52 protein-coding genes and 2 pseudogenes are annotated in these 57671 nt (G+C 58.9%); 29 read left to right on the top strand and 25 right to left on the bottom strand.

The features are described from left to right. Window positions 1-227: 227 nt before the first annotated feature. Window positions 228-1331, top strand: coding sequence for an NADH:flavin oxidoreductase (locus EYC95_RS15720; protein WP_131061183.1), 1104 nt, complete (start codon window positions 228-230; stop codon window positions 1329-1331). Between the two features lie 112 nt (window positions 1332-1443). On the opposite strand, the gene EYC95_RS15715 is transcribed toward EYC95_RS15720, so the two are convergent. Next, window positions 1444-2643 (bottom strand): glycosyltransferase family 1 protein, encoded by a 1200-nt coding sequence (locus EYC95_RS15715; protein ID WP_131061182.1) that lies wholly within the window; start codon window positions 2641-2643, stop codon window positions 1444-1446. A 40-nt stretch (window positions 2644-2683) separates the two neighbouring features. Then, entirely contained in the window at window positions 2684-3436 is a 753-nt protein-coding gene (cysZ, locus tag EYC95_RS15710) for a sulfate transporter CysZ (RefSeq protein WP_131061181.1), read from the bottom strand. A 316-nt stretch (window positions 3437-3752) separates the two neighbouring features. On the opposite strand from cysZ, the gene trxB reads away from it, so the two are divergent. Both trxB and EYC95_RS15695 read left to right on the top strand, forming a co-directional pair. Further along, entirely contained in the window at window positions 3753-4715 is a 963-nt protein-coding gene (trxB, locus tag EYC95_RS15700) for a thioredoxin-disulfide reductase (RefSeq protein ID WP_131061180.1), read from the top strand. 364 nt (window positions 4716-5079) lie between these two features. Beyond that, the gene (locus EYC95_RS15695) at window positions 5080-5652 is read left to right on the top strand and encodes a DUF2214 family protein (protein WP_131061179.1); all 573 of its coding nucleotides are present in this window, start codon (window positions 5080-5082) and stop codon (window positions 5650-5652) included. 176 nt (window positions 5653-5828) lie between these two features. On the opposite strand, the gene EYC95_RS15690 is transcribed toward EYC95_RS15695, so the two are convergent. The 8 genes from EYC95_RS15690 to EYC95_RS15655 form a co-directional block, all read right to left on the bottom strand. Next, on the bottom strand, window positions 5829-7079 hold the full coding sequence (locus EYC95_RS15690) for an aspartate aminotransferase family protein (RefSeq protein WP_131061178.1): 1251 nt from the start codon (window positions 7077-7079) through the stop codon (window positions 5829-5831). Window positions 7080-7202: 123 nt separating this feature from the next. Further along, on the bottom strand, window positions 7203-7541 hold the full coding sequence (locus EYC95_RS15685) for a HopJ type III effector protein (RefSeq protein ID WP_131061177.1): 339 nt from the start codon (window positions 7539-7541) through the stop codon (window positions 7203-7205). 380 nt (window positions 7542-7921) lie between these two features. Continuing rightward, window positions 7922-9421, bottom strand: coding sequence for an MFS transporter (locus EYC95_RS15680; RefSeq protein WP_131061176.1), 1500 nt, complete (start codon window positions 9419-9421; stop codon window positions 7922-7924). 580 nt (window positions 9422-10001) lie between these two features. Next, window positions 10002-10298, bottom strand: coding sequence for a DUF1244 domain-containing protein (locus tag EYC95_RS15675; protein ID WP_131061175.1), 297 nt, complete (start codon window positions 10296-10298; stop codon window positions 10002-10004). A 68-nt stretch (window positions 10299-10366) separates the two neighbouring features. Continuing rightward, a complete protein-coding gene (gene folX, locus EYC95_RS15670; protein ID WP_007970304.1) occupies window positions 10367-10738 on the bottom strand; it encodes a dihydroneopterin triphosphate 2'-epimerase in 372 nt (123 codons plus the stop codon). Between the two features lie 2 nt (window positions 10739-10740). Continuing rightward, complete coding sequence (gene folE, locus EYC95_RS15665; RefSeq protein WP_131061174.1) at window positions 10741-11316, bottom strand: GTP cyclohydrolase I FolE; 576 nt, start codon at window positions 11314-11316, stop codon at window positions 10741-10743. A gap of 22 nt (window positions 11317-11338) precedes the next feature. Further along, a complete protein-coding gene (gene folM, locus EYC95_RS15660; RefSeq protein WP_131061173.1) occupies window positions 11339-12049 on the bottom strand; it encodes a dihydromonapterin reductase in 711 nt (236 codons plus the stop codon). A 169-nt stretch (window positions 12050-12218) separates the two neighbouring features. Then, entirely contained in the window at window positions 12219-12788 is a 570-nt protein-coding gene (locus tag EYC95_RS15655; RefSeq protein ID WP_131061172.1) for an antibiotic biosynthesis monooxygenase, read from the bottom strand. Window positions 12789-13000: 212 nt separating this feature from the next. On the opposite strand from EYC95_RS15655, the gene EYC95_RS15650 reads away from it, so the two are divergent. Continuing rightward, window positions 13001-13960 carry a MerR family transcriptional regulator gene (locus EYC95_RS15650; RefSeq protein WP_256656962.1) on the top strand — a complete coding sequence of 320 codons (960 nt, stop codon included), beginning with the start codon at window positions 13001-13003 and terminating at the stop codon, window positions 13958-13960. A gap of 2 nt (window positions 13961-13962) precedes the next feature. Here the strand turns inward: EYC95_RS15650 and EYC95_RS15645 are convergent, their stop codons facing one another. Further along, the gene (locus EYC95_RS15645; protein ID WP_131061170.1) at window positions 13963-14568 is read right to left on the bottom strand and encodes a hypothetical protein; all 606 of its coding nucleotides are present in this window, start codon (window positions 14566-14568) and stop codon (window positions 13963-13965) included. 54 nt (window positions 14569-14622) lie between these two features. Further along, the gene (locus EYC95_RS15640) at window positions 14623-15102 is read right to left on the bottom strand and encodes a PAS domain-containing protein (RefSeq protein ID WP_131061169.1); all 480 of its coding nucleotides are present in this window, start codon (window positions 15100-15102) and stop codon (window positions 14623-14625) included. A 102-nt stretch (window positions 15103-15204) separates the two neighbouring features. Between EYC95_RS15640 and EYC95_RS15635 the strand changes: the two genes are divergently transcribed. Next, window positions 15205-15660, top strand: a complete 456-nt coding sequence (locus EYC95_RS15635) for a flavodoxin (RefSeq protein WP_131061168.1) — start codon at window positions 15205-15207, stop codon at window positions 15658-15660. Here the strand turns inward: EYC95_RS15635 and EYC95_RS15630 are convergent. Next, the gene (locus EYC95_RS15630) at window positions 15641-16537 is read right to left on the bottom strand and encodes a LysR family transcriptional regulator (protein WP_131061167.1); all 897 of its coding nucleotides are present in this window, start codon (window positions 16535-16537) and stop codon (window positions 15641-15643) included. The genes EYC95_RS15635 and EYC95_RS15630 overlap by 20 nt on opposite strands. Before the next feature lie 96 nt (window positions 16538-16633). Here EYC95_RS15630 and EYC95_RS15625 point away from each other — a divergent pair, with 96 nt between their 5' ends. The 9 genes from EYC95_RS15625 (at window position 16634) to EYC95_RS15585 (ending at window position 29691) form a co-directional block, all read left to right on the top strand. Beyond that, window positions 16634-17020, top strand: a complete 387-nt coding sequence (locus EYC95_RS15625) for a CidA/LrgA family protein (protein WP_131061166.1) — start codon at window positions 16634-16636, stop codon at window positions 17018-17020. Then, complete coding sequence (locus EYC95_RS15620; protein ID WP_131061165.1) at window positions 17010-17696, top strand: LrgB family protein; 687 nt, start codon at window positions 17010-17012, stop codon at window positions 17694-17696. The genes EYC95_RS15625 and EYC95_RS15620 overlap by 11 nt, the downstream gene beginning before the upstream one ends. 132 nt (window positions 17697-17828) lie before the next feature. Next, entirely contained in the window at window positions 17829-18611 is a 783-nt protein-coding gene (locus tag EYC95_RS15615) for a class II aldolase/adducin family protein (protein ID WP_131061164.1), read from the top strand. Then, a complete protein-coding gene (locus EYC95_RS15610; protein ID WP_131061163.1) occupies window positions 18611-19513 on the top strand; it encodes an alpha/beta fold hydrolase in 903 nt (300 codons plus the stop codon). Before EYC95_RS15615 ends, EYC95_RS15610 begins: the two co-directional genes overlap by 1 nt. A 109-nt stretch (window positions 19514-19622) precedes the next feature. Next, window positions 19623-20534 (top strand): SDR family oxidoreductase, encoded by a 912-nt coding sequence (locus tag EYC95_RS15605; protein ID WP_131061162.1) that lies wholly within the window; start codon window positions 19623-19625, stop codon window positions 20532-20534. Between the two features lie 708 nt (window positions 20535-21242). After that, window positions 21243-23036, top strand: a complete 1794-nt coding sequence (locus EYC95_RS15600; protein WP_131061161.1) for a DUF1302 domain-containing protein — start codon at window positions 21243-21245, stop codon at window positions 23034-23036. 23 nt (window positions 23037-23059) lie between these two features. Continuing rightward, window positions 23060-24427: a DUF1329 domain-containing protein gene (locus tag EYC95_RS15595; RefSeq protein WP_131061160.1), complete on the top strand. Its 1368-nt coding sequence runs from the start codon at window positions 23060-23062 to the stop codon at window positions 24425-24427. Window positions 24428-24567: 140 nt separating this feature from the next. Beyond that, window positions 24568-27129 (top strand): LuxR C-terminal-related transcriptional regulator, encoded by a 2562-nt coding sequence (locus tag EYC95_RS15590; RefSeq protein ID WP_131061159.1) that lies wholly within the window; start codon window positions 24568-24570, stop codon window positions 27127-27129. Window positions 27130-27297: 168 nt separating this feature from the next. Next, the gene (locus tag EYC95_RS15585; RefSeq protein WP_131061158.1) at window positions 27298-29691 is read left to right on the top strand and encodes a dermonecrotic toxin domain-containing protein; all 2394 of its coding nucleotides are present in this window, start codon (window positions 27298-27300) and stop codon (window positions 29689-29691) included. A 33-nt stretch (window positions 29692-29724) separates the two neighbouring features. Here the strand turns inward: EYC95_RS15585 and EYC95_RS15580 are convergent, their stop codons facing one another. After that, window positions 29725-30519, bottom strand: a complete 795-nt coding sequence (locus EYC95_RS15580) for an IclR family transcriptional regulator (RefSeq protein WP_131061157.1) — start codon at window positions 30517-30519, stop codon at window positions 29725-29727. A gap of 165 nt (window positions 30520-30684) precedes the next feature. On the opposite strand from EYC95_RS15580, the gene hmgA reads away from it, so the two are divergent. From hmgA to maiA, 3 genes are read left to right on the top strand one after another with little or no spacing between them, the layout of a single operon-like run. Beyond that, entirely contained in the window at window positions 30685-31989 is a 1305-nt protein-coding gene (gene hmgA, locus EYC95_RS15575; protein ID WP_131061156.1) for a homogentisate 1,2-dioxygenase, read from the top strand. 3 nt (window positions 31990-31992) lie between these two features. Beyond that, window positions 31993-33297 carry a fumarylacetoacetase gene (fahA, locus tag EYC95_RS15570; RefSeq protein ID WP_131061155.1) on the top strand — a complete coding sequence of 435 codons (1305 nt, stop codon included), beginning with the start codon at window positions 31993-31995 and terminating at the stop codon, window positions 33295-33297. Window positions 33298-33309: 12 nt separating this feature from the next. Continuing rightward, entirely contained in the window at window positions 33310-33945 is a 636-nt protein-coding gene (maiA, locus tag EYC95_RS15565) for a maleylacetoacetate isomerase (protein ID WP_131061154.1), read from the top strand. 148 nt (window positions 33946-34093) lie between these two features. Here the strand turns inward: maiA and EYC95_RS15560 are convergent, their stop codons facing one another. Next, on the bottom strand, window positions 34094-34897 hold the full coding sequence (locus tag EYC95_RS15560) for a SirB1 family protein (RefSeq protein ID WP_131061153.1): 804 nt from the start codon (window positions 34895-34897) through the stop codon (window positions 34094-34096). A 184-nt stretch (window positions 34898-35081) separates the two neighbouring features. Between EYC95_RS15560 and EYC95_RS15555 the strand changes: the two genes are divergently transcribed. Then, window positions 35082-36101, top strand: coding sequence for a Glu/Leu/Phe/Val dehydrogenase dimerization domain-containing protein (locus tag EYC95_RS15555; RefSeq protein WP_131061152.1), 1020 nt, complete (start codon window positions 35082-35084; stop codon window positions 36099-36101). 160 nt (window positions 36102-36261) lie between these two features. Here EYC95_RS15555 and EYC95_RS15550 read toward each other — a convergent pair. Continuing rightward, window positions 36262-36516: pseudogene (locus EYC95_RS15550) on the bottom strand (YebG family protein); the annotation flags it as partial. Window positions 36517-36871: 355 nt separating this feature from the next. Between EYC95_RS15550 and EYC95_RS15545 the strand changes: the two are divergent. Continuing rightward, window positions 36872-37372, top strand: a complete 501-nt coding sequence (locus tag EYC95_RS15545; RefSeq protein ID WP_131061150.1) for a phosphate-starvation-inducible protein PsiE — start codon at window positions 36872-36874, stop codon at window positions 37370-37372. On the opposite strand, the gene EYC95_RS15540 is transcribed toward EYC95_RS15545, so the two are convergent. The 3 genes and pseudogenes from EYC95_RS15540 to EYC95_RS15530 form a co-directional block, all read right to left on the bottom strand. Next, complete coding sequence (locus tag EYC95_RS15540; protein WP_131061149.1) at window positions 37369-37686, bottom strand: DUF3509 domain-containing protein; 318 nt, start codon at window positions 37684-37686, stop codon at window positions 37369-37371. The two genes, EYC95_RS15545 and EYC95_RS15540, sit on opposite strands and share 4 nt — an antisense overlap. A 216-nt stretch (window positions 37687-37902) precedes the next feature. After that, window positions 37903-38993: pseudogene (locus tag EYC95_RS15535) on the bottom strand (HAAAP family serine/threonine permease). Between the two features lie 62 nt (window positions 38994-39055). Next, a complete protein-coding gene (locus EYC95_RS15530; protein ID WP_131061148.1) occupies window positions 39056-40432 on the bottom strand; it encodes an L-serine ammonia-lyase in 1377 nt (458 codons plus the stop codon). A 135-nt stretch (window positions 40433-40567) separates the two neighbouring features. On the opposite strand from EYC95_RS15530, the gene EYC95_RS15525 reads away from it, so the two are divergent. Together EYC95_RS15525 and EYC95_RS15520 are read left to right on the top strand one after the other, a co-directional pair. After that, entirely contained in the window at window positions 40568-41515 is a 948-nt protein-coding gene (locus EYC95_RS15525; protein WP_131061147.1) for a LysR substrate-binding domain-containing protein, read from the top strand. A 213-nt stretch (window positions 41516-41728) separates the two neighbouring features. Continuing rightward, entirely contained in the window at window positions 41729-42136 is a 408-nt protein-coding gene (locus EYC95_RS15520; RefSeq protein WP_054049780.1) for an HPF/RaiA family ribosome-associated protein, read from the top strand. Between the two features lie 228 nt (window positions 42137-42364). Here the strand turns inward: EYC95_RS15520 and fecA are convergent, their stop codons facing one another. The 3 genes from fecA to EYC95_RS15505 form a co-directional block, all read right to left on the bottom strand. Beyond that, window positions 42365-44698 (bottom strand): TonB-dependent Fe(3+) dicitrate receptor FecA, encoded by a 2334-nt coding sequence (fecA, locus tag EYC95_RS15515; protein WP_131061146.1) that lies wholly within the window; start codon window positions 44696-44698, stop codon window positions 42365-42367. A gap of 137 nt (window positions 44699-44835) precedes the next feature. Continuing rightward, window positions 44836-45774: a FecR domain-containing protein gene (locus EYC95_RS15510; protein WP_131061145.1), complete on the bottom strand. Its 939-nt coding sequence runs from the start codon at window positions 45772-45774 to the stop codon at window positions 44836-44838. After that, the gene (locus EYC95_RS15505; protein WP_131061144.1) at window positions 45771-46259 is read right to left on the bottom strand and encodes a sigma-70 family RNA polymerase sigma factor; all 489 of its coding nucleotides are present in this window, start codon (window positions 46257-46259) and stop codon (window positions 45771-45773) included. The genes EYC95_RS15510 and EYC95_RS15505 overlap by 4 nt, the downstream gene beginning before the upstream one ends. A gap of 176 nt (window positions 46260-46435) precedes the next feature. Here EYC95_RS15505 and EYC95_RS15500 point away from each other — a divergent pair, with 176 nt between their 5' ends. The 7 genes from EYC95_RS15500 to EYC95_RS15470 all read left to right on the top strand — a co-directional run bounded on the left by EYC95_RS15500 (window position 46436) and on the right by EYC95_RS15470 (window position 53553). Beyond that, complete coding sequence (locus tag EYC95_RS15500) at window positions 46436-46741, top strand: DUF3649 domain-containing protein (RefSeq protein WP_131061143.1); 306 nt, start codon at window positions 46436-46438, stop codon at window positions 46739-46741. Next, window positions 46738-48318, top strand: a complete 1581-nt coding sequence (locus EYC95_RS15495) for a PepSY domain-containing protein (RefSeq protein WP_131061142.1) — start codon at window positions 46738-46740, stop codon at window positions 48316-48318. Before EYC95_RS15500 ends, EYC95_RS15495 begins: the two co-directional genes overlap by 4 nt. Further along, entirely contained in the window at window positions 48319-48645 is a 327-nt protein-coding gene (locus EYC95_RS15490) for a DUF3325 domain-containing protein (RefSeq protein ID WP_131061141.1), read from the top strand. 4 nt (window positions 48646-48649) lie between these two features. After that, entirely contained in the window at window positions 48650-49213 is a 564-nt protein-coding gene (locus tag EYC95_RS15485) for an RNA polymerase sigma factor (RefSeq protein WP_131061140.1), read from the top strand. After that, a complete protein-coding gene (locus tag EYC95_RS15480) occupies window positions 49210-50199 on the top strand; it encodes a FecR family protein (RefSeq protein ID WP_131061139.1) in 990 nt (329 codons plus the stop codon). The genes EYC95_RS15485 and EYC95_RS15480 overlap by 4 nt, the downstream gene beginning before the upstream one ends. A 219-nt stretch (window positions 50200-50418) precedes the next feature. Continuing rightward, window positions 50419-52836, top strand: a complete 2418-nt coding sequence (locus EYC95_RS15475; protein ID WP_131061138.1) for a TonB-dependent receptor — start codon at window positions 50419-50421, stop codon at window positions 52834-52836. A 168-nt stretch (window positions 52837-53004) separates the two neighbouring features. Next, window positions 53005-53553, top strand: a complete 549-nt coding sequence (locus tag EYC95_RS15470) for a hypothetical protein (protein WP_131061137.1) — start codon at window positions 53005-53007, stop codon at window positions 53551-53553. 12 nt (window positions 53554-53565) lie between these two features. Here the strand turns inward: EYC95_RS15470 and EYC95_RS15465 are convergent, their stop codons facing one another. Beyond that, window positions 53566-54447 (bottom strand): helix-turn-helix domain-containing protein, encoded by an 882-nt coding sequence (locus EYC95_RS15465; RefSeq protein WP_256656961.1) that lies wholly within the window; start codon window positions 54445-54447, stop codon window positions 53566-53568. A 291-nt stretch (window positions 54448-54738) separates the two neighbouring features. On the opposite strand from EYC95_RS15465, the gene EYC95_RS15460 reads away from it, so the two are divergent. After that, the gene (locus tag EYC95_RS15460; RefSeq protein ID WP_131061135.1) at window positions 54739-55641 is read left to right on the top strand and encodes a DMT family transporter; all 903 of its coding nucleotides are present in this window, start codon (window positions 54739-54741) and stop codon (window positions 55639-55641) included. Window positions 55642-55671: 30 nt separating this feature from the next. Here EYC95_RS15460 and EYC95_RS15455 read toward each other — a convergent pair whose 3' ends face one another. After that, on the bottom strand, window positions 55672-56181 hold the full coding sequence (locus tag EYC95_RS15455; protein ID WP_131061134.1) for a DUF2165 family protein: 510 nt from the start codon (window positions 56179-56181) through the stop codon (window positions 55672-55674). 141 nt (window positions 56182-56322) lie between these two features. After that, window positions 56323-57297: a D-glycerate dehydrogenase gene (locus EYC95_RS15450; RefSeq protein WP_131061133.1), complete on the bottom strand. Its 975-nt coding sequence runs from the start codon at window positions 57295-57297 to the stop codon at window positions 56323-56325. Between the last annotated feature and the right edge of the window lie 374 nt (window positions 57298-57671).

The raw sequence follows: 57671 nt of genomic DNA, 5'->3' as shown, positions 1-57671 counted from the left end.
TGTAGGAGCGAGCGGTGCGGCGATCCGACTTGCCCGCGAAGACGTCGATCAGTCGAGATCATCGCTGACTGGCATGACGCATTCGCGAGCAAGCTTCGCTCCTACGATACATCTGCTTTTAATCCTTAATCACCCAGATCAATAGTGCTGTGCATCGTCTTCGACTGCGCATATTATCGTCGTCATAAAAGTTGTGTCCCGTCGATATCGTTTTCGTGGAGCGTCCCATGCCAGTCAAAGCCCTGTTCAAACCGTTCCACCTCGGCACCCTCGAACTGCCGACCCGCGTCGTCATGGCGCCGATGACCCGCTCGTTTTCGCCGGGCGGCGTTCCTAATTCCAAAGTGATCGAGTACTACCGCCGCCGCGCCGCCGCAGGCGTCGGCCTGATCATCACCGAAGGCACCACCGTCGGGCACAAGGCCTCCAATGGCTACCCGAACGTGCCACATTTCTACGGTGAAGCAGCGCTGGCCGGCTGGAAGAAAGTGGTCGACGCGGTCCACGCCGAAGGCGGCAAGATCGTTCCTCAGCTGTGGCATGTGGGCAGCGTGCGCCGTATCGGCACAGAGCCGGACGCCAGCGTGCCGGGTTACGGTCCGTCGGAGAAATTGAAGGACGGTCAGGTCGTGGTTCACGGCATGACCCAACAAGATATTCAGGACGTCATCGCCGCATTCGCCCAAGCCGCCAAAGACGCCCAAAGCATCGGCATGGACGGCGTGGAAATCCACGGTGCCCACGGCTACCTCGTGGACCAGTTCTTCTGGGAAGGCAGCAACCAGCGCACCGACGAATACGGTGGCGACCTGGCCAACCGTTCGCGTTTCGCCATTGAACTGATCCAGGCGGTGCGTGCAGCGGTCGGTGAAGGCTTCCCGATTATTTTTCGTTTCTCCCAATGGAAGCAGCAGGATTACACCGCGCGTCTGGTGCAAACAGCCGAAGCGTTGGGCGAATTCCTCAAACCGTTGTCCGACGCCGGCGTGGATATTTTCCACTGCTCGACGCGCCGTTTCTGGGAGCCTGAGTTCGACGGTTCCGAGCTGAACCTGGCAGGCTGGGCCCGCAAGCTCACTGGCAAGCCAACCATCACCGTGGGCAGCGTTGGCCTGGACGGCGAGTTCCTGCAGTTCATGGTCAACACTGACAAGATCGCGCAGCCGGCCAGTCTGGAAAAACTGCTGGAGCGGTTGAACAACGATGAGTTCGATCTGGTGGCGGTAGGGCGTGCGCTGCTGGTCGATCCGGACTGGGCGCAGAAAGTGCGTGACGGTCGCGAGGAAGACATCCTGCCGTTCAGCCGAGAGGCGTTGATGACGCTGGTTTAAGCGGCGACTGGAATGGACTCTTCGCGGGCAAGTCGGATCGCCGCACCGCTCGCTCCTACAGGATTGTGTTTCGGCGCAGAACCTGTAGGAGCGAGGCTTGCCCGCGAAGCTTTTAAGGCAACAACGCTGCATCTGGCAGGGCTTGTTCCTGCGAACAAGCCCCCCGCAACTGCCCCTCAAACTGCTCGATAATCGCCGCCCAGCCCTGCCGACTCGCATGCTGGCGCGCATTGAGCCGCACGCACCGCAAGGTTTCGCGCTCCTCCAGCAACCACGTTGCCGCATCGCAGAACGCCTCTTCATCCCCTGGCATCGCCAGCACGCCGTTGTAGCCATGGCGAATATGCTGAGCCGCTGCCGCCTGATCGTAGGCAACCACACCCAGTCCCGAAGCCAATGCCTCAAGCACAACGTTGCCAAACGTTTCGGTCAAACTCGGAAACAGAAACACATCCGCCGACGCATAGTGGCTGGCCAAAACCTCGCCGCGTTGTGCGCCACAGAAAATCGCTTCGGGAAGCTGCTGTTCCAAGGCCCCCCGCTGCGGGCCGTCGCCAACCACAATCAGCTTCATGTTGCGCTGGGGATAAGTGGCTTTCAGCGCGTCGAAGCAGCGCTTGAGCAAGCCAAGATTTTTCTCCTGCGCCAGACGTCCTACGTGGATGACCGCGATGTCCTTCTCACCCAGGCCCCACTGTTCGCGTAGCGATTGCAGGCGTTTGACCGGGTGGAACAATTGGCTGTCGACCCCTCGGGACAACAACGCAAGACGTTCGAAATGACGCCGCTCCAGTTCCAGTCGCTGGCTGATGCTGGGCACCAGCGTCAACGTAGAACGATTGTGAAACCAGCGCAGGTAGTGAGTCAGCAAGCGCGACAGCAATCCGAGCCCGTACTGATTGGAATACTGCTGGAAATTGGTATGGAAGCCGCTGACCACCGAAATCCCCAAACGCCGTGCCGCCCGCAATGCCGACAATCCCAGCGGGCCTTCCGTGGCAATGTAGAGCACGTCCGGGCGATTGCGTTTCCAGCGCCGCAGCAGCTTGTGCATCGACGACTGACCCCATTGCAAACCGGGATAGCCCGGCAGCGGCCAGCCGCGACACAGCAACAACTCATCGTCACTGCCCAACTGCTGATCGCAGCCCTGACGTGGTCGCACCAGTTCAACCTGATGCCCGCGAGCGCGCAATCCATCGCACAAGCGGCCGAGGGTATTGGCCACGCCGTTGATTTCCGGTGGGAAGGTTTCGGTGATCAGAGTGATATGCAGAGCTGTCGTCATGACCCCAGTGTCGGCTGAGGCCATGTCGTCATTGTGGCGTTTCGATGATGGATTTGTGACGGTGTCAGCGTTGGGTCACCAAATTCTCCGCGCCACGCTCACGCACCCAGAACAGGGTCGCACCCGCCACAGCCGCCGGCATCATCAGGATGTTGACCACCGGAATCAGCAGCACCAGATAAACACTCCCGCCAAAACTCATGCTCTGCCAGCGCTTCTCGCGCAGCCAGGCGAGCATTTCGTTCCAGCCCAGTTTGTGGTTGTCCGCCGGGTAGTCGATGTACTGGATTGCCATCATCCACACGCCGAACAGCAGCCACAGCGGCGCAGCAATGATGTTCACCACGGGGATGAACGAGAGAATGAACAACCCGATCGCCCGCGGCAGGAAATAGCCGAGTTTGCGCATTTCCCGAGACAAGGTGCGGGGGATCATGGCAATCAGTTCACCCCAGCTGAACGCCGGAAAGTCATCGGTGCCGCGCACCACCACTTCGACCTTCTCCGCCAGGAAGCCGTTGAACGGCGCGGCGATGACGTTGGCGAGCATGGTGAAGGTGAAAAACACCATGAGCACCACCAGCACGACAAAAATCGGCCAGAGGACGTAACTGAGAAAACTCAACCAGTCGGGCAGGGACGGCATCAGCGTATCGACCCACAGGCTGAATTGATGGCTGGCCAGGTAGATCAATCCGACGAACAGCACGAGGTTGATCGCCAAGGGCAACAACACGAACAAACGCAGGCTGGGGCTCAGGACCAGCTTGAGGCCTTCGCGCAGGTATTGCGGGCCGGACAGAACAGGGGCGGGCATAACGTGCTCCGAGCAGAGGGAAAACGCGCCGACCTTACCGGCTTTGCCTGACAGGCGAAAGCGCGGTCGAAGCATCGACATCTACTGTAACAAAGGCGTCTCTATATTCAGCGTGACGGGATAGAGACCACCTATGAGCTGGATTGTTAAACCGTATTTCCTTAATCTTCCCCCCCTCGATACGCTGCACCCAATCTTTTTTACAGGACTGTCGAGTTCAAGCCTTCCCCAAGTGCTTTCAACGGTCCTTTTTTATTCCCGCCGGCAACCCGGCGTTCCGCGCCAGGTGTTCCGGGCCGGTCAACAGGAGCAGGTCATGTCTGAAGTCCGTCATTCGCGAGTGATTATTCTCGGTTCCGGCCCTGCCGGTTACAGCGCCGCGGTCTATGCCGCCCGTGCCAACCTCAAGCCGCTGCTGATCACCGGCATGCAGGCTGGTGGTCAACTGACCACCACCACCGAAGTCGACAACTGGCCGGGCGACGTCCACGGCCTGACCGGCCCGGCGTTGATGGAGCGCATGAAAGAGCACGCCGAGCGCTTTGAAACCGAGATCGTTTTCGATCACATCAATGCCGTGGACTTCGCTGCCAAGCCGTACACCCTGACCGGCGACAGCGCGACTTACACCTGCGACGCCCTGATCATCGCCACCGGCGCCAGCGCGCGTTACCTGGGCCTGCCGTCGGAAGAAGCGTTCATGGGCAAAGGCGTTTCGGCCTGCGCAACCTGCGACGGTTTCTTCTATCGCAACAAGCCAGTGGCTGTGGTGGGTGGCGGCAACACCGCTGTCGAAGAAGCCCTGTACCTGGCCAACATCGCCAGCACCGTGACCCTGATCCACCGTCGCGAAACGTTCCGCGCCGAGAAGATCCTGATCGACAAGCTGAATGCCCGGGTTGCAGAAGGCAAGATCGTCTTGAAGCTGAACTCGACTCTGGACGAAGTCCTGGGCGACAACATGGGCGTGACCGGTGCCCGCCTGAAGAACAACGACGGCAGCTTCGACGAGCTGACAGTCGACGGCGTGTTCATTGCTATCGGCCACACCCCGAACACCTCGTTGTTCGAAGGTCAGCTGACGTTGAAAGACGGTTACCTGGTGGTCCAGGGCGGCCGTGACGGCAATGCCACTGCCACCAGTCTCGAAGGCATCTTTGCTGCCGGTGACGTGGCTGACCACGTTTACCGTCAGGCCATCACCTCGGCCGGCGCTGGCTGCATGGCCGCACTGGACGCCGAGCGTTACCTTGACGACCTGCAGAACGCTTCGTTCTGATTGCGTTGCAATGAAAATACCGGCCTCGGCTATTCCCCCACCTAGGAATACATAGTTAGGGTCTTTCCAGACTGTAACTACACAAATACCCCTCTATGAGGGGTATTTTTTTGACACTGCTAATCTGAAAGCCTTTTGTGGCATAGACCTGCATTCGAACAACAGTGTTGTGGTGGTTGCCGACCGGCTACATCATCCGCCACAGGAATGACCGGCTCTATGTGTGATGACAGTTGTATCGCGGTCGGTGCCAGCACCTATGAATGAATGCTCATGTTGAAAATGCAATTGCAAATTTGTATCATTCGCTTTCAATTCAGCGAAGCAGGGAACGCAGCGCCAAAACAATAATAAGGTCAAGGCAATGCTCAAAATGCTTCTCGTATACGGTCATCTGCTCGCTACGTGTATTGCCCTGGGGAGGGTGTTGCAAGCGGATCACAAGCTTTGGAGTTGGCGCAAGGAAATACTGGACCAGGCGAGGCTTGAGTACCTTGATGAAACTCAGAAGATCGTCAGCCTCGCACTGCTGGCCCTGTGGGCAAGCGGACTGTTACTGGTGCTTCAGGGTTACCTCGATGAAGGCGATGCGTATCTGCTCAATCAGAAACTCTGGGCCAAGGTGACTGTCGTCGTGCTGCTTAGTCTGAACGGTGCATTATTGCATCGAGTCGGCTTCCCGCTGCTGCAAAAGGCTCCATTCGTCGCACTGCGCAGTGCAGGCCGCGCGCGGCTTGCCTTGTTGGGTGCGCTTTCCATGAGTGGTTGGCTATTCGCCGCTTTCCTGGGGGTGGCTCGAGCCTGGAATCACGTGTTGCCTTACCTACATGTAATGGGCGCATTCGCCGCATTCTCGTTACTGGCTTGTTGCGTGGCACTGGCAGTCGCCGGTAGGGCGGGCAGTGTCGGTGCGCAAAAATCCTCGGTACCGGGGTAGCTATCAATAACGTGCAGCGGTCAGGCTGTCCGGGGCATTGCTACATGACTGCCTGAGGCTTATAGGTGGTAGTGATCTCGCTTGGTAAAGGGGGTATTTGGCCAGTATTGCGACGCAAAATCGGGGACTACAAGCGAACATAATTCGCTATGTCAGTCCCTGATCGTAGTTTGCTCTCAGGAAAGCTTCGCCAGGCACGCCTCAAGGATATCCAGCCCTTCTTCCAGCACTACCGCCTCGGTGGTCAACGGCGCCAACAGCCGGATGATGTGGCGCGCCTTGCCGCTGGGCATCACCAGCAAACCTGCGTCTCGTGCCAACGCCAGCAGCTGGGTCAACTGCGCCGATGCCGGTGTGCCGTCGGCATTGATCAACTCGATGCCCCGCATTGCACCCACGCCGGTCAAACGGCCCAGATACGGCGACAGCTTGCTGGTACGCCATGATTCGTAGCGGCTGACAATCGCTTCTTCCTGTTGTGAGCCCCAGGCTTGCAGCTGCGCGTCAGTCATTTCGTCCAGGGTTGCCAGCGCCGCGGCGCAGGCGATGGGATTGCCTGAATAGGTGCCGCCCAGCCCGCCCTTTGGCAAGGTGTCGAGCAGCGACTTACGCCCGACAACCGCACCCAGCGGCACGCCGCCGGCAATGCTTTTGCCCAGCAGGATCAGGTCCGGCTCAATGCCCAGTCGCGAGAACGCAAAGCGCTGGCCGGTGCGACCGAAGCCGGACTGGATTTCGTCGGCGATCAACACAATGCCCTTCTCATCGCAGAAGCGTCGCAGCGCTTGGGCGAACTCCACATCCATCGCCAGGAAGCCAGCTTCACCTTGCACCGGTTCGACGATAAAGCAGGCCACATCTTCAACGTCGATCTCGACACTGAACAGTCGATCCATGGCCTTCAAGGCTTCGGCGCAGGTCACGCCGTTGTCCTTGCTCGGGTACGGCAAATGAAACACCGGCCCCGGCAGCACGCCGACTTTCTGTTTGTAAGGCGCGACTTTGCCATTGAGATTGAGTGTGGCGAGGGTGCGGCCGTGGAAGGCGCCATCGAAAGCGATGACCGCGGTGCGACCGGTGGCGCCACGCACGATCTTCAGGGCGTTTTCCGCTGCTTCCGCGCCGCTGTTGGTGAGCATGCCGCTGACCGGGTAGTCCACTGGCATGAACGCCGTCAGGCGATCCATCAGTTCGAGGTAGGGCACATGCGGGGCGGCGTTGAACGCGTAGTGAGTCAGCCGGGTGGCTTGTTCACGAATGGCTTCGACGATGCGCGGATGGCAATGGCCGAGGTTCAGCACGCCGATGCCGCCGACAAAGTCGATATAGCGTTTGCCATCGGTGTCCCAGACCTCGGCGTTTTTGCCGTGGCTGAGTGTGACGGGGTGCACGATGTTGATCGACCGGCTGATGGTTTCGCTGCTCATGGATACCTGACTCAGAAGAAGGGATGCTTCTTTTTATCTAAGCCGTGAGCAGCGTTGCCCGGCAAACGAAATAAAGTCGCCGGGTCAATCTTAAAAGTCGGGATGTGTTGGGTGGGCGTGGAATCAGCGACGAGTCAGCGGCTGCTGAGTGAAATTCACACCGGCCAAACCATGCGCAATCAACGCGCGGATATTGCCGTGATCGCTGCCTTCAGGCGTGGCCACCACCGAGCGGTAATGCTCGCCGAACGCCAACAACGTTTCTTCATCGCTCAAGCCTTCCAGCAGCGCCAGACCCAGAGTCTTGCACGAGCCTTCGTTCTGCCCGGCTGCGTTTTCCACGCCGCCGTTGTTGAAGGCTTGGGGCTGATATTCGTAGCCGGTGGCGATGAAGGCCAAGGTGTCGGCAAAAACGTGTTCGCCGCTCTTGAGGCGGGTGCGCAGGGTGTTCAAATCACTCATTGAATATGGCTCCTTATTAACTGTTAAATGCGATATTCGCAAACGTTTTCAGTTACTTACATATAGTAATTTTTTTTACTTTTTTTGAGGTCATTTCGAACCACACCTAAGCTGGATAATTGCACTCCACTTGACCACCCGTTTGCATTCGACCTGACCATTTATTGGCGGAGGTCAATTCGTACAGCCCCCGCCCTCACGGCCTAACTTGCCACGCTGAAAAAAGCCCAAGTAACATTCGGTCGTGACCGACTCCGGCCTAAAAAACTTCATGTCTTGAGGGCTCTGGTTTCTGCCCTGCGGGCAGAGATTGAGTGGTTGAACTTGCTGCCATGGAAGCCGACCTCACATCTGAATGAACGCCAATACGGTTCACGCATTCATAGTTCTACCGGAAGGCTTGCGTTGGCAGATCTGCGGTGCGCCAGTATACCGATGCCAATCGCCAATGCCGTCACGAGGGCTGCCCCCAATGTGAAGCTGACGATAGCTCCGCGATCAAAGGCTATTCGCGCTGCTGCCGTCATGCGTGCTGCGGCATCGGGCGAAAGTGAACTGGCAGCAATCAACGCCTGGTCGATACTGTCCCATGCCAATACCGGGACGGTCATATCCGATGGAGGTGCAAAGGAGGCGGTATAGACCGCAGCCATCAGGCTGCCCAATACGGCCACACCAAGCGTTGCTCCCAGTTCAAATGATACCTCCTGGATGGAGCCAGCCATACCCGCGCGATCCACTGGCACGCTGATCATAATTGCGCTAGAGGCAGCTGACATGGTTCCGCCCGCTCCAAAACCAAATAGAGCCAGCGCGGCAGCCTGCCAGATGAGAGAGACGTCACCCGACAAGGTAAACAGACCAAGCCCAATTCCAGTCACTCCGAGCATAACTGCGAGCATGCGTTCCACCCCTACCTGCATAAGTACGGAGCCTATAGCGGGGCCCGACAGGAACGCGGCGACGGCGATTGGCAGTAGGTACAGCCCCGCCTGTAAAGGCGTATAGCCGTGTGAAAGCTGCAGTTGCTGGGTAATTACGAAATCGGTGCCCATAATAGCCAGGCTGCTGAACAGCGCTGCCATAATGCCTGCAGCGAAGCGCGGGTTGCGAAACAGCGAAAAGTCCAACATTGGTGAGGGAAGACTCTTCTGTCGCCGCAGAAACAACCATGTGAACAACCCGCCGAGAACAATTGCCGCGAGGGTATGTATGGTATCGCCGTCGGGCCTGATAGCCTCCTTCAGCCCATAGATGAGTCCCACCAAGGCGAGCGTAATAAGGACGGAGGTCCAAAAATCCCAATGGCGCGTGGCATTTCCCCCATGGCTGGGAACATAACGGAGGGTCAGGGCCAGTGTGACCAGCACGACAGGCACATTGATCAGGAAAACTGCTCCCCACCAAAAATACTCCAACAACGCCCCTCCAATCAGCGGGCCGATGGCCACAGCGCAGGAAGCGGTGGCTCCCCATATGCCAAGTGCGATAGCGCTCTCGCGCTCCTCCTTGAAGGTCAGCCGCAGAAGAGCAATAGTGGCGGGCAGCATCATTGCCGCTCCCACGGCAAGCAGCATACGGGCAGTGATGAGTAATTCGGCACTTGGCGCGAAGGCGGCGGCCAGTGAGGCGATCCCGAACCCGACCAGCCCCCACATGAAGACGCGGCGATGGCCAATGCGATCGCCCAGTGCACCAAAGCCGGGCAACAGCCCCGCCACGACCAGGGAATAGGTATTTACGATCCACAACTTTTGAGAACTGGTCGCGCCGAGGTCATAGACAATACCCGGCAGGGCCGTGTGCAGTACAGTTACGTCAATGCTGACTAAGAACAGTGCGCTAGAGACAATTACGAGAACGATCCATCGAGAGGTCATTAAACACCAAGCATCTATTAAAAATTTTTAAGTATTCAGGATCAAATATTTTAAAATTAAATGAATTAAAATTTCGCCTACTATACTGGGCGGATGTAGGAGCTGAGTGCAACAATGTTATTGAATTGTAAACGTCTGAACGTAAGCCAGTGGTCAAATACTTGCTTATAGCCATTTGAATTGAGGGAGGGGCAGGTGGAAGAGCCTACAGAATCAGAATGAGCTAAGGATGAGTTACATGACAGTCTGTTCCTTATTTAAGGGGAGTAACAGTTTTGATTACCTTTTTCACGGGAAATGAGAGAGGGGGCGTATAGGGATATACGGTGTAAGATCACGCGGTACGATTTTATCGAAACTCTCCATCGTGTCCCAAAGTAGAATCGGAAAGCCGGTGTACGAACGCCCGGCAATCACCAAATCTTCGGTCGCCCAAACAAGCTCCATCAGCCAGCCCCCACCCTGATGAATCGAAGATTCTTATCGAAAGGACTCAGAGTCAGAGGCTTAAACCATAGCGTCTGAAGCTATTTAACTCCTTGTTTGTAAACCTAGCCTGTTGCTAACACTTAGCAAGCGCCTAATCATTGGGTTTTCCTTTGGCGAACGCCGCTTGTTGTTCGGCGTTGGCTTCTTGCTGGTATTGGGCTTTCCACTCGGCGTACGGCATGCCGTAAACCACTTCGCGGGCGTCATCGAGGCTGACCTCGATCTGGCGTTCGTCGGCGGCGGCCTTGTACCACTTGGACAGGCAGTTGCGGCAGAAACCGGAGAGGTTCATCAGGTCGATGTTCTGCACATCCTTGCGGCTGTCCAAGTGGGCGACCAGCCGGCGAAAGGCGGCGGCTTCAAGTTCCAGGCGTTGTTGATCGTTCATGGCGGGCTCTGTGCAATCCAATCGTGGCGCGGATGATAAAAGTCTGACGGACAATGCGCCAGACGCGGTCAGCGGCTCGCGGCCAGGGTAATCGACACCGACTCGGCGAATCGCAGGGCGTGCGGCTTGTCGACTTCAACCTCGGCGTACAGCACCGACGCGTTGGCCATGACCAGATCGAGAATTTCCTGGGTCAGGCGTTCGAGCAACGCGAAACGATTGCCCTCCACGTGAGCGATGATCGCCTTGGTGATGGTTCGGTAATTCAGCGCGTGATCGATGTCGTTGTCACGCACCGCTTCCTGAGCGGCATACAGGATGGTCAGGTTGATCAGCACATCCTGCTTGTTGAGGATTTCATCCTCGTTGATCCCGATGAAGGTCCGCAGGCACAGGTCTTTGACCCGGATGCGTGCCATTCCTGGTTGAAGTTGTGGCATTGCTACTTGCTCCGTCCAATCAATTGCAGGAACTCCTGGCGGGTGTTGCTCGACTCGCGGAAGGCGCCGAGCATCACCGAAGTGTTCATGGTCGAATTCTGTTTCTCGACGCCGCGCATCATCATGCACATATGCTTGGCTTCGATGACCACCGCGACACCGGCCGCGTCGGTCACCTGTTGCACCGCCTCGGCGATTTGCCGGGTGAGGTTTTCCTGAATTTGCAGGCGACGGGCGAACATGTCCACCAGCCGCGCGATCTTCGACAGGCCCAGCACCTTGCCCGTGGGAATATAAGCCACATGGGCCTTGCCAATGAAGGGCAGCAGGTGATGTTCGCACAATGAATAGAGCTCGATGTCGGCGACGATGATCATCTCGTCGGTGTCTGACGCAAACAGTGCGCCGTTGACGATCTCTTCGACACTCTGGTCGTAGCCATGGCAGAGGTACTGCATGGCCTTGGCCGCGCGAACAGGGGTGTCTTGCAGTCCTTCGCGGTCGGGGTTTTCACCGAGGCCAATGAGGATCTCGCGATAGCTCTGGGGCAGAGAATTCTGGGGCAGGGATAACGTCATGGAACATCCTCGCGGGGGCCGCTTATTTGATGTGCCGTCCGCCGTTGACGGTCAGGGTCGTGCCGGTGACATAAGGGTTGTCGAGCAAATAACGCAGGCTCTGGTAGATCACTTCGCTGCCGGGTTCGATGCCCAGCGCGGATTTGGCCAGGGCTTTGGCGCGGTACGCGGCGTCGTCGTAGGGATTGAACATTAGCAGGGCTGGCGCGATACCGTTCACCTTGATTGTCGGCGCGTATTTCGCGGCAAAGGACAGGGTGAGGCTGTCGAGCCCGGCTTTGCTGGCGCAGTAGCCTATGTGCCTGCTGCTGCCCTTGCGGGTCACGTCATCGCTGATGTGCACGATGTCAGCGGGGCTTGAGCGTTCGAGCAAGTCGGCGCAGTGCAGGTTGATCAGGTACGGCGCCAGCATGTGCACGCTGAACATGCGGGTGAAGGCCTCGGCGTCGGTGTCGGGTGTTTCGGCCAGCCATTCGGAGGCGTTATGGACAATGGCGCGCAGGCTATCGGTGTGGGTTTTGAGTTCGGTGATGAACGCGAGGATTCCTGCTTCAGTGGAGAAGTCCGCAAACACCGCGATGGCGCCCAAGTCGCGCAATGTCTGCACGCCGGGACGATCGCTGCGGTAGCTGAAGATCACCGGATGGCCGTCTTCGAGCAAACGCTGTGCACAGTGCAGGCCGACACGCTGGCCGGCACCGGTGATGAGGATCGGAGCTGCAGAAGAGGTCATGAACGGCTCGCGTCGTGGTAAGAGCAAAACTATACCAGCGACGGGTCGTGAGGTGGCTATTGTAGGAGCGAGCGATGCGGCGATCCGACTTGCCCGCGAAGAACGATAACTCGATCTGTCTGTTGAACCGAGTTGTCTTCTTCGCGGGCAAGCCTCGCTCCTATAAGGATCAGTGATTTTGGGGGGTGGGCTCGGCGGGCAACGGACGTGCTGGCGCGCTGTTCAGCCAGCCGGCAAGCATGCGGGTCGACAGCGGAATGAAGAAGTAGACCATCAACGGAGTCAGGCACAGAGTGCTGATGAACACGCGAGGCAGCAGGCTCATTTCGCCGAGCAACGGCCCCAATACTAAGTTGAACAGCAAGGAAACCGGAAAGAACGCCAGCCAGATCGCCACGGCCTGTTTCCAGCGGGGTGGACGCTGGCCGGCAGCGCCGAACCAGCCTTCGATCCCGCTGACGCGATGTTCCGTTTTATGCGCAAACAGATCGCTGCCGCGGGCCAGCCATGCGGTACGCGAAGCCGAATGCTCCCAGGCGTGCATGGTTTGCTCGTCGGCAAATCGGAAAATAATCTGGAATTCGTTATCTGCGGGCGGCGGAGCGAGCACACCTGAGCCGAGATAACCGGGAAAGTCGGTGGCCAGTTGTTCGCCTTCGCGCAACCAGACCATCAGGTCCTGATAACGCCCATCGGCGACGCGTCGTGAAACCATCAGCGTGACGGGTGAGGTAGACATTGTGTATCTCCGTATGACAGACGCGTTACTCCGGGTGGGAGTTTCGCCAGGCGCAACGCCGGGATGATGGGCTGCGCCTTGAGACAAGCAAGGATTATTCCTGATTATGATAAATACACCAGCGGCATTCGTCGTTTATCAATGCCTTGAATAGTCATGGGGCATGAGGAGTAGAATGGGATCCAATTTCGCACATGGATGTCGACCGCCTCATGCCTTTCCTGACTGAAAGTGCCCCTGCCTCACAGACGGATCCTTCCATTGCGCAAGAAGATCTGTTCCCTATCCGTGAGGTTGCCCGCCTGACGGGTATCAACCCCGTCACGTTGCGGGCGTGGGAGCGGCGGTATGGCCTGATCCAGCCCACACGCACCGAAAGCGGGCATCGGCTGTACTCGATGGCCGACATCGAAAAGGTTCGCAGCATTCTCGGCTGGATCGACCGCGGCGTCGCGGTCAGCAAGGTCGGCAAGATACTGGCCAAGACCGAACCCCTCAAAGCACTGGCAAAGATTATTCCCGACGAACTCGTTCAGGTCGACTACGCCCAGTGGCAGCAGCAGGTTCAGATGGCGGTGACGGCGTTTGACGAGGTGCAACTGGAGCAAGTCTATGGACAGATTTTTTCCAGTTACCCCCTGACCGCGGTGTTCCAGGACATCCTGTTGCCAATCTGGAAGCTGATGCTGCAGCGCCATGAGGCGTTCGGTCAGACCAGCGAATGGCTATTTCTGGATGGTTTTCTGCGTTCTCGCGTACTGCAACGCATGCTGCTGGTGCGCGTCATGCAACCACGACGCGTGATTGTCTGCGCCTTGGCCGATCAGGCTCATGAGCTGGAAGTGCTGGTCACGGCGCTGTACCTGAGCAGTGTCGATTCGGCGATTCAGTTGCTGGCTATCGGTCAGCCATTCGATGAGCTGACCCTGGTTTGCGAGCGGATCAAGCCCACGGCGCTGGTGCTGGTGTCCAATCACGCGCCAGCCGTTGAGTTGCCTCGACGTTTGAATCGCCTGGCCCTGAGCCTGGATTGTCAGTTGTTGCTGGCCGGTGATGCGTCGGACCTGGCACAGGACAGCCTGGCCGGAACGTCGATCGGGTGCCTGGGAAATGAGGGAATGGTGATGCGTCAGCGCCTGAAACAGTTCCTGGCAGGAAACCTGGATACCTGAATTCAGTTGTGCAGTGCGGGATGTGTCAGACGATGCTGCTGAAGGATGTACTGGCGCAGACGCTCGGTCTCGTCCTTGTCGGTCTGGCTCAATTCGTAGGCGTAGAAACCTTGTTCGGTTTCACGCTCAAAAGTGCCGCGCAGCGCAATCCGCTCATAGCCTGACGGACTGAACCACAACGCGAAATGCTTGGGCGGTTTGGTCTTGTTGCGGACTTCCAGCAAAACCCCTTTGAACGATATTTCGTGCACCCACATCGTGCCGGGTTGACCTTTGGCATTTTCCAGCGCCACCGGCTCTTCAACTGTCAGGCGCCATGGCCGTACCATCGGCCCGTCTTCATAAATACTCGGCACGCCCAGGCGCAAATGCAGCGCATGAAATTCGTCTTCCACCAGGTGCAGCGGAAAGGTCATTTGCTGGTTTTCGAAGTTGGCCTGAATGGTCACTTGCTCATGTGCCGCCAGGCGTGTGAGCAGATCACGGATTTGCGATCCACCATTGACGAGCAGACTCGACGTCGCATCCCGCACATTGAGTTGCGGGTTGTGTTGCATGGTCTGGATAAAATCCAGTTCATCCTGTGTCAGGAGTGCGTCGCGTTGCATGGCTAACTCGAAAGAAAAAGTTACAAAGTCATCGGTGATTGTAGTTAATGACAATTAATTCGCTGTTTTGTTTTGGCCGTTCGTCGTTTTCAACGCATCAAGCTCGGCTTGCATCTCAGCCAACTGCGCTTCCAGTTGCGCAACGCGCTGCAGTGCCTTGACTTGAACCGTTACGTCTTTCTGTACGCCAACAAAATAAGTCTGTCCGTCAGCCGGATTTTTCACTGTAGAAAGGGACAGCTCATTCCAGAACGGCGTGCCGTCCTTGCGGTAATTTCTCAGGATTTCCCGGCAGGAGCCGCCACTGCTCAACGACTCGCGAATCGCTTTGAGGGCCTTTTCTTGATCCCGGTCACCGGACTGCAGGAAACGGCAATCCTGGTAGAGGATTTCTTCGCTGGTGTAACCCGTCAGACGCTCGAACGCCGGATTCACGTAAATCAGGATGTTGTCCTGCTCGCCTTCCTTTTCGGCAATCACGATGCCGTCGTTGGAAGCGTTTATCACCATTTGCAACAGTTGAGCGTTGATCATCGGAGAATCCTTTCCGAGTGGGTTGAGGGCAGCATTCTAAAAGATCAAATAAGGCTGTGCTGTTAATATCTCAGTCTTTTTCTCAGCTTCAGGATCAGTTTGATGAAAGTCGCCATCATTTCCGGCTCGGTGTACGGCACGGCTGAAGAAGTTGCCCGCCACGCCGCGAAGATTTTAAACACCGCAGGTTTCGAAACCTGGCACAACCCGCGCGCAACACTTGTCGATATCCAGGCATTCGGCCCGGAAGCGTTGCTGGCGGTGACTTCAACCACCGGCATGGGTGAGTTGCCGGATAACCTGCAAACGTTGTATTCGACGATTCGCGATCTGTTGCCCGCCGCCTGGCGTGGTTTGCCGGGTGCCGTAATCGGCCTCGGAGATGCCAGTTACGGCGATACGTTCTGCGGTGGCGGTGAGCAGATGCGTGAATTGTTCGGCGAGCTGGGCCTGCGCGAAGTGCTGCCGATGCTGCGCCTGGACGCCAGCGAAAGCGTGACCCCGGAAACCGACGCCGAACCTTGGCTGGCGGAGTTGATTACCGCGCTGCGGGGTTGACCGGCCGCTCGCGCAGCAGTGCGAGCCAGGCTTGCGCAGCCTTCGACAAGTACGCGCCCTGACGCCAGATAAAGGCGATGTCCCAGCGCAAGTAGCTCGGGGCATTCAAGGTCAGGCGCACCACCCCTGGCCGCACCAATCCGCGCGCCACCACGCTGGGCAACAGCACCACGCCCTGGCCGGCGGCCACCAGTGCCGCGAGAAAATCCGCCTGGCCACTGCGCCCACCTTCCTTGGGCGAAAATCCCAGCTGATGGCAGGCTTGCAGCAAACGGTCATTGAGCACGAAGCTGCGCTGATACAGCAGAAACGGCGTATCGGCCAATTCTTCCAATCCAATCACCGTCTTGGTCGCCAGCGGATGATCGGCCGGCAGCAGCGCATCCAGCGGCTCATCGCAGAATGGTTGGAAGGCGAACTGCGGATCCTTCGGCAACAGACTGCCACCCAGTTCGAGCTCACCGCTCAATACCGACTGCTCGATGTTCAGGCTACCGCCCTCAAGTAGTTGAATACTGATATTCGGGTAACGCCGCCGGTACTCGGCAAACAGCCCGGCGAACAGCGCATCACTGCCCAACAGTGGCAGGCCCAGGCGCAATTCCCCACGAGCCAGTTGGCTCAAATCGTCCAGCTCGCTGAGCAATTCGTTGCGCAGCCGCAGCATGCCTTCGGCCCGTTGCAGCACCACGCTGCCGGCGGCAGTCAGGCGAAGTTGCGAACCCAGGCGTTCGAGCAGCGGTGTGCCCAGGCTCTGTTCCAGTTGGGCGACTTGCTTGCTGACCGCCGATTGGCTGATGTGCAGGGTCTTGGCGGCTTGGGTGAAACCCCCTTGGTGCATCACTTCGACGAAGCTGCGTAGCTGCTTGAATTCCATGCGTCTGATTCCAGATTGGAATAGCGTCGAGTCTAACAATTCGTTTCGGGGATGGCAGCCCGCTCCGTAAAATGAGCATCTGTGAGGACCGAAATCATGAATGCATCATCCTTCAAACGCCTGGCTCGATTAACCGCGGAACTGGCCGTGCTGCTCGGCATCTACCTGCTCGGCTGTGAAATCGCCGTATGGTTTGCCTGGCCGATCCCGGGTGGTGTGGTCGGTATGGCGTTGCTGCTGCTGGCTTTCGCCGTTGGCTGGATCAAACCGGCGGCGTTGCAAATGGGCGCAGGTCTATTGATGGCCGAGATGTTGCTGTTTTTTATTCCGGCGCTGATGAGCCTGCTCGATTACGGCCGCTTGATGCGCGACGACGGCTGGCGGATTCTGCTGGTGATCGGCGTCAGTACGCTGATGGTGATGCTGGTGACCGCGTTTACCGTGGAATGGATGGTGCGGTTGAGGAGGTCCCATGAAGCTTGAGCTGATGCCGATGTTCTGGCTGGTCTTCACGCTGTCGGCCTATTTATTCAGTCGATGGACCTACCGGCGAACGGGGCGTTATCTGCTGTCGCCGCTGATTCTGGTTCCGGCCTTGCTGCTGGCCCTCGCTGTTCCGCTGCACACCGCGTATTCGGAGTATTCGAGCAACACCCATTGGCTGATGTGGGTGTTGGGGCCGGTGACCGTCGCCTTCGCGGTGCCGATCTGGCAACAGCGGCAGATGTTGATGCGGCATTGGTCGGCATTGCTGCTCGGAATGCTGGCGGGCAGTGCGGCGTCCATCGGCACCTCGTTCGGTTTGGCCAAGGCGCTGGCGCTGGACAGTTCGGTGACGATGTCGCTGGTGCCACGTTCCATCACCACGCCCTTTGCCATGCCACTGGCTCACGACCTCGGCGGTGTTCCGGAACTGACGGCGGTGTTCGTGATGTTTACCGGGGTGTTCGGGGCGATGCTCGGCGGCATTCTGCTGAAGTGGCTGCCGTTGCGCAGCGCCCTTGCGCGCGGCGCGTTATTTGGCGTTGGCGCGCACGGTGCCGGCGTCAGTCGGGCCCATGAAGTGGGCGGTGAAGAGGGCTCGGTCGCGGGGCTTGTCATGGTTCTGACGGGGCTTTTGAATCTGTTTGCCGCCCCCTTATTGGCGGCGGTCCTTTGACATGGATCCAGGCTCTCTTCTGAACTGACTCGTTAGGCCATCAAGCTGGCTGCGAATGCAACTACACGAAATCCGAGGGCTGACTAGACTGCTTTAACGACAGTAAAACAATAAGAACAGGAGGTCCTTGCCGTGAACGTTGCTCCCGTCCAATCCCCCCACAGTGTCAGAGACCAAGTCAGTGCTGCCGAGTGGCAGACCCGCGTCGACCTGGCAGCCTGTTATCGTCTGGTCGCCTCGCATGGCTGGGACGATCTGATCTTTACGCACATCTCGGCCAAGGTGTTGGGCACTGAAGATTTCCTGATCAACCCGTTCGGGCTGATGTTTCACGAGATCACCGCGTCGAGCCTGGTCAAGGTCGATCAGACCGGCAAAAAGCTGATGGACAGCCCTTACGAGATCAACCCGGCGGGTTACACCATTCACAGCGCTGTGCATGAAGTGCGTCACGATGTGGTCTGCGTGCTGCACACCCACACCGCTGCGGGTGTGGCGGTGTCGGCGCAAAAACAGGGCATTCTGCCGATCAGTCAGCAGTCATTGTTTGTGCTGTCCAGCCTGGCTTACCACGCTTACGAAGGCGTTGCCCTGAACCATGAAGAGAAGGCTCGCCTGCAAGCCGACCTGGGTGAAAACAATTTCCTGATGCTGCACAACCACGGCTTGCTGACCTGTGGCAGCACCATCGCCGACACGTTCCTGATGATGTTTACCTTCCAGCGTGCCTGCGATATCCAGGTGCTGGCGCAGAACGGTGGTGCCGAGCTGATTGCCATCGAGCCGCAGATACTGGCGGGTGCCAAGGCAATGATCGCCGGCGTGACCAAAAGTGCTCAAGGGATGGGCGGCGCGTTGGCCTGGCCGGCGTTACTGCGCAAACTCGATCAACAAGACCCGGGTTATAAACTCTAATGGCACTCGCCGAGATCCCCCTGTGTGTCTGGCGCAAACGCGGCCAGACGTTCGTATTCCGAGGCCAGACCATCCGTTACTGGACGGCGGGGCAGGGTGAGCCGCTGCTGCTCATCCATGGCTTCCCGACCGCCAGTTGGGACTGGCATTACCTGTGGCAACCGCTGGCGCAGCGCTATCGGGTGATTGCGTGCGACATGCTCGGTTTCGGCGACTCAGCCAAACCGGTCAACCATGAATACAGCCTGTTGGAGCAGGCCGATCTGCAACAGGCCTTGCTCGCGCACCTCAACGTCGAGCAACCGGTGCATGTGCTGGCCCACGATTATGGCGACAGCGTGGCGCAGGAACTGTTGGCCCGGCATTACGAAACACGTATTGATCTCGCCAGTTGTGTGTTCCTCAACGGCGGCCTGTTTCCTGAAACCCATCGCCCGGTGTTGATGCAAAAACTGCTGCTCAGCCCCTTGGGCTGGATGATTGGTCGAGCCTTTACCCGCGACGGACTGGTGAAAAGTTTCCGGCAGATCTTCGGTCCGCAAACGCGGCCCAGCGAAAGCGAGATGGATGATTTTTGGGGCCTGATCGACAGCAATCATGGGCCGCGGATCATGCACAAACTCATTGCTTATATCCCTGAGCGGCGTGTCCAGCGCGAGCGTTGGGTCAGCGCCATGCAGCGCGGTGAAGTCCCGTTGCGGGTTATCGATGGAGAGGTCGATCCGATTTCCGGCGCTCACATGGTCAAGCGCTATCGGGAGCTGATCCCCGAACCGGACACGGTTTTGCTGCCTGATATTGGCCATTACCCACAGACTGAAGCACCGGCGCAGGTGCTCAAGCATTACCAGGAGTTTCGGGATCGGCTGGTTTCACCGCCACGCAAGGCGGCCTGTTCCTGACTATCCCCCAGCCTTATCGAGCACCATTCAGCTCTACCCGTGTTTATTGTGACCAGCAGCCTGGTGCCTGACACTCGGACTTATTGTCCCTGGTCTGCTGGAGTTCCCCATGAATGAGTCTGTGCGCTTCGAAGATAAAGTAGTGATCGTCACGGGTGCAGGCGGCGGCCTGGGCCGGGCGCACGCGCTGCTGTTCGCAAAGCAGGGTGCCAAAGTGCTGGTCAATGATCTCGGCGGCTCGGCTCAAGGGGAAGGCGCCAACGCGTCGGCAGCAGACCGCGTAGTGGCGGAAATTCGCGAGGCGGGTGGCATCGCCGAAGCCAACCACGACTCCGTCACCGACGGCGACAAAATCGTCCAGCACGCCCTCGACGCGTTCGGTCGCATCGACGTCGTGGTCAACAACGCCGGGATCCTGCGCGACAAGACCTTCCACAAAATGGACGACGCCGATTGGGACCTGGTTTACCGCGTCCACGTCGAAGGCGCCTACAAAGTCACCCGCGCCGCCTGGCCGCACATGCGCGAGCAAAACTATGGCCGCGTGATCTTCACCGCCTCGACCTCGGGCATCTACGGCAACTTCGGCCAGTCCAACTACGGCATGGCCAAACTCGGCCTCTACGGCCTGACCCGCACACTCGCCATCGAAGGCCGCAAGAACAACATCCTGGTCAACGCCATCGCGCCCACCGGCGGCACTCGCATGACCGAAGGCCTGATCCCGCCGCAAGTGTTCGAGCAACTCAAGCCGGAACTGGTGAGCCCGTTGGTGGTGTATTTGGCGAGTGAGAATTGCCAGGAGACTTCCGGGTTGTTTGAAGTCGGCGGCGGCTGGATGGGCAAAGTGCGTTGGGAACGCAGCCTGGGCGCCGGGTTTGATCCGCGGGTGGGTTTCTCGCCGGAAGATGTGGCGGCGCAGTGGGAGCGGATTTGTGATTTCGAAGGGGCGGCGCATCCGAAGGACAATATTGAGGCGTTGAAGGAAATGATGGGGAATTTGCAGAAGTATTCGTTGTGACCCTGATGCCTTCCGCAGGGCTTATCTGAGCCCTGCCATTCCCCCGATTGTTCCCCCGCCACAAAACCATCGCCCATAAAAAAGGCCGCTGCAAACGCAGCGGCCAAAGTAAGACGTTGGATCAAGGAGCTACAAATCAACGTCAGTGAACTCGGGGCGATCAATCGAAAAGCATCGATTCATCTGGATTCTGTCGCCAATGGCGCGGGCTCATCACCACCATCGCTTCGCGCTTCCAGGCTGTTCACCGTGAAAGCCCGGCAAGAATAAGGCGTTGAGCCCAAAGGAAAAACAGCGATTCGCGACATGCTCTGTTGCAGCATGAGTAACAGTGCGCGGCGCCACGTCCCCTGTAGCAGCTGCCGAGCAGCGCGAGGCTGCGTTCGGCGACGAAGTCGTCGTAAAACCTGCGCCTGCGGTCTCCCTGATGTACCGCATTGCCTGAAATTACGACTAGTTCCTTCGACCGCGGCCTGAACCGAACGCAGCCTCGCGCTGCTCGACAGCTGCTACGGGGGGGCGGTGCCAGCCTCCCGCCATGCATCTGACTGATAACCCGCCATCCAGCCCATCCATACCGGCGCAAACCCCCGCCCCATCAGGCCATTCATCCTTTAGAGGTACACCACGAATACCTCCTTGGTGCGCTTATCGCTCCCAACGTGCGGCAGTAGGGTGGGGCCTTCTGTCACTCACCGGGGAAGACGCATGACAAAAACAACAATGCGCGCCATCTTCACACCGCAAGCGCTGGCCGCTGCGGTTGCCTTGGGCTGCTGTGCCCAGGCGCAAGCGGTTGCATTCAACATCGGCGAAATCGAGGGGACGTTCGACTCCTCGCTGTCCGTCGGCGCGAGTTGGGGCATGCGCGATGCCGATAAGTCTTTGGTGGGCACCGTCAACGGCGGGACCGGTCAGTCTTCGACCGGTGATGACGGCCGGCTGAACTTCAAGAAGGGCGAAACCTTCTCCAAGATCTTCAAAGGGCTGCACGATCTTGAATTGAAATACGGCGACACCGGCGTGTTCGTCCGTGGCAAGTACTGGTACGACTTCGAGCTCAAGGACGAAACTCGCGAGTTCAAGCCGATCAGCGACAGTGGGCGCAAAGAAGGCGCCAAGTCCTCCGGTGCGCAGATTCTCGATGCCTTCGTCTATCACAACTATTCGATCGCCGATTTGCCAGGCTCCGTGCGCGCCGGCAAGCAGGTGGTCAGCTGGGGCGAAAGTACCTTCATCGGCAACTCGATCAACAGCATCAACCCGATCGACGTCTCGGCGTTCCGTCGTCCGGGGGCCGAGATCAAGGAGGGTCTGATTCCGGTAAACATGCTGTTCGCCTCTCAGGGCTTGACCGATCAGCTCTCGGTGGAAGGTTTCTATCAACTGGAGTGGGACCAGACCGTCGTCGACAACTGCGGCACCTTCTTCGGCAACGACGTGGTGGCGGATGGTTGCAACAACAACTACACCGTCGGCAGCCCCGCGATTGCCCCATTGGCGCCATTGGCGGCTGCCTTCGGCCAACCGATCCAGGTAACCCGCGAGGGCGTGGTCGTCCCCCGTGGTGGTGACCGCGATGCGCGGGATTCCGGGCAGTGGGGCACCGCATTGCGCTGGCTCGGTGACGACACCGAGTACGGCCTGTATTTCATGAATTACCACAGCCGCACACCGACTGTCGGCACCACCACCGCCGGTCTGTCGACGCTGGCCAGCCTGCCGGGGATGGTGAGTGTTGCCAACCGTCTGGCCCCAGGCAGCGGGGCAGGCCTGGCGCAAAGCGTGATGCTCGGACGCGGTCAGTATTACCTCGAATACCCGGAAGACATTCGTCTCTACGGTGCGAGTTTCTCCACCACCTTGCCGACCGGCACCGCGTGGAGCGGCGAGATCAGTTATCGCCCTAATGCTCCGGTGCAAGTCAGCACCAACGACCTGACCCTGGCAATGGTCAACCCGATTGCCGGCGGCGCCGCATCTCCGATCGCCACCACTCCCGGCGCCGACAACAAAGGCTATCGTCGCAAGGAAATCACGCAGATCCAGAGCACCCTCACGCAGTTCTTCGATCAGGTGTGGGGCGCCCAGCGCTTGACCCTGGTCGGCGAAGCGGCGGTGGTTCACGTCGGAGGTCTGGAGTCGCGCAGCAATCTGCGTTACGGCCGCGACTCGGTCTATGGCCAATACGGTTTCGGGGGCGATACCGAAGGCTTCGTCACCTCGACCTCCTGGGGCTACCGCGCCCGGGCGATCCTTGATTACGCCAACGTGATCGGCGGGATCAACCTCAAACCCAACCTGTCCTGGTCCCATGACGTCGCAGGCTATGGCCCCAACGGGCTGTTCAACGAAGGCGCCAAGGCCGTCAGCGTCGGCGTCGATGCCGACTACCGCAACACCTATACCGCGAGCCTCAGTTACACCGATTTCTTCGGCGGTGACTACAACACCCTGGAAGACCGCGACTTCCTGGCACTGAGCTTCGGCGTGAACTTCTGATCTGGCTGAGAAGGATGAATTTGATGCGCAAGATGATTCTGCAATGCGGCGCCCTGGCCTTGAGCCTGCTGGCTGCCAACGTGATGGCGGCGGTGTCTCCGGACGAAGCCAACAAACTTGGCACCACCCTCACGCCGCTCGGCGCCGAGAAGGCCGGTAACGCCGATGGCTCGATCCCGGCGTGGACCGGTGGCATCCCGAAAAACGCTGGAGCGGTGGACAGCAAGGGCTTCCTGGCAGACCCGTTCGCCAGCGAAAAACCACTGTTCGTCATTACCCCGGCCAACGTCGACAAGTACAAGGACAAACTTTCGGAAGGCCAGGTGGCGATGTTCAAGCGCTACCCGGAAACCTACAAGATCCCGGTCTACCCGACTCACCGCACCGTGGCCGTGCCACCGGAAATCTACGAGTCGGCCAAGCGCAGCGCGCTGAACGTGAACAGCATCAACGAGGGTAACGGCCTGGCCAACTTCACCGGCAACCGCTACTACGCGTTCCCGATTCCGAAAACCGGCGTGGAGGTGTTGTGGAACCACATCACCCGTTATCACGGGGGCAACCTGCGACGCATCATCACTCAGGTGACGCCGCAAACCAACGGCAGCTACACGTCGATCCGCTTCGAGGAAGAGATCGCCGTCCCGCAATTGATGAAGGATCTGGCCCCGGAAAAAGCCGCCAACGTGCTGACCTTTTTCAAGCAGTCGGTAACCGCGCCGGCGCGTCTGGCGGGTAACGTGCTGCTGGTGCACGAAACCCTCGACCAAGTGAAAGAGCCGCGCCTGGCGTGGATCTACAACGCCGGCCAACGTCGAGTGCGTCGTGCGCCGCAAGTGGCTTACGACGGGCCGGGCACCGCCGCCGATGGTTTGCGTACTTCCGATAACTTCGACATGTTTTCCGGTGCGCCGGATCGCTACGACTGGAAACTGGTCGGCAAGAAGGAAATGTACATCCCCTACAACAGCTACAAACTCGACTCCCCGAGCCTCAAGTACGACGACATCGTCAAGGCCGGCCACATCAACCAGGACCTGACCCGCTATGAACTGCATCGCGTCTGGGAAGTGATCGGCACGGTCAAGCCAAGTGAGCGGCACATCTACGCCAAACGCCATATGTACATCGACGAAGACAGCTGGCAAGTGGCGCTGGTGGACCACTACGACGGTCGCGGTCAACTGTGGCGAGTGGCCGAGGGTCACGCCCAGTACTACTACGATCACCAGGCCCAGGCGTACACACTGGAAGCGCTCTACGACATCATTGCCGGTCGGTACATTGCGTTGGGGATGAAGAACGAAGAGAAGCACAGCTTTGAATTCGGCTTCGAAGCCAAGGCCGCGGACTACACACCATCGGCGTTGCGCGCGGAGGGCGTTCGGTAAGGGACTAGATACATTCGCAACGCAAAAGGCGACCAGGGGGTCGCCTTTTTTATGGCTGCCAATCAGCGTCCTGAATACTTCTCAACAAGCGGGTTAGAGAGGGCTAGGGTTGCCGGACAATTATAAAAAGGCACGCCGCAATGACCGCCATGACCCCGTGTCTTGACCGTTCTGGATTCCTGCCCCGTCTGTCCTCTCATCACCTGTCGCGTGATCGATTGACCGAGCCCTTGCTGGCTTCCACGTCACGAGTGAAATTACTGTGCGCACCGGCTGGCAGCGGCAAGACCGCGCTGCTCGCCGACTGCCTGTTGCAGGCGCCGTCGCAGTGCCGGGTGTGCTGGTTACCGTTGTCCGGCGTGGTAATGAGTGCGGCGGATTTTCGTCAGCGTGTGGCAGAAGCGCTGGGGCTGGCGTCGTCAGAAGAGTCGGCAATGCTCGGCGCGCTGGCTCGATTGCAGGCGCCGACCTGGCTGTTTCTCGATGATTATTGCCGCGTTCCGAACCCGGAACTCGATCACCTGCTCGATCGCATGCTGGCCGTCAGCAGTCCGATGCTGACCTGGTGGCTGGGTGCCCGCCGTCGCCCACAATGCAATTGGCCACGGTTATTGCTCGATGACGAACTGTACGAATGCGAGCGCGCCACGCTGGCCTTCAATCAAACTGAAATCGCCTCGCTATTGCGTCACCTGACACCGGCCGACGCCGGCACTGCCGCCAGCAAAATCATCCAGCGCAGTGGCGGCTGGTGCGCCGGTGTGCGCGTTGCGCTGCTGCAAAAATGCGACTGGTCGCGCAACGACCCGCATCACAGCCGACCGGACACGTTGCTCGATTACCTCGAACACGAACTGTTCACCAGCCTGACCCCGGAGCTGACGGAAGTCTGGCGGGTGCTCGCGCATTTGCCGCGGTTCAATGCACGGCTGTGCGATCACCTGTTTGGCGCGGGGGAGGGCGCGCAATGTCTGAAGACGTTGCAGGACCTGGGGTGCTTTATCGAGCCCTGGCATGACTCGGCCGACTGGCTGCAGATCTTCCCACCACTCACGCAATTGATGCGCGATGAGCAATGGCCGGCCGGACGTTCCTGGCATCGCCGCGCCTGCCAGTGGTTTGCCGCTGAGCTGGACTGGAAAGCCGCGTTCGAACAGGCCTTGCTGGCTGAGGAGTTTGAGGTCGCCGTCAGCCTGTTGCAGCATTTCAGTTTCGAGCATTTGTTCGAGGAGCAGACGGTCGTGCTGTTGTTGCGGTTGTACGAGCAACAAGGCGAAGCGCTGATGTTCGGCTCGCCGCAATTGGTCGGGCTGATCACGGCGGCGTTGTTGTTTGCCGGGCGATTCGAGCAAGCCGGCGATTGCATCGAGCGGTTGTCACGGTTCACCCCTCAGCCGTCGGCGACTCTGCAGCGGCAACTGATTGCACGGTGGCAGGCTCAGCAGGGTTGGCTGCTGCATTTGCAGGGGCGGATGGAGGCGGCGAGTGAGCATTTTCGGCAAGCATTGGCCGAGCTGGGGGCTGACGCCTGGCAGGCACGTTTGTTGTGCCTGTCCGGACAGACCCAGCAGGCCCTGTTGTGCGGTGAGCTGGAATTGGCCCAAGCGATCAATCGTGAGGCCCTGTGCCTGACTCGTGCCCAGGGCGCTTTACTGTTTGAAGGTTTGCTTGAGCTTGATCACGCGCAACTGCTGGAGCAACGCGGATCCCCGGCCCGTGCGCAAAGCCTGTTGGCAAACATGCATGATTTACTTTGCCAGCAGGCGCAGCGGCCGACGCCGTTGCTCGGGCGTATCGCTCTGCGTCGGGGGCGATTGGCATTGAGCATGGGGCAGGAAGAACAGGCCGCCGAGTTTTTTCAACGCGGTCTGGATGACTGTCTGCGCAGTCATGACAAGCGAGTGTTGTATGGGTATCTCGGACAGGCGCAGTTGGCGGCCAACCGGGGCGATTACACTCAGGCCTTTATACGATTGCGCGATGCCGAGCGACTGATGCAGCAGCGGCAGATCCCGGACACGGTTTACCGTGGCGTGTTATTACAAGTCAGCAGTCATTTCTGGTTGCAGCAGGGACGCGCCGAACTGGCGTGCGAGGCCTTGAAGCGTGTGCTCAATCACTATCGTGGGCCGCAGGCGCGACAGGCCCCCCCGGCCACTCTTGAGCTGATTCCGCGCATTGAATATTTGTTGATCATCGCCAGGGATCGGTCAGCGCCAGATTCAGTCGACGCTGCACCACAACTTGAGTCATTGATAAAACTGGCGCAGGCGCGTGGAATGTTCGCGCTCGCCACAGAATTACAACTGGCCTTGGCCGAAGTACTGTGGTGTGACGGTCATACCACGAAGGCCATTGATATGTTGCAGGAGGGCCTACGCAACGTTGCGCGGTATCAGACACTCCAAGCGTTAAGCGAGTTGCGCCAGCGTCAGCCGTTACTGTTACAGGGCGAACAAGCTTCTTTACTGTCTTGCCATCAACTTTGCAATCGTGCGGATGCGACAGAAACATTAAGTCAGCGTGAGCTGCAAGTGCTGAAGCTGATTGCGCTCGGTCATTCCAATCAAGAAATTGCCGATTCACTGTATATCTCGTTACATACTGTGAAAACCCACACTCGGCGCATACACGGAAAATTGCAGGTCGAACGCAGAACGCAAGCGGTGGCAAAGGCCAAGCTTTTAGGTTTGTGGGATTGATTATGTAGATAAGGCGGTCATTGGGCTTGATTTAAATGCGTCGGTGTTACATGCGGTTTAAGTTGTAAATAGTTGGTATTGCTTGGCGGCTATGGTGCGTTGTTGTCCTGGGCTAATTTGTGGGGGTGAGTTCTCGCTACGTTATTCCAAATTTCAAAGGGCAACAATATGAATATGATGAACAAGTATCTACCCATTGATATTGGCAGTCGTCCGCAGTGGCTTGAGCGTGCCGGCGTTACCGAACAACTGCACTTTGGCGAATTGGAACAACAGTTGATCGCAAGTCAAACCGATCTGGACATACAACTGGGAAATCACTCCAGCGTGCAGACTTATGCAAAAAGCGTGGCCAGCCAGATGTTGCAGTTGGAATTTGGCAGCACGCTGGATCCCGACAACTTGATGACCACCAGCCGTTACATCTTTGATGTGGCCGGGAGCCGAGTCACACAGGAAGACAAGCGTTCTCTGACGGATTTGCTGCTGTGCGGCCTGCACGAGCATGGTCGTCGGGGATGGATCACGTTTGAAGGTGAAGGCCTTCCTTCCGGACTACACCAGCAATGGTTGGAGGACGCGTTGACCGAGGACGTACGGGCCGCCTACGGCGCCTCATACCGGTCCCTGTTCCAGCGCAGTGAGGTGGTCGCCACCATGGCCCGCATCACCCGGGATCAATTGCTGCTGAGTGCCTTTGGCGCGAAGCTCCAGGGGCATCTCGACGACACCAGTCTCCAACGGGTTCAACGTGCTGTGGACGGGGATGCCAAGCTGATGATCGCGCCATTGCAGCTGCGTGACGACACTCGCCCACTCCTGGAGCTGGTCGCTATTGGTAGCCGCAGCCCGAGCCAGGACGACTGGCTGCTATATGCTCCCGATTCGCCTGGCGGTAAGGACTGGTACCAATTGCCTTCCCTTAGGCAATTGAGCTTGGAAATCGGTGGTTGGACGGCAAACTCAGAGGGAAGCGACTATCTGCTATGGCGCTCCCACGCGCTGGATCGTGAGGTCGTCAGCGGTTATATGAAACAGGTTTTCAAACTGCCTAATGTTTGGCGTGGCGTTTCGCTCGTGCCTACCCCTTACACAGGGAATGAAGTTCTGAATACCGTTGTTTACAACCATCGCGCCTGGCTCGTGGCTCAGGAAGAAGGCCACACTCCCTATGGCTATCGGACCGCTACACAGCAGGAGCGTCAGTACTTCACCCGGATGAATTGTGAACTCCGGGCATTGAAAACCATTGAAGTGCGTGAAGGCGGGTTTATCAGTTATGAACGTTTTTGCCATCAGTTGATAAAACAGCAGATTGAAGAAGTTCTCCTGTCCAGAGGCGAAAAAGTCGATATCAATCCTGACCGGATTTTCGTGGAATACGCACAGGGTCAGCAGGTAACACTGACCCGACTGATTGCTGACGAGGTGCATTTTTACTCTGACAATGCCGTCCGAGACGGTGTCCCGCGTTTCACAGAGGCGACTGACCATCCCCCTATCACCAAACTCTCCATTCACGAAGTTGCCGCTTGGTCGCGAACGCTGCGCCCAGGTGAAAAGTACATCGACATGTTGCGTTCAACGCACATCGACCGATCTAAAGGTTTTTTCAAGCAGCAGCTATACGGCGCGATCATGCAACGCCAGATGCGCGTGGCAATCCAGCAGGCGCTATTCACAGGGCGTTTGGTTCGGGAACACTTCGATGAGTTGATGAAAGTTTTCGCGGCGTTTGACTCTCCACAACCGGACTGGCCCGTGGGCGAATCGCCTGATGATGTGCGACACAGTGCCTTGTTCAAACTCCATCTCAAGGGGCGTCTGATAGTCGGGGCGTTCGTGTTCAGGCTGCACGTTGCGGGTAAGATCGAAGAATATCTGTACACCCCGGATGCACCGGACGGATGCGAGCTGCGGCCTTTCAAAGACTTCGTGAGTGCGGTGAAAACCCGCGGCCTCGGTGATTACTTCTATGATCGGTCATTTGCGAAATACCAGCCGGAGGTCGGTACTTACCTGACAGATCTCGAACAGGTCGCCAACTTTACCAAGGCGCCAACACTGGAGCGTAACAGTCGGGTCACGGATTTGTACGGGGGCTACTACGACGTGGTGACCAAGGTCATCTCTGACGTCGACGAGAAAACGCAAAGCCTTGAAGAGATCATCACCGGCCTGGTGTACAACGCCGTCGTTTCGGCGGTGAGTATTATCGCCATTGTCTATGCCCCCGTCGGTATCGCATTGAGCGTCACCTTGTTTACTCAGAATCTGGTGCAAGGTGTGCATGCTTATACCGAGGGCAATAGGACCAAGGCCCGGCAGCATTACGTCAAGGCGGTGATTGAGTTGGCCTCACTGAGCAAGGCAACTTATGGACTGTCGAAGGTCACCAAATTGCAGAAAGACGTGATCGGTTTGCTAGCGGATGTGTATACCGTGGAAAAACTGTTTGCCTATATATCCGGGCAGCCTCGATTGCATGAGCGGGCGCTGGAAGTCATTCAGGAGGTTCTCGACAACCCAGAGAGCATCACGAGCAAAACCACTATCAGGTAAGGGCAATGGCTAAACGCAGGTATCGCGCCTGGTTCAACGACTGACATCGGCGGCCTGATACCCCATCCGCCAACTGACGGCCCGCGTCGCAGCCATTAACCGCTGCGCCGCCGGGCCGTTTTCGTCGGCGTGAAAGAGTGAGGTCGGGCCAACGATGGTCAAGACCGCCGCGACATCCCCCACGGCGTTGAACACCGGTGCCGACAAGGCGTCCACCCCTGGCATCAACAGTCCATGTACATGATGCAGGCCGCGTTCGCGGATCTGTTCGCACAAGGCCATATAGGTTTGATCGTCGGCCAATACGTGGTCGGCAGCGTTTTGCAACTCCAGATCGCGCAAATCTACAGTTTCCCGTTTCGGTAGAAATGCGCCGAACACCAGGCCGGTGGACGAGCTGAGCAACGGCAGCACCGAACCCAACTGCGTCACCACCGTCACTGCACGCACCGCCGGTTCGATGTGCACCACGGTCGCGCCCTGATTGCCCCATACCGCCAAAAAGCAGGTTTCGTTCAGTTCATCGCGCAACTCGGCCAAGGGCAGGGCGGCTACTTTCAGCACGTCCATACTGTTGAGTGCGGCAAGGCCGACGCGCAAGGCTTCACGGCCCAGGCCGTAGTGGTTGGTGGCCGTGTTCTGTTCGGCAAAACCACTGGCGATCAGCGCCTGCAAATAACGATGAACCTTGCTTGCAGGCATCTGCACGTGTTCGGCCAGACGCGACAACGAGGTCGAAGGCGACAACTCGGCCAAGGCCTTGAGGATGTCAGTACCGACCTCGGCCGAGCGGACTTTCTGTTTATCGTTGTTGCGCGGCGTTTCCATGAAGGCGGTCTGATCCCGGGACGAATGGGCGTCTTTATAGCTTGACGGTCAATACCAATCAAATTACGTTATGCGTAATCGAATTACGATAAAAATAACCCCGGCGTGCCGAGACCTCTGCAGCAGAGCGACAGGCCATTGCCTACTCCCTGTTCAGGAGGCTCCATGAACCTCGATTCAACGGCGCCAGCGCTGGCTTATCAGTCAGGCTTCGGCAACGAATTCAGCAGCGAAGCGTTGCCTGGCGCACTGCCTGTCGGCCAGAACTCCCCGCAAGAAGCCCCTTACGGCCTGTACACCGAACTGTTCTCCGGCACTGCGTTCACCATGGCCCGCAGCGAAGCGCGGCGCACCTGGATGTACCGGATTCAGCCGTCGGCCAATCACCCGGCGTTCGTCAAACTGGATCGGCAACTGGCCGGTGGTCCGTTGGGTGAAGTGACCCCCAATCGCCTGCGTTGGAACCCGTTGTACATTCCGACCGAGCCGACCGATTTCATCGATGGGCTGGTGAGCATGGCCGCGAACTCGGGCGCAGACAAACCGGCCGGGATCAGCATCTACAGCTACCGCGCCAACCGTTCCATGGAGCGCGTGTTCTTCAATGCCGACGGTGAACTGTTGCTGGTGCCTGAGCAGGGTCGCCTGCGCATCGCCACCGAACTGGGTGTGCTGGAACTGGAACCGCTGGAAATCGCCGTGCTGCCGCGCGGTCTGAAATTCCGTGTCGAATTGCTCGACCCGCAAGCTCGCGGTTACATCGCCGAAAACCACGGCGCGCCGCTGCGCCTGCCCGACCTGGGGCCGATCGGCAGTAACGGTCTGGCCAATGCCCGGGATTTCCTGACGCCCGTTGCGCATTACGAAAACCTCAAGCAACCGACCACCCTGGTGCAGAAATTCCTTGGCCAGTTGTGGGGCTGCGAGCTCGACCATTCGCCGCTGAACGTGGTCGCCTGGCACGGCAATAACGTGCCGTACAAATATGACCTGCGCCGTTTCAACACCATCGGCACGGTCAGTTTCGACCATCCGGATCCGTCGATTTTCACCGTCCTGACGTCGCCGACCAGCGTCCACGGTCTGGCCAATCTGGACTTCGTGATCTTCCCACCGCGCTGGATGGTGGCCGAGAGAACCTTCCGTCCGCCATGGTTCCACCGCAACCTGATGAACGAATTCATGGGCCTGATCAAGGGCGAGTACGACGCCAAGGCCGAAGGCTTCGTACCTGGCGGCGCGTCGTTGCACAGCTGCATGAGCGCGCATGGCCCGGACGGCGAAACCTGCACCAAGGCGATCAACGCCGAACTCGCGCCAGCGAAAATCGACAACACCATGGCGTTCATGTTCGAGACCAGCCAAGTGCTGCGCCCGAGCCGTTTCGCACTGGATTGCCCGCAACTGCAAAACAATTACGATGCCTGCTGGGCCACTCTGCCCGCCACTTTCGACCCGACCCGGAGATAACCCATGACTCAGACTTCCATCACTCGCAGCTGGGTTTCTTCCGCCAACGGCCATGCTGATTTCCCGCTGCAAAACCTGCCGCTGGGCGTGTTCAGCGTCAATGGCTCGGCCCCGCGCAGCGGTGTGGCCATCGGCGAACACATTTTTGATCTGGAAGCCGCACTGGACGCGGGCCTGTTCGACGGCGTCGCAAAAACCGCAGTTGAAGCCACCCGTGGCGGTCAGCTGAATGCGTTCTTCGAGCTGGGCCGCGAGGCTCGCGTTGCACTGCGCGAACGTCTGCTGGAACTGTTCGCTGAAGGCAGCACCCTGCACGGCAAGATCGAAGCCCAAGGCGCAAAACTGCTGCCATTGGCGACGAATTGCGAAATGCACCTGCCGGCGAAAATCAACGATTACACCGACTTCTACGTCGGCATCGAGCACGCGCAGAACGTCGGTAAGCTGTTCCGCCCGGACAACCCATTGCTGCCGAACTACAAATACGTACCGATCGGCTACCACGGCCGTGCCTCGACCATTCGCCCGTCCGGCACTGACGTTCGCCGCCCGAAAGGCCAGACCTTGCCGGCCGGTCAGACCGAGCCGACGTTTGGCCCGTGCGCACGTCTGGATTACGAACTGGAACTGGGCATCTGGATCGGTCAGGGCAACGAGATGGGCGACTCGATCGCCATTGGCGACGCTGCCGATCACATCGCCGGTTTCTGCCTGCTCAACGACTGGTCGGCGCGCGACATCCAGGCCTGGGAATACCAGCCGCTGGGGCCGTTCCTGTCGAAGAGTTTTATCACCAGCATCTCGCCATGGGTCGTGACAGCCGAAGCGCTGGAGCCGTTCCGTCGTGCTCAACCGTCGCGCCCCGAAGGCGACCCACAGCCGCTGCCGTACCTGTTCGACAAGCGTGATCAAGCCGCTGGTGCGTTCGATATCGAGCTGGAAGTACTGTTGCTAACCGAAGGCCTGCGCGAGCAAAAACTGCCGGCCCATCGTCTGACCCTCAGCAACACCAAACACATGTACTGGACCGTGGCGCAAATGGTCGCGCACCACAGCGTCAACGGCTGCCAGTTGCAGGCCGGTGATCTGTTCGGTTCGGGGACGTTGTCGGGGCCGGAAAACGGTCAGTTCGGCAGCTTGCTGGAAATCACCGAGGGCGGGAAAAAGCCGATTGAGCTGGCGTCGGGCGAGGTGCGTAAATTCCTTGAAGACGGCGACGAAATCATCCTGCGCGCCCGTTGCAGCCGCGACGGTTTTGCCTCCATCGGTTTCGGCGAATGCCGTGGCAAAGTGATCGCGGCGCGCTAAGAGGATTGGGTCATGGAGCTCTATACCTACTACCGTTCGACGTCCTCTTACCGGGTGCGCATCGCGTTGGCGCTGAAGGGCCTGGATTATCAGGCGCTGCCGGTCAACCTGATCGCACCGCAAGGTGGCGAGCATCGGCAAGCGCCGTATCTGGCCATCAACCCGCAAGGCCGGGTGCCGGCCTTGCGCACCGATGAAGGCGAGTTGCTGATTCAGTCACCGGCCATCATCGAGTACCTGGAGGAACGTTATCCACAGGTGCCGCTGCTGTCCAAGGACCTTACCGCGCGCGCTCATGAGCGTGGCGTTGCGGCGGTGATTGGCTGCGACGTGCATCCGCTGCACAACGTCAGCGTGCTCAACAAGCTGCGGCAATTGGGCCACGATGAACCGCAGGTGGTGGAGTGGATCGGCCACTGGATCAGCCAGGGGCTGGCGACGATTGAGCAGTTGATTGGGGATGAGGGTTATTGCTTTGGGCCACAGCCAGGCCTGGCGGATGTCTATCTGATACCCCAACTGTACGCAGCCGAGCGTTTCAACATTTCACTGGAGCCGTTTCCACGGATTCGTCGAGTGGCAGCGTTGGCGGCTACGCATTCAGCCTTCATCAAGGCCCACCCGGCCAACCAGCCAGATACCCCTTAACGGCCCACACTCAACCCTGTAGGAGCGAGCGATGCGGCGACCCGACTTGCCCGCGAAGAACGATAACGCGGTATTTCTGATAGACCGAGGCGCCTGGTTCGCGGGTAAGTCGGGTCGCCGCATCGCTCGCTCCTACAAGGAGCAGTGATCAATGGACGATGGAGTTTGGCGGGAGATGCCCCAGCCGTTCAGTCAGGCGAATCCGCTGGATCGGGTCGTCGCTGAGCAGCAGCGCATGCTCCAGGTCGAAGCGTTCGGCGTTCGGGCAGTCCAGCCGTTGATAGAGGCTGGCCCGGGCGAGGTAATCGGCGGCGTTGGCGTTGCCCAGTTCCAGCACGCGTTCGGCGTCGATCAAGGCGCCGATGTAGTCATCGTGGGAAACGTGCAACTGGCGCAGGTTGCGTGACAGCCGTTGCAGCATCTGCGCTGGTTCGGCGGTCAGCAAATGCTCGGCGTTGAGTTTCATGTTCGGGCCGTACTGGCGTTGCAGCAATTCACGGTAATCGTTGGGGTACAAGCGGCGCCCGCCGCAAGGGTCCAGCAGATGATCGGCGCCCGGTACCCGCAGCAGGAAGTGCCCGGGGAAATTGACTCCGACCATGGGGATCTCCAGGCGTTTGGCCAATTCCAGCGCTATCAGCCCAAGGGACAGCGGCTGGCCGCGCCTGAGTTCCAGCACCTTATTGAGCAGTGCCACTTGCGGACGCAGGGGTGTGAAGTCGTCCTGGGCGAACCCCAGGTCATTCATCCGCCGCAACAGCGGCTGGGCCAATTCGCTCACCGGCAGCATCGGCAAGCCATAGCTGACCCGTTGTTGCAGGTCTTGGAAGTCTGCCAATACCTTTTCGGGATCCACCTCCTTGTCGTGCTCGGCCGCCATCCACAGCGCCGCCTCGAACAGCGCGGGCGGTGATCGTTGCAGGCAGTCAAAAAAATGTTGGCGCGGCGTCATCAAAATCTCCCGGCAATGCCTCGTTTTAGCCTCGTCTGCGGCGTTCGTCCAGTGCTGCACACATGCGGTTTCAGGTTATGTCCGAAAGCCTGCTTGGCTGCGCTGCTTATTCCGGCGCGCTTCTGCAAATTTTGGGCGCAAGCCTATACTGGCGACTACCAAGAAGTGATTCGGGAGCCCGACGATGTTCGCTCTCATGCAAAGCACTCGCCTTGAATCGCTGCATCTGAGCGTCGACTCGGTCACTGGGTTGAAGGCGGTCATTGCCATCCATAACAGCCGTCTGGGGCCTGCCCTGGGGGGATGTCGTTACCTTGCCTATCCCAGCGACGAGTCCGCCGTCGAGGATGCCATTCGCCTGGCTCAAGGCATGAGTTACAAGGCCGCGCTGGCCGGCCTGGCCCAGGGCGGCGGGGTTGCGGTGATTGTGCGACCGGTCCATGTGGAAAACCGCGCCGCGCTGTTCGAAGCCTTTGGACGCTGCATCAACCAGCTCGACGGGCGCTACATCACCGCGATCGACAGCGGCACTTCGGTGGCAGACATGGATTGCATCGCCCAAGAGACCCAACACGTCACCAGCACCACTTCAGCGGGCGACCCTGCCCCTCACGCAGCGATGGGCGTGTTCACCGGCATTCGTGCCACCGCCATGGCTCGCCTGGGCAGCGATAACCTCGAAGGCCTGCGAGTGGCCATCCAGGGTCTGGGCAACGTCGGTTATGCCTTGGCCGAACAGCTGCACGCCGCCGGCGCCGAACTGCTGGTCAGCGACATCGATCATGGCAAGGTGCAATTGGCGATGGAACAACTGGGCGCTCACCCGATTGCCAACGACGCGCTGCTCAGTACGCCGTGCGACATTCTCGCGCCCTGCGGCCTCGGTGGTGTACTCAACAGCCACAGCGTGACGCAACTGCGCTGCTCGGCGGTGGCAGGTTCTGCGAACAATCAGCTGACCCACTTGGAAGTCGCCGATCAACTGGAGCGGCGCGGGATTCTGTATGCGCCGGATTACGTGATCAATTCCGGCGGGCTGATCTACGTTTCACTCAAACACCGTGGCGAAGAACTCACGACCATCACCGCACATCTGTCGAAAATCGCCTCGCGGCTGACCGAAGTCTTCGCCCATGCCCAGGCGGAAAAACGTTCCCCTGCACGGGTGGCGGACGAGTTGGCGGAGAAAGTGCTTTACCGCTGAGACATACCTTTACTCCAAACATGAAAAAGGCCCTGAGCCATTCGACTCAGGGCCTATTCAATTCGGGCACTACTTACTTCGGCGTCTTGGCAGCTTTGGCTGGCTTGGTCGGCTCAGCGGCTTCAGCCACTTCTACCGGTTCAGCCTTTTCAACCACCTCAGCCGGCGCATTCAGCAGTTCGGATAAAGCATCCGGCTGGCTCTTGAATGCCTTGGCAAATACATCGCGATTCTTCGCCATGTAGATCCCGGCTTCTTCCACTTGCTGTTCGGTCAGGGACGGAACGGCTTTTTGCAACACTTCAGCCAGCAATTCAGCCAGTTCGAGCATTTTGTCATGACGGTCAGCTTCGGCTTTATCCATGAACAAGCGCTCCAGATCTCGGCTGCTGCGGTATACCACTTCGACGGCCATTCACCACCTCACATGCCTTCACGATAGTTGTCTGTTTCGACCACTGTATTTATATACAGCGAAAAGGATAAGCGAATCCCTGCGCTTTGGGTAGTGGCTTTTCAATGTAGACCGAAATCAGGGTTTGTCAGTTAAACCGTGTCGCTCCATTCGCGGGCAAGCCTCGCTCCTACGGGATGGCGTGATCTGTAGGAGCGAGGCTTGCCCGCGAAGGCGTCCGTCCAAACACTATAAAGTGTCCAATAGCAGCCCATCGCCATCTCACCAAACGGCTACTGGCCTTTTTTCTGCATGCAGAACAACCGTCACGTCAAACCCGCATCATCCGCTCGTACCGAGCTAAGGAAGAATCATCGTGAAAATCAACTGGGCCGAGAACCTGCGGCAGAACGTGCACCAACTGGCCGAGTCCCTGGGCAACCTGTTCGTCGAGACCTTCCATTACCTGGCGCTGTTCGCCATCGGTGCGGTAACCGCCTGGGCGGCGGTGATGGAATTTCTGGGGATGATCGAAGAAGGGGACATCAAGATCGATGACATCTTGCTGCTGTTCATCTACCTGGAACTGGGGGCGATGGTCGGGATTTACTTCAAGACCAACCACATGCCGGTGCGCTTTCTTATCTACGTGGCGATCACGGCGCTGACGCGGCTGCTGATTTCCAACGTCTCGCACCACAATCCGCCGGACCTCGGCATCATCTACCTGTGCGGCGGGATTCTGCTGCTGGCGTTTGCGATTCTGGTGGTGCGTTACGCTTCGTCGCAATTTCCTTCGGTGAAGATCGAGAACCCGCAACGCAAGATCGGTGCGGGTTCCGGTGAACATCCCGAAGTGGAGAAGGGCGAGATTTAAAGCCCCATGGTCGGGCGGGGCCGGGCTTTGACTTGGGGTGGCGGCGGATTGCGATTGTCGCCATCGGTCATGGCTTCGAGGATGGCCACGGCGCTGTGGCCCTGTTCGATGGCGATGCCGAACTGAATGCTTTGCACCAGGCGATTGAGGCGCTTGGGGTCATTGCGTTGTTCGGCGCTGATCATCCGCTTGGCAACCACGTGGCCGCTGTTGGAGAGGGTCAGCATGATGCTGCCGTCCCGACCTTGAATGCTCAGGTTGATCTGATAGTCCGCTGCAAAAGCATCGGTAAGGAGCTGAAAAGGGTTGTCCATGATGCGTCACCGCCTGATTGAACGTGCAGTTGTTGACCGGCCATGATCGGGTTGGTTCGCATGACCAGACCATCGGCAAGCCGCTCGCTGAGGTTTTCAAAAGTCCTTTTGCCTCGCCGGTGATGTAGCAAGGGACGTGCCGAAAAAATTGTCGAACAATGAACGTGGCAAAAAAGAGGCGGACCCTATGGCTCGCCTTCTTTTTGCCTGCCCGATTCAGGGCATGAATGAGTAGATGATCGCAGACAGTGCAATCAAACCAATCAACACCACGAACACGTTCGACGCCTGACCCGAATACTGGCGCAAGGCCGGCACGCGGCGGATGGCGTACATCGGCATCAGGAACAACAGGCACGCAATGATCGGCCCACCGAGGGTTTCGATCATGCCGAGGATGCTCGGGTTGAAAGTCGCCACGGCCCAGCGCGGTGAGGCGGTTTAGCCAGCCCGCCGACATCACTCGGCCACGACCGCGCAGGCTTTTCACGATCAGGCCCTGAAAGCCTTCACTGGCGCCGATGTAATGGCCGAGGAAGGATTTGGTGATCGCCACCAGTGCAATCAGCGGCGCGGCGTAGGCGATGACCGGGGTCTGGAAGTGGTTGGCCAGGTACGACAGGATCGAGATGTTCTGTGCCTTCGCCGACGCCAGATCGGCCGGGGACAAGGCCAGTACGCAGCTGATGCAGAAGAACATTACCGTCACCACCATCATGGCGTGGGCGATGGCGAGAATGCCGCTGCTTTTGCGCTCGGCGTGCTCGCCGTACCGCTGTTTCTGGTCAACGGCGAAGGCGGAAATGATCGGCGAATGGTTGAACGAGAACACCATGACCGGGATTGCCAGCCACAAGGTCTTGAAGAACAGCGGCATCGGCATGCCTTCGCTGGCGGTGGCGAAGAACGCACCGTTCCAGTTCGGGATCAGACTGAAACTGAGCAGCAGCAACGCTGCGACGAACGGGTAAACCAGCACGCTCATGCATTTGACGATGACGCCCTGGCCACAACGTACGATTGCCATCAGACCGAGGATCAGCACCAGCGACAGAATCGCTCGCGGTGGCGGGGCGATGTGCAATTGATGCTCCATGAAGCTGCTCAAGGTGTCAGGATCAGCAGCGGCCAGAAACCGCCCACGCCGGCGTTGATTGGCAGGAACAGCGTGCCGGCGCCAATCGCCGTGCCGTAGAGGCCGAGCATCCAGGTGGTGTCGTGTTGCTCCAGCCCTTGGTGACTGTTGCTGTGTCGCGTTTGAGTTCTACAGCAGGATTATCGGCAGCAGGTGTACGTACATCGGTCATCGTTTGGCCTCGTTATTGTTCTTGCTCGGGCTCACGTGTTACAGACGGTCAAGGAGCGCTCCTCAGCACTCCACCCAGCTGACAGCCAGGCCGCCTCGTGAAGTCTCTTTGTATTTGTCATGCATGTCGGCGCCGGTATCGCGCATGGTGCGGATCACCCGGTCCAGGGAGATGAAGTGTTTGCCGTCGCCGCGCAGGGCCATTTGCGTGGCGTTGATCGCTTTCACGGCAGCAATCGCATTGCGTTCGATGCACGGCACTTGCACCAGGCCGCCGACCGGGTCGCAGGTCAGGCCGAGGTTGTGTTCCAGGCCTATTTCGGCAGCGTTTTCCAGTTGCTCGGGCGTGGCGCCGAGGATGTCGGCCAGACCGGCAGCGGCCATGGCGCAGGCGGAGCCGACTTCACCCTGGCAGCCGACTTCGGCGCCGGAGATAGACGCGTTTTTCTTGCAGAGAATGCCTACGGCCGCGGCGCCCAAAAAGAACGCGACAACGTCATCGTCCGACGCGTCCGGGTTGAATTTCATGTAGTAGTGCAGCACCGCCGGAATGATTCCTGCCGCACCGTTGGTCGGCGCCGTCACCATGCGCCCGCCCGCTGCGTTTTCTTCGTTCACGGCGAGGGCAAACAGGTTGACCCACTCCATGGCCGACAAGGTGGACGTGATGACATTCGGCTTGCCGATTTCCAACAGGCTGCGGTGCAGTTTCGCCGCACGCCGCGGAACATTCAGCCCGCCGGGCAGGATGCCCTCGTGACGCAGGCCTTGCTCGACGCACTCGCGCATCACCGACCAGATGTGCAACAGACCCTGACGGATTTCGGCTTCGCTGCGCCAGGCCAATTCGTTGGCCATCATCAACTCGGAAACGCGCAGGCCGTGCTGGTTGCAGAGCTTGAGCAGTTCGGCGGCACTGGAAAAATCGTAGGGCAGCACCACATCGCTGGTCGGCGCGATGCCGGACTCGGCTTCCGCCGCTTCGATGATGAAACCGCCGCCAATCGAGTAGTACGTTTGCTCCGACAGTTCACCGGTTTCACCGAAGGCTGTCAGGGACATGGCATTAGGGTGGTAAGGCAAACTCTCGTCGAGCAGCAGGAGATCGCTTTGCCAGTTGAAGGCGATGGTCTTTTTGCCGGCCAGAGACAATTCGCCGTTTTCGCGCAGGGTCTGGATGCGGCTGTCGATGGTGGTCGGATCAATGCTGTCCGGCCATTCGCCCATCAGGCCCATGACGCAAGCTCGATCGGTGGCGTGGCCGACGCCGGTGGCCGAGAGGGAACCGTAGAGGCGGATTTCTACCCGACGTACGGCATCGAGCAAACCCTGGTCAATCAGTGCCTGGGCAAAGGTCGCCGCGGCGCGCATCGGGCCGACGGTGTGGGAACTGGACGGACCGATGCCGACTTTGAAGAGATCGAAAACACTGATAGCCATGCTAAAGCCTATACAAGCAATGGAAGAGAAATCGCTGCCATTTTTGTAGGACAAGCGCAATGTCGGCGATACTGCCTACCTCGGTCCTACGTGACCAACGAAACTTCCTAAGACAGCCTTTAGCAGGACTAAACAATGAGTCGCCAATTGCATGCCCAGACTTACGTCTGGCTGCACGTGTTTTCCTGTGCCGCGCGGCACTTGTCGTTCACCCGTTGCGCCGAAGAGCTGCACATCACGCCGGGTGCGGTCAGTCAGCAAATCCGCCAACTGGAAGAGCGACTGGGCTTTCGCTTGTTTCACCGCCGTGCTCGCGGCGTGGAATTGAGCGCCGAAGGCCAGCGACTGGCCATTACGGTCAACGAGGCTTACGGCAGCATCGATGCGGAATTGCGACGACTGGACGCGGGAATGATCAGCGGGATTCTGCGGGTGCGTTCGATTCCATCGTTCCTGAGCAAGTGGCTGACCCCACGTCTGCCGCGATTGCAGCAGCGCTTTCCGGACATTCAATTGCGCCTGGTGGCCGAGGACAGCAGCGTGCCGTTGCACGAGGGTGATTTCGACCTGGCGATCGACCTGAATGACGGCAGTTATCCCGGATTGTTATCCACCGCCTTGCTCGACGAGCAGATCTTCCCGGTCTGCGCCCCGAGCCTGCTGCGCGGCCGACCACCGCTGCACGGTCCGGCGGACCTGGTGCACTTTCCACTGCTGCACGACATCACCGCCTGGCGCGGCAGTTACGAGTACGCGGAATGGGAGTTTTACCTCAATGCCATTGGCTTCGAGGGGGCCGACGTGCGGCGCGGGCATACCTTCAATCGCAATCACCTGACCATAGAAGCGGCGATTGCCGGCATGGGTGTAGCGATTGCGCGGCGAACGTTGCTCAACGATGAGCTGGAGCGGGGGACGTTGATCGTGCCGTTCGGTTTGGCGGTGCCCAATCACAAGCGTTACGTGCTGCTCTATGCGCCCGGCGCACTGAGCCATCCGGGCGTGCGGGCGGTGCATGACTGGCTGGTAGAGGAGGCGGGGATTTTCCGGAGTCTGCACCCACTGGCGGAGCGGCAGATGTGAGCATTTGTGACAAAGAAGCGAGTCGACCCAACTCCCGACCTTAACAGCGCTTTTTGCCGTTGTCCGACTTTTTTTGCGAATCCATATTTATCTTTTTTTAGGGGTTGAAATGTTCTGCGCGCAGACCGATTGTGTAAGTAAGAGGTCACGGTGATGACGCCCAAGGGCCAGCCGATGCGCCTCTCGCAAGCTAGCTGAAATAAGGGATGAACTATGCAAATCCAAGTCAACAGCGATAACCATATTCAAAGCAGCATCCGACTGGAGGAGTGGGTACGTACTACCATTGAGAGCACGCTTGAACGTTATGAAGAGGACCTGACACGCGTCGAGGTTCATCTGCGGGACGAGAACGGCGACAAGCCAGGTCCCCATGACATGCGCTGCCAGCTGGAAGCGCGGCCAAAAGGCCACCAACCGATTTCTGTCACTCATAAAGCCGACACCCTGGAGCAAGCAATCGACGGTGCGGCGGAAAAACTTGAACACGCGCTTGAGCATCTGTTCGGCAAACTGCGGGGCAAACCACGTGCCGCTGTGGTGCCGTTCGAAAGAGTCGCTGCCGATGCGCTGCTGGAAGACGAGTTTCTCGAGAACGAACAGGCTGCACAAAACGGCTGAAGCCTGATTCACTTTTTACCTTTCCAATGACAACGGGCCTGCTTATGCAGGCCCGTTCTTGTTTGCGCCGATTATGGCAGCGCCGCAATTCCTTGTAGGAGCGAGGCTTGCCCGCGAAGAGGCCCGGAAATCCAGCGCATATGTCGCTCATTCAATCGCCTTCGCGGGCAAGCCTCGCTCCTACAAAGGAGGGCGAGTTCGGTCGCGAAGAGGGTGTGCGGCTTCAGATCAGAACGCCACCGACGTCTGCACATAAACCGTCCGCGGTTCCCCCACATACTTGCCCTTGTTGTTGTCATCGAACGACCGGGTGAAGTACTGGTGATTGAAAATATTCTTCACCCCCACCGCCACATTCAAATCCTGCAATTTCGGCCCGAAGTCATACGCCGCGCGGCTGCTGAACAGCATGTACCCGGGAATCTTGCCCGTGCTGCCATCAGCGCTTTCGGCCGAGGTGTTGGCGTTGTCGGCAAACTGGTTGCTCTGGTAACTGCTGTCCAGGTTCAGCTTCCACGCGCCTTCGGTGTAGCCCACCCCGAGAGTGCCTTTGTGTTTCGAGGAGAACGGCACACGATTGCCCTTGTTCGGTCCATCCTCTCGGATAGTCGCGTCCACATAGGCGTAAGTGGCGTACACATCGAAGCCAGCCAGCGACGGGCTCAAACCATCCAGCGAATAATTAATGCTGCTTTCAATGCCTTGATGACCTGTCTCACCCCGGGCGATCACCGAATCGTTGGTCTGATTGCTTTCGTACTGGTTGTCGAAGTTGATCAGGAACGCGCCGATTTCCGCTCTCAGCGCACCGTTGTCGTAACGGGTGCCCAACTCCCAAGTCCGCGCCTTCTCCGGTTTGACTTCGCCGCTGGTCACCCGGTTTGGCATCTGGCTGTACTGCACGCTGCCGAACGAGCCTTCGGTGTTGGCGTAGAGGTTCCAGGTGTCCGTCACGTGATAGAGCACGTTCAATGCCGGCAGCGCGGTGTTGTAGTCGCCCTTGTACTTCACGTTCGTCAGGTTGTTGGTCTGCTGCGAATCGATCATCTCGTAGCGAATGCCCGGCGTGATCGTCCATTTGCCGATGTCGATCCGGTCGTCGACGAAGAATGCATTGGCCTCGGTGCCGCCACGGGTGTCGCGGTCATTGCGGCTGTTGGTGGTCGGGAAGGTATTGTTGGCGATCGGCTCGCGGTAGCGCAGTTCGTGGCCGGCTTCGTTGATGTAGCGATAGCCGATGCCGACTTCATGGCTGGTCGGGCCGAGGTCAAAGCCTTGGGCAAAACGGGTTTCCAGGCCGCGCACCCAATACTCGCGCGGCGACAGCGACAGGAACGTGCCCTGATTCAGATAACCACTGCGCAAGGTCTTGGTGAAGAAGGTGTTGGCAGTGAATTCGCGACGATCTTCCTGATAGCGATAGCCGAAGTTGAACATTGTCCGGCGGCCCCAGAACTGGTCTTTCGGGCGGGTCGACTGGTACGGGTCAGCGTCGTAATCGGCGACGTTCAGACCGCCGGGCATGTCGGCCTTGCCTTCGTAATACTGAGCCATCGCGTTGAAGCTGTTGGCGTCATCGAGCTGATACTTGCCCTTGAGAATCAAGTCGTCGATTTCGGTGTCGCTGTGTTCACGCCAGTCGCCGCCGCGGGTCCCGGAGTACAACAGCGCACCGCCCAGGCCGTTTTCTGCGGTGCCGCCGGCCAGCAAGTTGCCGGTGGTTTTAAAACCGTCGTGGCTGGAGGAGGGGCTGGTTTCGGTCTGGAAACCTCCTTTCACGGTCGGCTCATCGGGAATCGCACGGGTCACGAAATTGACCACGCCGCCGACGTTCTGCGGGCCGTAGCGAACGGCACCGCCGCCGCGTACCACATCCACCGCGTCCATGTTGCCGATGCTCACCGGGGCGAATGACAGCTGCGGCTGGCCATAAGGGGCGAAGGGCACCGGGATGCCGTCCATCAACACGGTCGAGCGGGAAGCCAGGCGCGGATTGAGGCCACGGATGCCGAAGTTCAGCGCCATGTCATGGCTGCCGGTGCCGTTGTTGTCCGGCGCGTTCACGCCGGGGATGCGGTTGAGCACGTCCTTGGCCTGGGTCGCGCCCTGGCGCTCGAACTCCTCGCGACGGATCACATCACGTGCACCGGGGTGCTCGAAGACGTTGATTTGCGCCGCATCGCCAAGCCAGTCGCCGACCACTTTCGAGGTGTCCAGTTCTAGCGCGGTGTCGCCCGCCGGTTGCAGGCTGAAGGCATTGTCGCCCTCGGCGCGAGCTTGCAGGCCGGTGCCTTCGAGCAAAACGTTCAAACCCTGCGAAGGGGTGAAGTTGCCTTCCAGGCCACGACTCTGCACACCGCTGGTGACTTGCGAACCAAAGGTAATCAACACGCCGGCTTCACGGCCGAACTGGTTGAGGGCGTTTTCCAGCGAGGACGGTGCGATGTGGTACGGCTTGGCATCGGCGGCGAGTGCGATCGGCAGCACGCCGAAGCTCAGGCTGGCGCCCAGCAAGAGTTGGCGCAGGGTGCGGGCCAGCGGAGTGAGGCGGGTGGGGTGCATGGACGACGATCCTGAGAAGGTGGAATCAAGGGGGCTTTCCTTCTCTGTCACGCCAGATCTGAAAAACGGCTCACGTTGGGTGAAAATTTTTTTGCGTGGATTGATTTTGTGGCGAGGGGATTGTGTTTCGCCTTGGTTTACGCCTTCGCTTCAACGGTCACCCAGTACCGGGTAAACCGCTTCACCCTCACCGGCAAACTGATTTCCAGCAGATCTAGAATCCGCTCGCTGTCGTCCAGTGGATACGTCCCGGAGATCAACAAATCCGCCACCTTCGCATCGCACTTAAGCTGCCCGCGACGATAACGCCCGAGCTCGTCGAGAAAATCCCCGAGGCGCATGTGCGCGGCCACCAGCATGCCGTCGGCCCAGGCGCCGCTGTTGGCGTCCAGCGGCAGCGGTTTGCCCACGCCTTGCAGGCCGAAACCCAATTGCCGGGCGGCTGGCAAAACCACTGGAGTTCCACCGTCCGGCGTCAATTCGACGCTGCCCTCGAACACCGCCACCTGCGTGCGATCAGCAAACTGCCGGACGTTCAATCGCCCACCTTGCGTGGTCAAAACACCCTGCGCGGTCTGCACCTGAAACGCTTGCGTGACGGTCAGCAGCAGTTCACCCTCCAGCAAACGGATCAGCCGTTGCTGACCGTCCACCCGCACATCCGCCGAACTCGCGGTGTTGAGCTGCAACTGATTGCCTGCGCCGAGCGACACCTTGCGCCGCTGGCCGATGGGGCTGCGGTAATCAGCAAGCAACGGCGGCAGCACGTTGCGTTCGCGCAGGCCCCAGGTGAGCGCAGAACCGGCGCCAAGAATCAGCAGCAGTTTCAGCGCCTGACGTCGGCTGCCGGACTTCGGTGCATTGAGCGCCGCGTGGGCCAGCGGTGAAGACAAACCGCGAAGTCGCTGATTGACCCGCTGGATATGTTCCCACGCCCGTTGATGCTCGCTGTGCGCATCGTGCCATTGCTGCCAGGCTTGTTGCTGGCGCGGGCTCAGCGGGCCTTGCTGCATTTCCATCAGCCAGTGCACCGCCTGCTCGGCGACCTGTGAAGAAAAGTCCGAAGTGCCGTTCATAGTGCGAAGTAGCAGCGCATGGCTGCTTTACTCAGATGGCGTTTGACCGTGGCGATGGAAATCCCCAGTTCGGCGGCGATCTGTGGATAAGTCAGGCCATCGACCTGTGCGAGCAAAAAGGCGCGTTTGACCCGTCGCGGCAAACCGTCCAGCAACTGATCCAGCTCCATCAGTGTTTGCAGGATGATTGCCCGTTCTTCCTCGGAGGGCGCGTACACCTCAGGCATTTGCGCCAATGCTTCAGCGTAGGCACGTTCCAGATCCTGACGACGGTAATGGTTGAACAGCACGCGTTTGGCGATCGTCGTCAGGAACGCTCGCGGCTCGATGATCTGCGGGGTTTCCCGCGCGGTGAGCACGCGAATGAACGTGTCCTGGGCCAGGTCTGCCGCGCTATCCGGGCAGCCAAGCCTGCGCCGCAACCAGCCGGTGAGCCAGTAGTGGTGGGCGTGATAGAGGACTTCGACGGGATTGGCGGGCTGCAACAGAACCACTCCGACACACGGATACGTTAGAGAACACGAATTGTTCGCATTGTAAGGGTGTGTAATGCCCCCCGGCAATCGGATCTGTTTTGCGTATGAGAATATTTATCATTAATATTGCGCGCTTGCTGGCCCCGTGACCTTCACGCGGCCTCACCCGGTTTCAAGGTCGAAACATGAAAGGCAAAATCAGCACGCTCCCCGTTTCTTATCGATTGGCCGTCACTTCTCGCGTGCTGGCCGCGGTGTTGGGCGGCTATATCGTTGCGGCGCTGGCCAGTGTCAGCCTGAGCTTATGGTTGCCGATGGCCCGCGCCGAAGCGGTGGTGACCGGGATGATGACCTCGTTTCTGGTCTATCTGGTCGCGGTGCTCTGGTGTTTTGCCTGTCGCAGCGCGTGGCAGGCCTGGTTCGGGTTGATCGTGCCGGGCCTGGTGCTGGCAGCGGCGTCCGGCCTGGCGTATTGGATGGGCCACGCATGAAAGAGGGTTTTCGTCAGGCGATGGCCTGGTTGCACACCTGGGTCGGGTTGACCTTCGGCTGGTTGTTGTTCGCGATTTTCCTGACGGGCACGCTTGCCTATTTCAAGGACGAGATCAGTCACTGGATGCAGCCCGAGATACCGGCGCGTTCAGTGACCTCCGAAGTTAGTTTGACCCTGGCGCAAAACTACCTTCAGCAACACGCAGCGGGTGCCTCGCGCTGGCTGATCGATTTGCCGAGTGCCCGAGAGCCGGGCCTGTCGGTGCGCTGGCAGCAGTCGCCGGCCAAACCCGGCGAGCGCGGGCAATTCACCGAAAAACGCCTCGACGCACAAACCGGCAGCGAAGTGCAGGGCCGTGAATCCATGGGTGGCGACTTCTTCTATCGCTTCCACTTCCAGCTGCAAATGCCTTATCCGTGGGGTCGCTGGTTGTCCACCATCGCGGCCATGGTGATGTTCATCGGCCTGATCACCGGGATCATCACCCACAAGAAAATCTTCAAGGACTTCTTCACCTTCCGCCCCCGCAAAGGCCAGCGTTCCTGGCTGGACGGGCACAACGCGGTGGGCGTTCTGGTGTTGCCGTTTCACCTGATGATCACTTACAGCAGCCTGGTGATTTTCATGGCGATGGTGATGCCGGCGAGCATCCTGGCCTCGTACAAGGGCGATGCCCGCACGTTTTACGCGGAGGTGTTCCCGGCCTCCGGCACGCCCGAACTGGCCGGCAAACCGGCTGAACTCGCCCCGATGGCGCCGCTGTTGGAGCGGGCGCGCGCGCAGTGGTCGGGCGGTCGGGCAGAACGTCTGACAGTGAACAATCCGGGGGATGCGAATGCCTCGATTGTCGTCTCAAGGGACGATGCGGACCGCGTGATTTATGACGCCAGCAGCGCGGTGACCTTCAACGGCGTGACCGGCCAACAACTCAGCGCCACGCCGCAGCAACCGGTGCCGATGGCCATCGCCGGCAGTTTCTACGGCTTGCATATGGGACATTTTGCGAGCCCCGTGCTGCGCTGGCTGTACTTCATTTGCGGTTTGGCGAGCACGGCGATGATCGGCACCGGGCTGGTGATCTGGCTCGGCAAACGCCAGCTCAAACATGCGAAAAGCGCGGTGATGCCCTTCGAGCTGCGGCTGGTGGAAGTGCTGAACATTGCCAGCATGTCCGGGCTGGTGGTCGCGGTGGCGGCGTTCTTCTGGGCCAATCGGTTGCTGCCAGTCGAGATGTCCACAAGGGCGGATTGGGAAGTGAACAGCTTCTTCATCGTCTGGGGCTTGAGCGTGATTCATGCGGTGGTGCGCCGTGGCCGCGCGGCGTGGGTCGAGCAGTTGGCGTTGGCCGCGGTGCTGTTCTGCGGCGTGCCGCTATTGAACGCACTGACCACGCCGAACCACTTGGGCGTGACGTTGGCGCAGGGTGACTGGACGCTCGCCGGGTTCGATTTGACGTGCCTAGGCAGTGGCGTGTTCCTGGCCTGGGCTGCGTGGAAAATGCAGTGCGCCGGACAGACCGTTCGCGTTGCTAAAGAACGTGCTCGACCGATCACGCTTGAGCAGAAGGTGAACTGAATGTTGTTGGCTTTGCTGCTGTGTTACGGCGGTTTCACCGTGCTGTGTTTATCGATGGATCGGCATCATGCCGATTTGCTGGGGTGCAAATCGTCGGCCCGGCGGCGCAAAACGTTCAAGCTGAGCGGCTGGTTGTTGCTGGCGGTTTCTTTATGGGCGGCAGTGTCGAAAACCGGTTGGGGCCTCGGGTTGGTGGAATGGTTTGCGGTGTTGATGCTCAGCGCTTTGCTGCTGGTGTTGATGATGCCGTATCGCCCGCGCCTGGCGCTATCACTTGCCGGATTGGGTCTGCTGGTCAGCCCCGTCGCCGCGTTTGCGCAGTGCTGATCAGATGATCACCAGTCCGCCGGAATCACACGACGACGAACATCGCGGCGCCCGTGCGCATTTCCTTCAGGTGTTCCTGTCCCAGCGTTCGCAGATGGAAGCGCTGGTGAGCCGGCGTGTCGGCTGCCGAGCAACCGCCGCCGATCTGGTGCAGGATTTGTTCCTGCGATTCTGGCGGCGGCCACTGGTGCAAGTCGAAGAACTGAGCACTTACCTGCTGCGTTGCGCCGGCAACATCGCCATCGACCATTTGCGCAGTGAAGGCACGCGGGTGCGGGTCCACGAAGGCTGGATGCCGGATCAACCGGACAGCCAGGGCAGCGAACCACAAGCCGCGCTGGAGGCGGGTAATGATCTGCGTCACGTCGAAGCGGCGTTGCGCGCGTTGCCTGAACGCACCCGGCAAATCTTTCTGCTCAACCGCATCCACGGCCGCAAATACGCTGAGATCGCCAAAGCCATGGGCCTGTCCCAAAGCGCCGTGGAAAAACATATGATGCGCGCCCTCGATGCCTGCAAGGCCAGCCTGCGGGAATCGCCAACGCGCACGCCAGGGAAAGCACTGTGAATCAACTCGACCGCGTCACCCCGACGCCCGCTCAGGAGCAGGCCGCGCTCGCCTGGCTGAGCTTGTTGCACGACCAGCCCAGCAACGGCGATCAACTCACCTTCAGTCGCTGGTTGCAGGCCGATCCCGCCCATGCCGAGGCTTACGCCCAGGCGCAAGTGCTGTGGGAATTGAGCGAAGCGCCAGCGCGAACGTTGGCCGATGAAGATGCGTTCGCCTTGCAGGGTTACCTCAATGCCATGAACCAATCCCGACGCTCCAGTGTGCGGCGCTGGTCGGGTGCGCTGGCCATGGCCGCGTGTCTGGTGCTGATGATCGGCCTCGGCGCGGGTTGGCAGCCGACGCGCTGGGTCGATGATCTGGGGGCGGACTATGTGTCTGCGCCGGGGGAAATTCGCACCGTGACGCTGGCCGATCAATCGCAAGTCACGCTGGATGCCGACAGCGCCATCGCCGTGGATTTCAGTCGCGGTGAGCGTCATGTTCAGCTGCGTCGCGGTGCCGGGTTTTTCAGCGTGACCCACACGGGCGATCCGTTGGTGGTCGACGCTGAAATGGGCCAGGCGCGGGTGCTGGGCACGCAGTTCGAAGTGCGCCTGCAACCCCATGGCGCGCAGGTTACGGTGCTGTCTGGGCGGGTCGGCGTGACTGCGGACAAGCACGCCGAGCAGCAGATTCTGACCGCCGGCCAACAAGTGGCGTATGGCGAAGGCTCGGCGCAAAAGCTGCATGCGGTCGACAGCGAAGCGCAGTTGGCCTGGCGTCAGGGGTGGCTCAATTACTACAAAGCCACGCTGGCCGATGTGGTGCAGGACTTGGGGCGTTATTACCCGGGGCGGATTGTGCTGCTCAACGATGAACTGGCGGCGCGGCGAGTGAGTGGCAGTTTTCCGAGCAAGGATCCAGAGGCGGTGTTGGGTTCGTTGCAGGGGGTGTTGGGGTTTGAGCAGACCAGCGTTTTGGGGCATCTGATTATTTTGCGGTGAGGCTAACAGCCTCTTCGCGGGCAAGCCTCGCTCCTACAAGGATCGCGCAAAACCCGTAGGAGCGAAGCTTGCCCGCGAAGGCGTCAGTCCAACCACCACATCCCTTCCGCAAAAAAATTATTTTCAAAATTATGGTGAGGTAAACCCGACCCCCATCCGTGTAGTGACTGAAACTGCGAGTCATTCGCATCCCGTAGGTTCTACACAGGTCATTGAGCAATGAAATCCAGGGCAAAGTCGGGTTCGGTCAAACAGTGGTTGGGTGCTTCTGCACTGAGCATGTCGGCGTTATCGTTGCTGCCATCAAACGTCGCATCGGCCGCTGAGGCTGCCGGCACGCAGCAGCTTACGCAGTTCAGCTTCGCCATCGCTGCCAAGCCGCTGCCCCAGGCCTTGAGCGACTTCAGTCGGGTCACTGGCATCAGCGTGGTCTACACCGATGAAGCGCCGTACGGTCTCACCGCCCCGGCGATCAATGGCCAGTTGAGCGCCGAGCAAGCCCTGCAGCGTTTGCTCAGCGGTTCGGGTTTCACCTTCCGCCGTAGCGACGCCCACACCCTGGTGCTTGAGCCGGTGCCCACCGCCGGCACGTTAAATCTTGGCACGACCACCATCAACTCGGTGGCCGATCAATCCATGAGCTATCAGCCGCCACCCTCCAGTTCGGTGATGCGCTCGTCGGCCTTGCTCCAGGAAATCCCGCAGACCGTCAACGTCATCCCGGCCCAGGTCATTCGCGATCAGGCACCGCGCAATCTGGATGACGCGCTGGCCAACGTCAGCGGCATCACCCAGGGCAACACGCTGGCGAGCACTCAGGATTCGGTGATGACCCGCGGTTTCGGCGACAACCGTAACGGCTCGATCATGCGCGACGGCATGCCGATCGTGCAGGGCCGAGGGATGAATGCGACCGTGGACCGAGTCGAAGTGCTCAAGGGCCCGGCCTCGCTGCTTTACGGCATCCAGGACCCGGGCGGCGTGGTCAACATGGTCAGCAAGAAACCCGAACTTGAGCAATACAACGCCCTGACGCTGCGCGGTTCGACCTACGGCGACGGTAAAAACGGCAGCGGCGTCGGCCTCGACAGCACCGGCGCGCTCGGTACTTCCGGCCTCGCTTACCGGATGGTGCTGGACCACGAAGATGAAGATTACTGGCGCAATTTCGGCACCCACCGCGAGACGCTGGTGGCGCCGTCGCTGGCCTGGTTCGGCGAAAGCACCAAGCTGTTGTTCTCCTATGAACACCGCGAATTCCTGACCCCGTTCGACCGTGGCACGATCATCGATCCGCGCTCCAACCACCCGTTGGACATCTCGCGCAATGAACGCCTGGACGAGCCGTTCAACAACATGGAAGGCCGCTCGGACCTGTACCACTTCGAGGCCGATCACGAGCTCAACGACAACTGGAACGCCCACTTCGGTTACAGCTGGAACCGTGAAACCTATGACGCCAGTCAAGTGCGCGTCACCGCCATCGACACCCGACGGGGCACGCTGACCCGCAGCATGGACGGCACCCAGAACGCCATCAGCACCGACCGATTCACCACCGCCAGCCTCGAAGGTAACGTCAACCTGCTGGGCCTGCAACATGACCTGGTGTTCGGCGTCGATGACGAATACCGCAAGATCTACCGCGAAGACCTGATCCGCCAGAAAAGCCTGAGCACCTTCAGCTACGTCAACCCGGTCTATGGCCGCGAAGTCGCCGGCACCACCGTCAGCCCGGCAGACAGCGCGCAGACCGATGAGCTGCGCAGCGATTCGATCTTCCTGCAGGACTCGATCCACCTCACCGATCAATGGATTTTCGTCGCGGGCGCACGCTTCCAGGAATACGACCAATACGCCGGCAAAGGCGTGCCGTTCAAGGCCAACACCGACAGCAACGGCCAGAAGTGGGTGCCGCGCGCCGGTCTGGTCTATCGCTTCACCGATGAGCTGTCGTTCTACGGCAGCTACACCGAATCGTTCAAACCCAACTCGACCATCGCACCGCTAAGCGGCAGCAGCACCGTACTCGACGGCAGCGTTGCACCGGAAGAAGCCAAGTCCTGGGAAATCGGCGCCAAGCTCGATATGCCGGGGCGCGTGACCGGTAACGTCGCGCTGTTCGACATCATGAAACGCAACGTGCTGGTGGCCAATTCCGAAGGCCCGGTGACGATTTACAGCGCCGCCGGCGAAGTGCGCTCCCGGGGTCTGGAAGTGGATTTGACCGGCCAGCTCAGCGACCGTTGGAGCATGATCGGCAGCTATGCCTACACCGACGCCGAAGTCACCGAAGACCCGGACTACAAAGGCAAAAAACTGCAAAACGTCGCGAAGAACAGTGGCTCGCTGTCGGCGGTCTACGACTTCGGCACCATCATCGGCGGCGATCAATTGCGCGTCGGCGCGGGGGCACGTTATGTCGGCGAGCGGGCGGGTAACGCCGTGAATGATTTCGACCTGCCGAGCTACACCGTGGCCGATGCCTTCGCGACGGTCGAAGGACAGAAGGTCAAGTTTCAGCTCAACGTGAAGAACCTGTTTGACCGCACCTACTACACCTCGGCGGCGAGCCGGTTCTTTGTGTCGATGGGGGATTCGCGGCAGATTTCGTTGTCGAGTACGTTGGAGTTCTGACGCAGCTACGTTGCCGTACTTGAAACGAGTGTATATGTAGGCTTATTTCGGATGCTTGATTATATCCAGATCTTCTAAAAAACTGTTATTTATGACAGTTGCGTGAGAAGGGGGGCGCTGTTTACTCTTTCTGGCAGCTTACTTTTAGATAAGGGAAGGAGTAATAAAATGTCGGATGCCAGTCGGGAAAACAGAAGCGAGTATTATCTAAATCTTATTGGAAAAGAAGACTTCAATAATGTAAGGCCGTCATTGGATGGCTTACCAACAAAGCTAGAGCTTAAATACTTAACGATGGAGGCTCTCAGTCCTGAAGGCGGTTACGGATTTGTGCTTAAGTCGACCAGCGTAACCGCCGATGATCGGGAATACCTTGAAGGGCAGATAGAGGGGAATGCAATACGTTGCTCAGGCAGTCACTTTTCCGAAGGCGATAAGGGCGAACTCAGGATTACGCTGAAGAGTGAAAAGGTTAATCGAGTTCGTTTCGCGGTCGACGCTATCAATCACAACAGCGTATCGGCCTATAAGTACTTTGATAAGGCAGGTAAGGAGTTGGGGAGTATTGATTCACATGGGGGTTGGATTGATTTTCAATTGTCTCCGGAAGAGTCAGAGCAAACCAGTATTGGCTATGTGTCGGTATTTCTTACAGTCAATATAGTTGGCCCGCTTGTTGATTCGCTCGAGATGTGGCGATGGAATGCCTATTCATAGTCTGGTCGTTTGTTAGCGCAAAAACGCCTGGCGATACTCGCCAGGCGTCCCGCGCAAAACCTGCCGAAACCGATTGGTGAAATGACTCGCACTGGCAAACCCACACGCCAGCGCAATCTCCCCCAACGGCTGCGACGTCGTACGCAACAACTCCCGCGCCCGGCTCATTCTCCGTGCCAACACATACTGATGCGGCGGCAAGCCAAAGCTCTCACGGAACATCCGCGCAAAATGGTATTCCGACAGCGCACACAACGCCGCCAATTGCCCAAGGCTGATGGCCTCGGCCAATTGATTATCGATGAAGTCGACCAACTGCCGCCGCTGATGCGCCGCCAAACCGCCTTTTAGCCTCAACCCTTCGCGCATGCCGACCTGGCCGAGCAACACGTGGTTGAGCATTTCATGGGCCAGGCTGCTGGTGAGCAGGCGTTCGCCGGGTTCGTCCCAGTTGAGGGTGAGCATCTGTCGAAAGCGTCGGGCTTGTGCCGGATCGTCAAGAAAGGTGGCTTCGCGCAATTGCAGTTCGCGAGGTTCGCGATCCAGCAGCGTGACGCAGCCGAGGGCGAATTGTTCGGGGCTGAAATACACGTGGGCCAGGCGAATGTTGCCGTTGATCACCCAGCCTGATTGATGCTCTGCCGGCAGAATGCACAACTTGTCCGGGCCGCCCTTTATGCCGGGCTGGTCGCGACGGAAGGTGCCGGTGCCACCGGCGATGTAGCACGACAGCGTGTGATGGCTCGGCGCCGCGTAGTCTTGCGCGTCGTGATGGTTGCTCCACAGGGCTGCAGCCATGCCGTCACCGAGCTCGGCGCTGTGCTCGAGGCGAGCATTGGGCGAGCGGTTGAGGGCTTGAAAGACTTGCAGGGTATCAAGTGTCCTGTCTCTCAAATACTGTTCCTTTGTGACGGTGTCTGTTGTCGTCATGCTGCGTTGCCGCTCTTCGCCATAGCGGGCTATGACTCGTCGCGGCGCCTTGCCTGACAGCAACAGCCCCTCGTCACAAGAGGAACGTATTTGAGAGACAGGACACTCGTGCGGGCATGATCGCTTCTCTCCAACGCCTTGCATCCTACTCCGTAGGCGTTGGCCTGCCAGCCTGTCGGGCGACAAAAGCGCAAGTTTATGCAAGTGCGCCAAGCCTTGGCGCAGGACACTGAACTCCTATTGAGGAGCCTAGCCATGAACCTGTCGTTGTACTTGCTGACTGTGCTGATCTGGGGCACCACCTGGATTGCCTTGAAATGGCAGCTGGGCGTGGTGGCCATTCCCGTGTCGATCGTCTATCGCTTCGGCCTGGCTGCGCTGGTGCTGTTCGTCCTGTTGCTGCTCAGCCGACGCCTGCAAGTGATGAACCGTCGCGGGCATTTGATTTGTCTGGCACAAGGGTTGTGCCTGTTCTGCGTCAACTTCATGTGTTTCCTGACAGCCAGTCAGTGGATTCCCAGCGGTCTGGTCGCCGTGGTGTTTTCCACCGCCACCCTGTGGAACGCGCTCAATGCACGCGTATTCTTCAGCCAGAAAATCGCCCGTAACGTATTGATGGGCGGCGCGTTGGGCTTGCTCGGACTGGGTCTGTTGTTCTGGCCAGAGCTGGCCGGTCATACCGCCAGCCCGGAAACCTTGCTCGGCTTGGGCCTGGCGTTGCTCGGCACCTTGTGTTTCTCGGCCGGCAACATGCTCTCGAGCCTGCAACAAAAGGCCGGTTTGAAGCCGCTGACCACCAACGCCTGGGGCATGGCGTACGGCGCCGCGATGTTGTCGGTGTGGTGCCTGGTCAAAGGCGTCCCGTTCGACATGGAATGGAACACGCGCTACATCGGCTCGCTGCTGTACCTGGTGATTCCAGGCTCGGTTATCGGATTCACCGCTTACTTGACGCTGGTCGGGCGTATGGGCCCGGAGCGAGCCGCCTATTGCACCGTGCTGTTCCCGGTCGTGGCACTGAATGTCTCGGCATTTGCCGAAGGTTATCAATGGACCGCGCCGGCATTGGTCGGTTTGGTGTTGGTGATGCTAGGTAACGTGCTGGTGTTCCGCAAGCCCAGGGCGCGCGCGTTGCAGCGAACTGGCAATTTGGCCTGATATTTCGTGCGGTCGAGCGCGATAAACGATTCAGCGCTCGATCCTTAACGCAATATACATAAGTAACGGCAACATAAAGTCAACGATATGTCGGGCCCAATCCTTCGCATTCCATGCCTGTGATTTATCCATGTTGAACCATTCAACGCCTACGATCTGCAAACAAACGTAATAGATGAACAATCCGATAAGCAAGCCGATTATCGAGAATTTCTTTGCTTCATGAAACTCGCGGGCGGACGCATTCAGTTTTTGAAAAAGGTGGAAAGTGCCTACCAGGCAATACACGGTGTAGGTCACTTCGAGGGTGATAATTAGCCAGTAAATCCGGTGGTGCAGCATGGGCGAGGTGATAGCTCGGTAATTTGTTCGTTCACTGTTATGGGTTGTGTCCATGCTCAGGATATGGGCGACAAATTGGTAGTTTGTTGTGTAGTCGGTGAAGTTGCTAAACATCACCAAAAGCCCGAAAAAGCTTATATAAGCCATTAGTACAATCTTGCTGATTCTGATGATTTTTTCAGTTGTGCAGTTGTTCAAGGTGATCGTTCTCCGTGTACCTAGTCCGGGGTCGGGTAAGTAGGGAGAGTTTAATGTGCTTAACTTTTTTTCGTCGGTTGACTGAATTGCAAGTTGTGTAAAGAAGCGGGCAGATATTTTATAAGTGTCTGCCCGTTTTGCTTAGCCTTTCCAGACTTGCGGGTTGACAAGATCCTGCGGCCGTTCGCCCAACAGCGCGCTGCGCAGGTTCGCCAGCGCGCGGTTGGCCATGGCCTCGCGGGTTTCATGGGTGGCGGAGCCGATGTGCGGCAATGTCACCGCGTTTCTCAGCTGGAACAATGGCGACTCGGCCAATGGTTCTTTCTCGTACACGTCCAGCCCGGCGCCGCGAATGCGGTTGTTTTGCAGCGCTTCGATCAGCGCGGGTTCATCGACGACCGGGCCTCGGGCGATGTTGACCAGGATGGCGCTTGGCTTCATCAGTGCCAGTTCGCGGTGGCTGATCAGGTGCCTGGTTTTTTCGCTGAGCGGGACGACCAGGCAGACGAAATCGGCTTCGGCCAGCAGTTCGTCAAGGCTGCGAAATTGAGCGCCGAGTTCTTGTTCCAGCCCGGTCTTGCGGCTGTTGCCGCTGTAGATGACTGGCATGTTGAAGCCCAGGCGACCGCGACGGGCAATGGCCGCGCCGATGTTGCCCATGCCGACGATGCCCAGGGTTTTGCCGTGTATATCGCAGCCGAACAGCGGGGCGCCGACGGTGGCTTGCCATTGGCCGGCCTTGGTCCAGGCATCGAGTTCGGCGACGCGGCGGGCGCTGCTCATGAGCAGGGCGAAGGCCAGGTCGGCGGTGCTTTCGGTGAGGACATCCGGCGTGTTGGTCAGCATGATCCCGCGTTCGTTGAAGTAAGCGACGTCGTAGTTGTCGTAGCCGACCGAGACGCTGGAGACCACTTCGAGTCTGGCGGCGTTTTCCAGCTGCGCGCGGCCGAGTTTGCGACCGACACCGATCAGGCCGTGGGCGTGGGGCAGGGCTTCGTTGAATTGGGCGTTGATGTCGCCGTTTTTCGGGTTGGGGACGATGACGTCGAAGTCTTGCTTGAGGCGTTCGACCATTTCCGGGGTGACGCGGCTGAAGGCGAGGACGGTCTTTTTCATGGAAGGAGGGCTCGTCGGGGCTTGGTGAATGCCAAGCACGCTAACATTCTTCCCCGTTGTTGTGCGAGTCCGCGGATTGCCGGATGTACCTGTAGGCGCGAGGCTTGCCCGCGAAGGCGGCCTGACAGCCGACCAATATCTTGCTGATGTACAAGATTCAATTGTGGGAGCTGGCTTGCCTGCGATGGCGGCCTGACAGCCGACCAGTCACTTGCTGATGTACCCCATTCCCCTGTGGGAGTGAGCCTGCTCGCGATATAGGTAGTCCGTTCCTTTCTCTTCCATACTGATATCGCTGGAAGTCAGTTGTCGGCGAGGAAGGAACATGCACCTGTGGGCTACGAATATGCTCGCGCAGCACTCGATGATTACGC

Source organism: Pseudomonas sp. BGI-2 (genome assembly GCF_004310295.1).
Classification (GTDB): domain Bacteria; phylum Pseudomonadota; class Gammaproteobacteria; order Pseudomonadales; family Pseudomonadaceae; genus Aquipseudomonas.
This window is presented reverse-complemented; position numbering and strand designations above follow the sequence as displayed.

Bases quoted from the DNA above. Each gene is read 5' to 3' on its own strand.
- EYC95_RS15510 (WP_131061145.1), bottom strand. From the start codon at position 45,774: ATGAACGGCACTTCGGACTTTTCTTCACAGGTCGCCGAGCAGGCGGTG.
- EYC95_RS15485 (WP_131061140.1), top strand. From the start codon at position 48,650: ATGATCACCAGTCCGCCGGAATCACACGACGACGAACATCGCGGCGCC.
- trxB (WP_131061180.1), top strand. From the start codon at position 3,753: ATGTCTGAAGTCCGTCATTCGCGAGTGATTATTCTCGGTTCCGGCCCT.
- EYC95_RS15640 (WP_131061169.1), bottom strand. From the start codon at position 15,102: ATGATCAACGCTCAACTGTTGCAAATGGTGATAAACGCTTCCAACGAC.
- EYC95_RS15650 (WP_256656962.1), top strand. From the start codon at position 13,001: ATGCCTTTCCTGACTGAAAGTGCCCCTGCCTCACAGACGGATCCTTCC.
- EYC95_RS15490 (WP_131061141.1), top strand. From the start codon at position 48,319: ATGTTGTTGGCTTTGCTGCTGTGTTACGGCGGTTTCACCGTGCTGTGT.
- EYC95_RS15605 (WP_131061162.1), top strand. From the start codon at position 19,623: ATGAATGAGTCTGTGCGCTTCGAAGATAAAGTAGTGATCGTCACGGGT.
- EYC95_RS15500 (WP_131061143.1), top strand. From the start codon at position 46,436: ATGAAAGGCAAAATCAGCACGCTCCCCGTTTCTTATCGATTGGCCGTC.
- EYC95_RS15530 (WP_131061148.1), bottom strand. From the start codon at position 40,432: ATGGCTATCAGTGTTTTCGATCTCTTCAAAGTCGGCATCGGTCCGTCC.
- EYC95_RS15675 (WP_131061175.1), bottom strand. From the start codon at position 10,298: ATGAACGATCAACAACGCCTGGAACTTGAAGCCGCCGCCTTTCGCCGG.
- EYC95_RS15560 (WP_131061153.1), bottom strand. From the start codon at position 34,897: ATGACGCCGCGCCAACATTTTTTTGACTGCCTGCAACGATCACCGCCC.
- EYC95_RS15720 (WP_131061183.1), top strand. From the start codon at position 228: ATGCCAGTCAAAGCCCTGTTCAAACCGTTCCACCTCGGCACCCTCGAA.
- EYC95_RS15680 (WP_131061176.1), bottom strand. From the start codon at position 9,421: ATGACCTCTCGATGGATCGTTCTCGTAATTGTCTCTAGCGCACTGTTC.
- fecA (WP_131061146.1), bottom strand. From the start codon at position 44,698: ATGCACCCCACCCGCCTCACTCCGCTGGCCCGCACCCTGCGCCAACTC.
- fahA (WP_131061155.1), top strand. From the start codon at position 31,993: ATGACTCAGACTTCCATCACTCGCAGCTGGGTTTCTTCCGCCAACGGC.
- EYC95_RS15590 (WP_131061159.1), top strand. From the start codon at position 24,568: ATGACCGCCATGACCCCGTGTCTTGACCGTTCTGGATTCCTGCCCCGT.
- EYC95_RS15475 (WP_131061138.1), top strand. From the start codon at position 50,419: ATGAAATCCAGGGCAAAGTCGGGTTCGGTCAAACAGTGGTTGGGTGCT.
- folE (WP_131061174.1), bottom strand. From the start codon at position 11,316: ATGACGTTATCCCTGCCCCAGAATTCTCTGCCCCAGAGCTATCGCGAG.
- EYC95_RS15610 (WP_131061163.1), top strand. From the start codon at position 18,611: ATGGCACTCGCCGAGATCCCCCTGTGTGTCTGGCGCAAACGCGGCCAG.
- EYC95_RS15715 (WP_131061182.1), bottom strand. From the start codon at position 2,643: ATGGCCTCAGCCGACACTGGGGTCATGACGACAGCTCTGCATATCACT.
- EYC95_RS15690 (WP_131061178.1), bottom strand. From the start codon at position 7,079: ATGAGCAGCGAAACCATCAGCCGGTCGATCAACATCGTGCACCCCGTC.
- EYC95_RS15600 (WP_131061161.1), top strand. From the start codon at position 21,243: ATGACAAAAACAACAATGCGCGCCATCTTCACACCGCAAGCGCTGGCC.
- EYC95_RS15695 (WP_131061179.1), top strand. From the start codon at position 5,080: ATGCTCAAAATGCTTCTCGTATACGGTCATCTGCTCGCTACGTGTATT.
- folM (WP_131061173.1), bottom strand. From the start codon at position 12,049: ATGACCTCTTCTGCAGCTCCGATCCTCATCACCGGTGCCGGCCAGCGT.
- cysZ (WP_131061181.1), bottom strand. From the start codon at position 3,436: ATGCCCGCCCCTGTTCTGTCCGGCCCGCAATACCTGCGCGAAGGCCTC.
- EYC95_RS15630 (WP_131061167.1), bottom strand. From the start codon at position 16,537: ATGGAATTCAAGCAGCTACGCAGCTTCGTCGAAGTGATGCACCAAGGG.
- EYC95_RS15595 (WP_131061160.1), top strand. From the start codon at position 23,060: ATGCGCAAGATGATTCTGCAATGCGGCGCCCTGGCCTTGAGCCTGCTG.
- EYC95_RS15635 (WP_131061168.1), top strand. From the start codon at position 15,205: ATGAAAGTCGCCATCATTTCCGGCTCGGTGTACGGCACGGCTGAAGAA.
- EYC95_RS15520 (WP_054049780.1), top strand. From the start codon at position 41,729: ATGCAAATCCAAGTCAACAGCGATAACCATATTCAAAGCAGCATCCGA.
- EYC95_RS15655 (WP_131061172.1), bottom strand. From the start codon at position 12,788: ATGTCTACCTCACCCGTCACGCTGATGGTTTCACGACGCGTCGCCGAT.
- folX (WP_007970304.1), bottom strand. From the start codon at position 10,738: ATGCCACAACTTCAACCAGGAATGGCACGCATCCGGGTCAAAGACCTG.
- EYC95_RS15495 (WP_131061142.1), top strand. From the start codon at position 46,738: ATGAAAGAGGGTTTTCGTCAGGCGATGGCCTGGTTGCACACCTGGGTC.
- EYC95_RS15470 (WP_131061137.1), top strand. From the start codon at position 53,005: ATGTCGGATGCCAGTCGGGAAAACAGAAGCGAGTATTATCTAAATCTT.
- EYC95_RS15645 (WP_131061170.1), bottom strand. From the start codon at position 14,568: ATGCAACGCGACGCACTCCTGACACAGGATGAACTGGATTTTATCCAG.
- EYC95_RS15540 (WP_131061149.1), bottom strand. From the start codon at position 37,686: ATGGACAACCCTTTTCAGCTCCTTACCGATGCTTTTGCAGCGGACTAT.
- EYC95_RS15580 (WP_131061157.1), bottom strand. From the start codon at position 30,519: ATGGAAACGCCGCGCAACAACGATAAACAGAAAGTCCGCTCGGCCGAG.
- maiA (WP_131061154.1), top strand. From the start codon at position 33,310: ATGGAGCTCTATACCTACTACCGTTCGACGTCCTCTTACCGGGTGCGC.
- EYC95_RS15450 (WP_131061133.1), bottom strand. From the start codon at position 57,297: ATGAAAAAGACCGTCCTCGCCTTCAGCCGCGTCACCCCGGAAATGGTC.
- EYC95_RS15525 (WP_131061147.1), top strand. From the start codon at position 40,568: ATGAGTCGCCAATTGCATGCCCAGACTTACGTCTGGCTGCACGTGTTT.
- EYC95_RS15555 (WP_131061152.1), top strand. From the start codon at position 35,082: ATGTTCGCTCTCATGCAAAGCACTCGCCTTGAATCGCTGCATCTGAGC.
- EYC95_RS15585 (WP_131061158.1), top strand. From the start codon at position 27,298: ATGAATATGATGAACAAGTATCTACCCATTGATATTGGCAGTCGTCCG.
- EYC95_RS15625 (WP_131061166.1), top strand. From the start codon at position 16,634: ATGAATGCATCATCCTTCAAACGCCTGGCTCGATTAACCGCGGAACTG.
- EYC95_RS15620 (WP_131061165.1), top strand. From the start codon at position 17,010: ATGAAGCTTGAGCTGATGCCGATGTTCTGGCTGGTCTTCACGCTGTCG.
- EYC95_RS15460 (WP_131061135.1), top strand. From the start codon at position 54,739: ATGAACCTGTCGTTGTACTTGCTGACTGTGCTGATCTGGGGCACCACC.
- hmgA (WP_131061156.1), top strand. From the start codon at position 30,685: ATGAACCTCGATTCAACGGCGCCAGCGCTGGCTTATCAGTCAGGCTTC.
- EYC95_RS15685 (WP_131061177.1), bottom strand. From the start codon at position 7,541: ATGAGTGATTTGAACACCCTGCGCACCCGCCTCAAGAGCGGCGAACAC.